General features: G+C 52.9%; 52 protein-coding genes, 1 tRNA gene and 2 pseudogenes (1 of these 55 running past the window's edge). 19 read left to right on the forward strand and 36 right to left on the reverse strand.

Annotation, left to right across the window (positions count from 1 at the left end):
• Positions 1 to 258 precede the first annotated feature (258 nt).
• A complete protein-coding gene (locus tag BN1125_RS00295; RefSeq protein ID WP_042009701.1) occupies positions 259 to 630 on the reverse strand; it encodes a transposase in 372 nt (123 codons plus the stop codon).
• A 63-nt stretch (positions 631 to 693) separates the two neighbouring features.
• Here BN1125_RS00295 and BN1125_RS00300 point away from each other — a divergent pair, with 63 nt between their 5' ends.
• From BN1125_RS00300 to BN1125_RS00320, 5 genes are read left to right on the forward strand one after another with little or no spacing between them, the layout of a single operon-like run.
• Positions 694 to 1,572, forward strand: coding sequence for a helix-turn-helix transcriptional regulator (locus BN1125_RS00300; RefSeq protein WP_042009702.1), 879 nt, complete (start codon positions 694 to 696; stop codon positions 1,570 to 1,572).
• Entirely contained in the window at positions 1,569 to 3,038 is a 1,470-nt protein-coding gene (locus BN1125_RS00305) for a DUF3375 domain-containing protein (RefSeq protein WP_042009704.1), read from the forward strand. The genes BN1125_RS00300 and BN1125_RS00305 overlap by 4 nt, the downstream gene beginning before the upstream one ends.
• A gap of 2 nt (positions 3,039 to 3,040) precedes the next feature.
• A complete protein-coding gene (locus tag BN1125_RS00310; RefSeq protein ID WP_042009707.1) occupies positions 3,041 to 3,694 on the forward strand; it encodes a DUF4194 domain-containing protein in 654 nt (217 codons plus the stop codon).
• Complete coding sequence (locus BN1125_RS00315) at positions 3,691 to 7,137, forward strand: ATP-binding protein (protein ID WP_208854202.1); 3,447 nt, start codon at positions 3,691 to 3,693, stop codon at positions 7,135 to 7,137. Before BN1125_RS00310 ends, BN1125_RS00315 begins: the two co-directional genes overlap by 4 nt.
• Positions 7,138 to 7,139: 2 nt before the next feature.
• Positions 7,140 to 8,375, forward strand: a complete 1,236-nt coding sequence (locus BN1125_RS00320) for a Wadjet anti-phage system protein JetD domain-containing protein (protein WP_042009709.1) — start codon at positions 7,140 to 7,142, stop codon at positions 8,373 to 8,375.
• A gap of 262 nt (positions 8,376 to 8,637) precedes the next feature.
• On the opposite strand, the gene BN1125_RS00325 is transcribed toward BN1125_RS00320, so the two are convergent.
• The 21 genes from BN1125_RS00325 to BN1125_RS00410 form a co-directional block, all read right to left on the reverse strand.
• On the reverse strand, positions 8,638 to 10,353 hold the full coding sequence (locus tag BN1125_RS00325) for a PglL family O-oligosaccharyltransferase (protein WP_156992997.1): 1,716 nt from the start codon (positions 10,351 to 10,353) through the stop codon (positions 8,638 to 8,640).
• A gap of 116 nt (positions 10,354 to 10,469) precedes the next feature.
• Positions 10,470 to 11,540, reverse strand: a complete 1,071-nt coding sequence (locus tag BN1125_RS00330) for an LPS O-antigen chain length determinant protein WzzB (protein WP_042009712.1) — start codon at positions 11,538 to 11,540, stop codon at positions 10,470 to 10,472.
• 24 nt (positions 11,541 to 11,564) lie between these two features.
• A complete protein-coding gene (gene rfbC, locus BN1125_RS00335) occupies positions 11,565 to 12,107 on the reverse strand; it encodes a dTDP-4-dehydrorhamnose 3,5-epimerase (protein WP_342027715.1) in 543 nt (180 codons plus the stop codon).
• 5 nt (positions 12,108 to 12,112) lie between these two features.
• Complete coding sequence (gene rfbA / locus BN1125_RS00340) at positions 12,113 to 13,036, reverse strand: glucose-1-phosphate thymidylyltransferase RfbA (RefSeq protein ID WP_042009716.1); 924 nt, start codon at positions 13,034 to 13,036, stop codon at positions 12,113 to 12,115.
• A complete protein-coding gene (gene rfbD / locus BN1125_RS00345) occupies positions 13,033 to 13,929 on the reverse strand; it encodes a dTDP-4-dehydrorhamnose reductase (protein ID WP_156992994.1) in 897 nt (298 codons plus the stop codon). Before rfbD ends, rfbA begins: the two co-directional genes overlap by 4 nt.
• A gap of 10 nt (positions 13,930 to 13,939) precedes the next feature.
• The gene (locus tag BN1125_RS00350) at positions 13,940 to 15,907 is read right to left on the reverse strand and encodes a nucleoside-diphosphate sugar epimerase/dehydratase (protein ID WP_042009718.1); all 1,968 of its coding nucleotides are present in this window, start codon (positions 15,905 to 15,907) and stop codon (positions 13,940 to 13,942) included.
• A 33-nt stretch (positions 15,908 to 15,940) separates the two neighbouring features.
• Positions 15,941 to 16,498 carry a sugar transferase gene (locus tag BN1125_RS00355; protein WP_042009720.1) on the reverse strand — a complete coding sequence of 186 codons (558 nt, stop codon included), beginning with the start codon at positions 16,496 to 16,498 and terminating at the stop codon, positions 15,941 to 15,943.
• A complete protein-coding gene (locus BN1125_RS00360; protein WP_042009722.1) occupies positions 16,492 to 17,472 on the reverse strand; it encodes a UDP-glucose 4-epimerase family protein in 981 nt (326 codons plus the stop codon). Before BN1125_RS00360 ends, BN1125_RS00355 begins: the two co-directional genes overlap by 7 nt.
• Positions 17,469 to 18,680: a glycosyltransferase family 4 protein gene (locus BN1125_RS00365; RefSeq protein ID WP_042009723.1), complete on the reverse strand. Its 1,212-nt coding sequence runs from the start codon at positions 18,678 to 18,680 to the stop codon at positions 17,469 to 17,471. The genes BN1125_RS00360 and BN1125_RS00365 overlap by 4 nt, the downstream gene beginning before the upstream one ends.
• Complete coding sequence (gene wecB, locus BN1125_RS00370) at positions 18,677 to 19,810, reverse strand: non-hydrolyzing UDP-N-acetylglucosamine 2-epimerase (protein WP_042009725.1); 1,134 nt, start codon at positions 19,808 to 19,810, stop codon at positions 18,677 to 18,679. Before wecB ends, BN1125_RS00365 begins: the two co-directional genes overlap by 4 nt.
• Positions 19,798 to 20,679, reverse strand: a complete 882-nt coding sequence (locus tag BN1125_RS00375) for a dTDP-4-dehydrorhamnose reductase family protein (protein ID WP_042009727.1) — start codon at positions 20,677 to 20,679, stop codon at positions 19,798 to 19,800. Before BN1125_RS00375 ends, wecB begins: the two co-directional genes overlap by 13 nt.
• A 2-nt stretch (positions 20,680 to 20,681) precedes the next feature.
• The gene (locus tag BN1125_RS00380) at positions 20,682 to 21,719 is read right to left on the reverse strand and encodes a polysaccharide biosynthesis protein (RefSeq protein ID WP_042009729.1); all 1,038 of its coding nucleotides are present in this window, start codon (positions 21,717 to 21,719) and stop codon (positions 20,682 to 20,684) included.
• On the reverse strand, positions 21,712 to 22,821 hold the full coding sequence (locus tag BN1125_RS18215; RefSeq protein WP_084202210.1) for a glycosyltransferase family 4 protein: 1,110 nt from the start codon (positions 22,819 to 22,821) through the stop codon (positions 21,712 to 21,714). The genes BN1125_RS00380 and BN1125_RS18215 overlap by 8 nt, the downstream gene beginning before the upstream one ends.
• Positions 22,818 to 24,005, reverse strand: a complete 1,188-nt coding sequence (locus BN1125_RS18220) for a glycosyltransferase family protein (RefSeq protein WP_084202211.1) — start codon at positions 24,003 to 24,005, stop codon at positions 22,818 to 22,820. Before BN1125_RS18220 ends, BN1125_RS18215 begins: the two co-directional genes overlap by 4 nt.
• 1 nt (position 24,006) lies before the next feature.
• Positions 24,007 to 25,287 carry an O-antigen polymerase gene (locus tag BN1125_RS18225; RefSeq protein WP_167562295.1) on the reverse strand — a complete coding sequence of 427 codons (1,281 nt, stop codon included), beginning with the start codon at positions 25,285 to 25,287 and terminating at the stop codon, positions 24,007 to 24,009.
• A 13-nt stretch (positions 25,288 to 25,300) separates the two neighbouring features.
• A complete protein-coding gene (locus BN1125_RS00385) occupies positions 25,301 to 26,584 on the reverse strand; it encodes a lipopolysaccharide biosynthesis protein (RefSeq protein ID WP_084202213.1) in 1,284 nt (427 codons plus the stop codon).
• On the reverse strand, positions 26,571 to 27,602 hold the full coding sequence (locus BN1125_RS00390) for an NAD-dependent epimerase/dehydratase family protein (RefSeq protein WP_042009733.1): 1,032 nt from the start codon (positions 27,600 to 27,602) through the stop codon (positions 26,571 to 26,573). The genes BN1125_RS00385 and BN1125_RS00390 overlap by 14 nt, the downstream gene beginning before the upstream one ends.
• A 168-nt stretch (positions 27,603 to 27,770) precedes the next feature.
• The gene (tviB, locus tag BN1125_RS00395) at positions 27,771 to 29,051 is read right to left on the reverse strand and encodes a Vi polysaccharide biosynthesis UDP-N-acetylglucosamine C-6 dehydrogenase TviB (RefSeq protein WP_042009735.1); all 1,281 of its coding nucleotides are present in this window, start codon (positions 29,049 to 29,051) and stop codon (positions 27,771 to 27,773) included.
• A gap of 352 nt (positions 29,052 to 29,403) precedes the next feature.
• Positions 29,404 to 30,033 (reverse strand): REP-associated tyrosine transposase, encoded by a 630-nt coding sequence (locus BN1125_RS00400; RefSeq protein ID WP_208854203.1) that lies wholly within the window; start codon positions 30,031 to 30,033, stop codon positions 29,404 to 29,406.
• A gap of 50 nt (positions 30,034 to 30,083) precedes the next feature.
• Complete coding sequence (gene rfbB, locus BN1125_RS00405; protein WP_042009833.1) at positions 30,084 to 31,178, reverse strand: dTDP-glucose 4,6-dehydratase; 1,095 nt, start codon at positions 31,176 to 31,178, stop codon at positions 30,084 to 30,086.
• Positions 31,179 to 31,309: 131 nt separating this feature from the next.
• On the reverse strand, positions 31,310 to 31,618 hold the full coding sequence (locus BN1125_RS00410) for a GIY-YIG nuclease family protein (RefSeq protein ID WP_042009736.1): 309 nt from the start codon (positions 31,616 to 31,618) through the stop codon (positions 31,310 to 31,312).
• 1,187 nt (positions 31,619 to 32,805) lie between these two features.
• Here BN1125_RS00410 and BN1125_RS00420 point away from each other — a divergent pair.
• The 5 genes from BN1125_RS00420 (at position 32,806) to rimO (ending at position 36,158) form a co-directional block, all read left to right on the forward strand.
• Complete coding sequence (locus BN1125_RS00420; protein ID WP_042009738.1) at positions 32,806 to 33,369, forward strand: class I SAM-dependent methyltransferase; 564 nt, start codon at positions 32,806 to 32,808, stop codon at positions 33,367 to 33,369.
• 122 nt (positions 33,370 to 33,491) lie between these two features.
• Positions 33,492 to 33,806 carry a DUF134 domain-containing protein gene (locus tag BN1125_RS00425; RefSeq protein WP_042009740.1) on the forward strand — a complete coding sequence of 105 codons (315 nt, stop codon included), beginning with the start codon at positions 33,492 to 33,494 and terminating at the stop codon, positions 33,804 to 33,806.
• Positions 33,803 to 34,384, forward strand: a complete 582-nt coding sequence (locus BN1125_RS00430; RefSeq protein ID WP_042009742.1) for a NifB/NifX family molybdenum-iron cluster-binding protein — start codon at positions 33,803 to 33,805, stop codon at positions 34,382 to 34,384. Before BN1125_RS00425 ends, BN1125_RS00430 begins: the two co-directional genes overlap by 4 nt.
• Before the next feature lie 42 nt (positions 34,385 to 34,426).
• A complete protein-coding gene (locus BN1125_RS00435) occupies positions 34,427 to 34,612 on the forward strand; it encodes a hypothetical protein (RefSeq protein WP_042009745.1) in 186 nt (61 codons plus the stop codon).
• A 217-nt stretch (positions 34,613 to 34,829) separates the two neighbouring features.
• Positions 34,830 to 36,158: a 30S ribosomal protein S12 methylthiotransferase RimO gene (rimO, locus tag BN1125_RS00440; RefSeq protein ID WP_042009748.1), complete on the forward strand. Its 1,329-nt coding sequence runs from the start codon at positions 34,830 to 34,832 to the stop codon at positions 36,156 to 36,158.
• Positions 36,159 to 36,458: 300 nt separating this feature from the next.
• On the opposite strand, the gene BN1125_RS00445 is transcribed toward rimO, so the two are convergent.
• Positions 36,459 to 36,548, reverse strand: a tRNA-Ser gene (locus tag BN1125_RS00445).
• A 389-nt stretch (positions 36,549 to 36,937) separates the two neighbouring features.
• On the opposite strand from BN1125_RS00445, the gene BN1125_RS00450 reads away from it, so the two are divergent.
• Together BN1125_RS00450 and BN1125_RS00455 are read left to right on the forward strand one after the other, a co-directional pair.
• Positions 36,938 to 37,894 carry a L,D-transpeptidase family protein gene (locus tag BN1125_RS00450; RefSeq protein WP_042009750.1) on the forward strand — a complete coding sequence of 319 codons (957 nt, stop codon included), beginning with the start codon at positions 36,938 to 36,940 and terminating at the stop codon, positions 37,892 to 37,894.
• 33 nt (positions 37,895 to 37,927) lie between these two features.
• Positions 37,928 to 38,914 carry a DUF481 domain-containing protein gene (locus BN1125_RS00455; RefSeq protein WP_042009752.1) on the forward strand — a complete coding sequence of 329 codons (987 nt, stop codon included), beginning with the start codon at positions 37,928 to 37,930 and terminating at the stop codon, positions 38,912 to 38,914.
• 109 nt (positions 38,915 to 39,023) lie between these two features.
• On the opposite strand, the gene BN1125_RS00460 is transcribed toward BN1125_RS00455, so the two are convergent.
• The 4 genes from BN1125_RS00460 to BN1125_RS00475 form a co-directional block, all read right to left on the reverse strand.
• A complete protein-coding gene (locus BN1125_RS00460; RefSeq protein WP_042009755.1) occupies positions 39,024 to 40,439 on the reverse strand; it encodes an SLC13 family permease in 1,416 nt (471 codons plus the stop codon).
• A gap of 245 nt (positions 40,440 to 40,684) precedes the next feature.
• A complete protein-coding gene (locus tag BN1125_RS00465; protein WP_042009757.1) occupies positions 40,685 to 41,410 on the reverse strand; it encodes a MaoC family dehydratase in 726 nt (241 codons plus the stop codon).
• Positions 41,411 to 41,654: 244 nt separating this feature from the next.
• Positions 41,655 to 42,626, reverse strand: a complete 972-nt coding sequence (gene rlmF / locus BN1125_RS00470; protein WP_042009759.1) for a 23S rRNA (adenine(1618)-N(6))-methyltransferase RlmF — start codon at positions 42,624 to 42,626, stop codon at positions 41,655 to 41,657.
• 148 nt (positions 42,627 to 42,774) lie between these two features.
• Positions 42,775 to 43,263, reverse strand: a complete 489-nt coding sequence (locus BN1125_RS00475) for a C40 family peptidase (protein ID WP_042009761.1) — start codon at positions 43,261 to 43,263, stop codon at positions 42,775 to 42,777.
• A 275-nt stretch (positions 43,264 to 43,538) separates the two neighbouring features.
• Here BN1125_RS00475 and BN1125_RS00480 point away from each other — a divergent pair, with 275 nt between their 5' ends.
• The gene (locus tag BN1125_RS00480) at positions 43,539 to 44,261 is read left to right on the forward strand and encodes a 4'-phosphopantetheinyl transferase family protein (RefSeq protein WP_042009763.1); all 723 of its coding nucleotides are present in this window, start codon (positions 43,539 to 43,541) and stop codon (positions 44,259 to 44,261) included.
• Positions 44,258 to 45,106, forward strand: coding sequence for a tetratricopeptide repeat protein (locus BN1125_RS00485; RefSeq protein ID WP_042009764.1), 849 nt, complete (start codon positions 44,258 to 44,260; stop codon positions 45,104 to 45,106). Before BN1125_RS00480 ends, BN1125_RS00485 begins: the two co-directional genes overlap by 4 nt.
• A gap of 152 nt (positions 45,107 to 45,258) precedes the next feature.
• On the opposite strand, the gene BN1125_RS00490 is transcribed toward BN1125_RS00485, so the two are convergent.
• Entirely contained in the window at positions 45,259 to 45,501 is a 243-nt protein-coding gene (locus BN1125_RS00490) for an Lpp/OprI family alanine-zipper lipoprotein (RefSeq protein WP_005334342.1), read from the reverse strand.
• A gap of 224 nt (positions 45,502 to 45,725) precedes the next feature.
• Positions 45,726 to 45,827: pseudogene (locus BN1125_RS18785) on the reverse strand (3,4-dihydroxy-2-butanone-4-phosphate synthase); the annotation flags it as partial.
• Between the two features lie 331 nt (positions 45,828 to 46,158).
• On the opposite strand from BN1125_RS18785, the gene purU reads away from it, so the two are divergent.
• Positions 46,159 to 46,995: a formyltetrahydrofolate deformylase gene (gene purU / locus BN1125_RS00500; RefSeq protein WP_042009770.1), complete on the forward strand. Its 837-nt coding sequence runs from the start codon at positions 46,159 to 46,161 to the stop codon at positions 46,993 to 46,995.
• 79 nt (positions 46,996 to 47,074) lie between these two features.
• Here purU and BN1125_RS00505 read toward each other — a convergent pair whose 3' ends face one another.
• Together BN1125_RS00505 and cls are read right to left on the reverse strand one after the other, a co-directional pair.
• The gene (locus tag BN1125_RS00505; protein WP_042009773.1) at positions 47,075 to 48,337 is read right to left on the reverse strand and encodes a DUF945 family protein; all 1,263 of its coding nucleotides are present in this window, start codon (positions 48,335 to 48,337) and stop codon (positions 47,075 to 47,077) included.
• Between the two features lie 105 nt (positions 48,338 to 48,442).
• The gene (gene cls, locus BN1125_RS00510; RefSeq protein ID WP_042009775.1) at positions 48,443 to 49,924 is read right to left on the reverse strand and encodes a cardiolipin synthase; all 1,482 of its coding nucleotides are present in this window, start codon (positions 49,922 to 49,924) and stop codon (positions 48,443 to 48,445) included.
• 95 nt (positions 49,925 to 50,019) lie between these two features.
• Between cls and BN1125_RS00515 the strand changes: the two genes are divergently transcribed.
• Positions 50,020 to 50,562 (forward strand): YceB family lipoprotein, encoded by a 543-nt coding sequence (locus BN1125_RS00515; RefSeq protein WP_042009776.1) that lies wholly within the window; start codon positions 50,020 to 50,022, stop codon positions 50,560 to 50,562.
• Between the two features lie 5 nt (positions 50,563 to 50,567).
• On the opposite strand, the gene BN1125_RS00520 is transcribed toward BN1125_RS00515, so the two are convergent.
• Complete coding sequence (locus tag BN1125_RS00520) at positions 50,568 to 51,008, reverse strand: GNAT family N-acetyltransferase (protein ID WP_042009777.1); 441 nt, start codon at positions 51,006 to 51,008, stop codon at positions 50,568 to 50,570.
• 404 nt (positions 51,009 to 51,412) lie between these two features.
• Here BN1125_RS00520 and BN1125_RS19810 point away from each other — a divergent pair, with 404 nt between their 5' ends.
• The gene (locus tag BN1125_RS19810) at positions 51,413 to 52,144 is read left to right on the forward strand and encodes a lytic transglycosylase domain-containing protein (protein ID WP_042009778.1); all 732 of its coding nucleotides are present in this window, start codon (positions 51,413 to 51,415) and stop codon (positions 52,142 to 52,144) included.
• Positions 52,145 to 52,213 (forward strand): annotated as a pseudogene (locus tag BN1125_RS19815) (IS200/IS605 family transposase); the annotation flags it as partial.
• 72 nt (positions 52,214 to 52,285) lie between these two features.
• Here the strand turns inward: BN1125_RS19815 and BN1125_RS00530 are convergent.
• Positions 52,286 to 52,495, reverse strand: coding sequence for a DUF1653 domain-containing protein (locus tag BN1125_RS00530; protein ID WP_042009780.1), 210 nt, complete (start codon positions 52,493 to 52,495; stop codon positions 52,286 to 52,288).
• A gap of 388 nt (positions 52,496 to 52,883) precedes the next feature.
• Between BN1125_RS00530 and BN1125_RS00535 the strand changes: the two genes are divergently transcribed.
• Positions 52,884 to 54,098, forward strand: coding sequence for a pyridoxal phosphate-dependent aminotransferase (locus tag BN1125_RS00535; protein ID WP_042009781.1), 1,215 nt, complete (start codon positions 52,884 to 52,886; stop codon positions 54,096 to 54,098).
• A gap of 63 nt (positions 54,099 to 54,161) precedes the next feature.
• Here BN1125_RS00535 and BN1125_RS00540 read toward each other — a convergent pair whose 3' ends face one another.
• From BN1125_RS00540 to BN1125_RS00550, 3 genes are all read right to left on the reverse strand, one after another.
• The gene (locus BN1125_RS00540; protein ID WP_042009784.1) at positions 54,162 to 55,637 is read right to left on the reverse strand and encodes a YfcC family protein; all 1,476 of its coding nucleotides are present in this window, start codon (positions 55,635 to 55,637) and stop codon (positions 54,162 to 54,164) included.
• Positions 55,638 to 55,800: 163 nt separating this feature from the next.
• A complete protein-coding gene (gene fabV / locus BN1125_RS00545) occupies positions 55,801 to 56,994 on the reverse strand; it encodes an enoyl-ACP reductase FabV (RefSeq protein WP_042009787.1) in 1,194 nt (397 codons plus the stop codon).
• A gap of 151 nt (positions 56,995 to 57,145) precedes the next feature.
• Positions 57,146 to 57,671: the 3' portion of a histidine phosphatase family protein gene (locus tag BN1125_RS00550; protein ID WP_042009790.1), read on the reverse strand. It continues 62 nt past the right edge of the window; only the last 526 of its 588 coding nucleotides appear in the window; the start codon falls outside the window, past its right edge — the gene reads right to left on this strand; the stop codon is at positions 57,146 to 57,148.

The raw sequence follows: 57,671 nt of genomic DNA on the forward strand, positions 1-57,671 counted from the left end.
CTATCCTGACACGGGGGGATATTTTAAAAAACGCCTTTCCTGTTTGGTAGGCTTTGTACTTGGTGAAACTTTCCAGCATGTGCCAACCAGAATGCAAAATGGCTTTGTTTAGGGCGCTGTCCCCTAAACGTGTTGGTGAGTATTTTGGCTTCGAACGGCCATCATCAAAGGGTTCATCAGGAGTCTTTTTGACGCAATTTAATCAAATCTGGTTGGGAGTCGGTGCCATTTATATCGCTATCTATGACTAATCCACCTTCATAAACACCTGAAATAAAACCCAAAACTAGCAATAATACGTTTTGGGAACAGCGCCTTGTTTAGCCCAGCCTTCTGTTTAGCTTTATTCGGCAAGAAATGCCCTGCTTCATCTTGCTTGGCCTCTGGCCGCCGCGTCATTTGCGCCGTGCGTAGTGCCTCAAACACGAAAATCTTGGCTGGGCTATTAACCAGCGCCCTGCTTGTTTGATGATTAAAATCGCGGCGGATATTGCCTTTTTTTCCATGATAACCAGAGATCCGGCGCTTGGTTTTGGTACGACGGTTAGAACCCTTTTGCTGCCTTGCCAGCTTGCGTTGTAGTCGCTGGAGATGGCGGTCGGCCTTACGCAGACTGGCGAACAAAATCAAAATGATTGAATCTATTTGATTTGATCTATATTCTCATCCACATCCAGTGCGATGAGAAACCTCATGTCCAGACTCGATGATCTATCCCGCTACCCCCATGCCCAGCGTGAACGTCTCACGTTTATCGACTTCTGTCTCTACTACTTTGGCGAGGTGAGCAAAACCGATCTGCTACGCCAGTTTGCGGTCGGATCTGCCTCCTGTACCCGGGATTTGGCGCTATACCGTGAACTGGCTCCGGAAAACCTAGAGTTCAAACACCAAACCAAGCGCTATCACATAACGCAACAATTTGTACCGCTGTTTAACCATGAGCCAGAAACCCTGCTCAGCCGCCTGAGCCAGGGTATGGGTGAAGGCGTAAAACAGATCTCGCCACCCGGCGAACACTGTGTTGATGCCATCCGCCTCATCCATCCAGACAGCAACACCATAGCCACCCTGATGCGCGCCATCACGCAGCGGCGGGCCATCAGCGTGCGCTATCACTCCTTAAGTTCTGGTGAGACAGAGCGTGAGCTGGCCCCCCATGTCTTGGTTAACAACGGCCACCGTTGGCATGTCCGCGCCTATGACCGGCGGCATGGTGAGTTTCGCGACTTCGTCACCACCCGCCTGCTGCAAGTGCACGAATTGGCGCAAGCCCCAAACACAGAACAGCGCGAGGCAGATCTCGCCTGGCAGCGACAGATGACGCTGACACTCGTCCCCCACCCCGCGCTTGTCCACCCAGAAGCCATCGCCTTGGACTATGGCATGACCGATGGACAATTGACGCTGACAGTGCGCGAGGCGCTGGTGGGTTACTTGTTGCAACAGTGGCGAGTCGACTGCTCACCTGATGCCCGGCTCGATCCCCGTTCCCATCCGCTCAGACTGGCCAACCATGACGTAGTCGCCACACTGACCAACTGCCGCCTGCTGCCAGGAGTTGCCCCATGAATCAGGATCTGAGCTTTGAGTTTCTGGAGCAGTTCAAGGAGCAAAGCTTGGCGCTGCGTCTGTTGCGCTCCCCTCACTTTGCCCTGCTCGCCAGCTTTCTGCATCGGGCCTTCCTGGCTAAAAACCGCCGTGCCATCCCCTATCAGGAACTGATCGACGCGCTGGAACATCATCTGCAGGACATTGCCGACAGCCATGGTCCCGAGCTGTTTCCCAAGAGTGCCCGCGCCTATGTCGACGACTGGATCAACAGCCGCGGCGGCTATCTGCGCAAATACCTGCCACTGCAAAGCGATGAACCCGAGTGCGACCTGTTGCCCGAGATAGAAAAAGCCCTGCGCTGGATCGAGGAGATGCAGGGGCGCCGGTTTGTCGGCACCGAATCACGGCTCAAACTGTTGCTCGATCTGATCGGAGAGCTGGTCCACGGCACCACGGAAGACAGTGCATCCAAGCTCGCCACCCTGAAAGCTCGCAAGGCCGAGATCGAGCAGGCCATCTGTGCCGTCGAGCAGGGACAGGATACGGGGATGTCAGCGACCCAGATCCGCGAACGGCTATTTTTTCTGGGCGATCTCTCGCGCCAACTGCTGGGGGATTTTCGCCAAGTGGAAGCCAACTTCCGCAGTCTGGACAAGGAAACACGCAAGACCATCACCCAGAGTGGCCTGCATAAGGGACTGGTACTGGATCAGGTGTTTGGCGATCAGGATGTCATCGACAGCTCGGACGAAGGACAGTCCTTCAGCGCCTTCTTCGAGCTACTGATGACGCCACAGATGCGCAGTGCGATGCGCCAGAACCTGCAGTCACTGCTGGAACATGGAGAGGCGAGAAATCTGGTGCAACAGGACACCCTGCTCAGCCATCTCTACAGTTACCTGCTGGATGCGGGAACCAAGGTGAACATCACCCGCCAGCAGATCACCGACCAGTTGCGCCGTTACATCCAAGAGCAATCACAGGACAATAAACGCATTTTGGAACTGATCCGCGACTTCGAGGCACAGGCGCATCGCCTGGAAGGGCTTGATAGCCGCAGCTATCCGAATTTTGCCTCTGTGTCAGAGCAACAGGCCACGCTCTCTGTACTGCTGAGTCGCGGTCTCTACCATCCGCCGCAGAGCGAACAGTTCAATAACTCGGTAGCCGAAGCCGCGCCACAGGCAGAAGTGGATCTGCGTACCCTGTTCGAGGTGAGCCATATCGACGAACAGCAGTTGCAACGCCACATCCAACGTTGTCTGAGTGACTATCAAGGTCAGGTGAGCCTGGCCCAGGTCATCGAACACTACCCGATACGCCATGGCTTGGATGAGGTGCTCACCTATATCAAGCTGGCCTGCGAGCAAACGCTGCCTGCTCACATCGACACCACCCGGGAACAACAGATCCGCTGGCAGGCCGAGCCTGAACTCTGGCGGATATTGCGCATTCCAGCCATCACCTTTGTCAGGGAGCTGTAACCATGTCGACCATCCATGAAACAAGCGCACTGGGGGCGGATGCCCAACGGGACAAGTCTGCCGTGCTCATCCGGCTGCTCAAGGGCCCTCTCTATCTGCATCGGCAACGGGATCTCTGGCAGGTATTACTGCGCGAACAACACAGCATCCGCGACTACTTCCAGCAAATTGGCCTCTCCTTGCTGATCGACGAGGCCGAAGGGTACGCCTTCTTGAAGCAGCCCGAGAGCGCGGAAGAAGAGTCCGGTCAGGAGTTGCCACGCCTGATCAGCCGCCGCAACCTGAGCTTTGGCCAGACACTGCTATTGGTCTGCCTGCGCAAGCGGCTGGCCGAGCACGACAGCGCAGAGAGTGCGCCCCGCCTCATCGTCACCCGGCAGGAGATCCACCAGTGGTTGTTACCCTACTACCCCGAGGTGGGTAACGAGGTAAAGCAACGCCGCGAGCTGGATGCGCTGATCAAAAAATGCGATGAGATGGGCTTCCTCTCCATGCTACCCAAGCATCCGGATGACTTCGAGGTGCCGCGCATTCTCAAGGCCTTTGTCACCGCCGAACAGATAGTGGAATTCAACCAGCTACTGGCGCAAAAACTGGCTGTCGCCGGGAACACGGCAGAGAACGCTGAAGAGAACAACGAGGAGAACGCGGAGTGAATAGTGAGCTGAACGCGCAAATCTCTGCCAAGCACAGCCTGCCAAACCAGGCCCTGCAGGGCTTTCGCCTGATGCGTTTCGAGGTGTTCAACTGGGGCACCTTCGATCAGCAAATCTGGCATCTGGCCGTAGAGGGCGACAACAGCCTGCTGACCGGCAACATCGGCAGTGGCAAATCGACACTGGTGGATGGTCTCACCACCCTGCTGGTTCCCACCCGCAAGCTGGCCTTCAACAAGGCGGCAGGCGCCGAGGAGAAGGAACGCTCGCTGGAGTCCTACTTCCATGGCTTCTATACCTCCCAGCAGGATGACTATGGCAAGGCACGCCCGGTCGGCCTGCGCGGCAAGGATCACTACAGCGTTCTGCTGGCCCAGTTCCACTCCGCCGCCCTGCAACAGAGCGTGACCCTGGCCCAGGTGTGCTGGCTGCCACCCGCCGAGAAACGCGTCAAGCGACTGTTTCTGGTGGCCGAGCAGCCGCTTACCATCGCCAACCACTTCAGCGGCTTTGGTGACAAGATAGCCGGACTGAAAAAGCAACTAAAACAGCAGGGTGGCTGCGAGCTGTTCGACAGCTTTGGCCCCTATCAGCAAGCCTTTTGCAAGGCGCTGGGACTGGGTAACGATGGCAAGGCGCTGGATCTCTTCAATCAGACCATCTCGATGAAGTCCGTGGGCTCAGTCACTGACTTCGTGCGTCAGAACATGCTGACCCAGCCCGATGTCGAGGGGCTGATCCAAGAATTGGAGCGCAACTATGACGATCTCAAGCGGCTGCATGATGCGGTGGTCGCTGCCCGCCAGAAGGTCGAGTTGCTGGAGCCCGTCAGCCGACTGGGGGAGGACGTGCTGCAGGCCGAACAGGAGAAACAGCATATCCAGCAGTGTCGGGAGCAGACCGATGGCTTCATGGCACAACATGCCATCTCCCTCTATCAGAAGCGACTGCAGCGCAGCCGCCAGAACCTGGATAAGCTACAACTGCAGCGCGAGAGCCTGGATCGTAGGCTCGGTGAGCAGGAGCAACAGGTTGCCACCTTGCATCAACAGATCCTGGAAAATGGCGGTAGCCGCCTGCAACAGCTGCAGGGGGAGATGCACCGCCTGAGTCTGGCGCGCGACACGGCTCGCCATCACTACAAAGACTATCGCGATCTGACCCAAGCCCTGGCCCTGCCGGATACGCTGGAACTCGACTGCTTTGTCAGCAACCAGGCCGCCGCCAAGGAAAGGGCAGAAACACTGATGGGCGAGTTGGCCCAACTGGAGCAGCAGCGAGATACGCTCAAGCAGCAGGAGTGGCAGCAGAGCGCCCACCTGCAGCAACTGGGCGACGAACTCGCCGCCCTGAAGAAACGCCAGAGCAACATTCCCGCTCAGCAGTTGGCCATACGCGAGCGACTCTGTGCCGAACTGGGGTTAGATGAGAGCCAGCTCCCCTTTGTCGGTGAGCTACTGCAGGTCAAGGGTAAGGAGCTCGCCTGGCAAGGGGCCATGGAGCGGGTGCTGCACAATTTTGCCCTGAGCCTGCTGGTGCCGGAGCGACTCTACCCCACGATCAGCGAATGGGTGGAAAAAACCCATCTGGGCAGTCGCCTGGTCTATTACCGGGTACGCCAGCCTGCCGATTATCTGCCAAGCCCGGCGACGCCTGGCTCGCTGCTGGGCAAGCTGGAGATCAAACCGGCCTGTGAGCAATACGACTGGTTGCACAAAGAGCTGCAACGCTTTGACTATCTCTGCTGCGAGGATCTGGCCACCTTTCGCCGCAGCGACAAGGCGTTATCCCTCAACGGCCAGATCAAATCCGGCCCCTCACGTCATGAGAAAGACGACAGGCACGCCCTGCAGGATAAGAGCCGCTATGTGCTGGGCTGGAGCAACAAAGAGAAGATCCTGCTGCTGGCCCAACAGTACAGCCAGTTGCAGCAGCAGATCCAACAACGCCAGCAGCAGTTGCAACAACAGGAGCAGCGCCGCAGCATGCTCGACAAACTGCGCCATCAGGCGTTAAGACTGGCCGATTTCAATCTGGGGTTTGAACAGATTAACTGGCCACGTTTTAGTGAGCAGATAGAACAGTTACAGCAAGAAGTACAGATACTGGAGCAGAGTTCGGACCTGCTTCAGACGCTGCAGCAACAATTAACCTTGGCCAAGCAAACGTTCAAGGCGCTCGGGAGCGAGCGCGATAGCCTGCTGACCAGCGTGGGGCAACAACAGAGCGAGATCGAGACCGATACCCTTGCCCTGACGGAAAAAGAGGCCTTGCTGGCTGGCGTCCCGCCGACCTTGCGCGAGCGCTGTTTTGCGACCCTGACCCAGTTCTATCAGGAGTATGGTGTCAGCGCCGGGTTGCGTATCGACATGCTGACCAACCAGACCAGCTTGCTGCGCGGTAAACTCAACGATCGGGTGCAACATCTGGAGGAGAAACGGCGCAAGAAGGAGGGGCAAATGATCGATGCCATGAGCACCTTCCACTACCGCTTTCCCAACGATGCCAGTGAACTGGACAAGAGCCTGGCGGCATTGAAGGAATATCAACAGATCCTCCAACAACTGCAGCAGGAGGATCTGCCACGCCACGAAGCGCGTTTCAAGGAGATGCTTAACCGCGACACCATCCGCGCCATGGCGCTGTTTCGCAGCCAGCTCGACAAACATGAAGAGGAGATCGCTGCCCGCATCCGGCTCATCAACCAGTCGCTGCATGCACTGGACTACCAGATCGGCACCTTTATCGAGATTGACAGCGTCCCCTCCCCTGATGTGGAGATCCGCGAGTTCAAGCAGCGTCTCAAACAGTGTGTCGAGCACACGCTGGATGACAACCTCTACTCGGAGCAGAAGTTCGAACAGGTAAAGTCACTGATCGAGCAGATGCGACAAGATGCAAAATGGACCCAGAAGGTGGTCGATGTGCGCTTCTGGCATCTGTTCAACGTCATCGAACGCTACCGGGAGGATGGCAGCGAGAAGGAGTGTTACTCCGACTCCGGTGGCAAATCGGGCGGGCAGAAGGAGAAACTGGCCTACTCCATTCTGGCCGCCGCCATCTTGCTGCAATACCGGCTGGTCGGCAGCGAGACTAGCCAGACCCGTGCCGAGCGCCGCTTCAATCTGGTGGTGATCGATGAAGCTTTCGCTCGTGGCTCCAAAGACAGCACCCGCTTCGGGCTGGAGCTGTTCAAGAAGCTGGGGCTGCAACTGCTGCTGGTCACCCCCCTGCAAAAACTCGATGTCATCGAGCACTATGTCCGCCATGTGCACTTTGTCGATCTGAAGCAGAATCGATCCATGCTGCTGAACATGACCATCGAGGAGTATCGGCAACGGCTGGCTCAACATCAGGCCCTCGGCAGCTACAGCACGCTGGTTTCTGAGGTCCCGATTGCTGAGGTGCAGGCTTCAGACGTGAATGGTTCCGTGGGGAGATGACCATGATCGAACTCAAGACACTCAAGCAGAAACTGCTGAAGAAATGGCAAGGTTATGGACTGCATCGGGCCTGGCTTGAGGGGGAATCACTGTTCCCCCTCATCATCAAACTATCCCGCCCCACCGACAAGGCCCTGCTGCACGACTTTGCCGCCCTGCGCCAGCAGATCGCCCGCCTGCAGGAGGGACTGACCGATCTGCCCGGCATCACGTTGCAGCAGCAGGAGGTCAACTACCCGACCATGGGGCGCCAATGGCTGCCTGCTGCCGTCGAGTTTGCCGATATGGCCGCCTTGGCCCGCTTTGTCGGGCAGGCACAGGCTTGGCGGATCTTTTGCGATGAGCACGCACGGCTGCTCGCCGCCTTCCCGGCGCTGCAGGCCTGGTTGCTGAACAATCCGGCCCAACTGAAAAAGCAGGCGGGTCATTGGCCTGAGCTCATCGCCGTCTGCCGCCACTTCTGTGCTCACCCACGCCCCGATTGCTATCTGCGCCAACTGGACATCCCCGGCGTCGATACCAAATTTATCGAGCAACACAAAAGCATACTGAAGAGTCTGCTGGATCAGCTGCTACCAGAGCAGGCCATTGACCAGACGGTGACCAGCCTGCGCGATCACGGCTTCGAGCGGCGCTTTGGCCTGCGCTACGAGGAGCCGCAGGTCCGCTTTCGTCTGCTTGACCCGCAACTGGCGGCCGAGTTTACCGGGGCCAGCGACATCACCTTGACGGTGCGCGACTTCGCCAAGCTGGATCTGCTGGTGGACAGGGTCTTTATCACCGAGAACAAGATCAACGGTCTGGCATTTCCTGGGGTACGCAATGGGCTGGTGATTTTCGGCCTGGGTTATGGCGTGCAACTGCTCAAAGAGGTGCCCTGGCTGGGCGCTTGCCAGATCCACTACTGGGGCGATATCGACAGCCATGGCTTTGCCATGTTATCGCAACTACGCAGCTATTTTCCGCGCACCCGCTCTTTACTGATGGATGAGGCCACCCTGCTCGCCTGCCGCCCCTGGTGGGGAAGCGAGCCCGCAGCCACAGCCCACCGAGCCGAACAGCTCCCCAACTTAAATGAGACAGAGCAACAGCTATACCAACGACTCAAAACACACTGGCAGCCCAACTTAAGGCTGGAGCAAGAACGAATTCCCTTCTCTTTGGTGACTGACACCCCGTCCATTCGGTGCGAGGCTTCCCACTTCTCAGGCCGCAGCGGAGATGACTTCATTGCATAGGCGGCAAACGCTTGAAGATGATTTTTTCAGCCATGTTTGTCACTGCCAACCCGAAATTATAAAAATCGCCATGTGCTACCGACGAACGCGTCGCGATCTTCGTCGCAGAAAACGCCCCAATCAGCTGCGGAATATCGGGTGAAATGTCGGATGTACGCACCAGAAAACAGACTGTTCGGATACTGGTCATCCAGAAGGCAAACAATAAAAAAAGCCAGCCGTTTTTATGCGGCTGGCCTTCCCTCTACGTAGTCAAATAGCACTATTGATGTTTGATTATGTTCTTGCCGGATTGATCAACCCCGGTAATCACGGCCTGTGCAGCCGATCCAGTTAAAAGGGGCTCGGTTGGATAAAGCTTGAGTGCGGCTGCCCGCATCGCATTGGCCTCCTCCCTACGCCCCAACGCATTAAGCGCGATCACCATATTGGCGTATATGTTGGCACGTGGCGTATGGCGCACGAATGCCTGCCCCCACTCCAGATAAGCGTCCAGTTCAGCCTTGTTGCCGGTCTGCAAACCCACCGTCAGACGAACCGAGTTCACATCAAACTCGACTCGGGTCAACCAGGCCATGGGATTGACGATATCAAGTAGCAAAGTCGGCTCTTTATATCCCCCCCGTTCATATTTGGTGACGACCCATGCGGTGTGAATGGCCGTAAGCATAAAGGGCACAACCAACAGCGGGATAGCAATCGCCATAAATCGCAGTAACAACCAGGGGCGATATGCCATATCCCACCAAGATGAGCAACCATGACTCGCCTGGCTGGTCTCTTCAATGTCGGTATCGATGATATAAATCAGCGTCAGCAACAACCACCACAACACGATGGCATGGTAGAGAGGGTATTCCGTCTGGGTATGAAGCAATATCGGCGTCACCAGGGCAAGCAGCCCCATGGCATTAACCCAACGCACACGCGCCAGACGCCATAATAATGCGCCGCCCATGATCAGCATACCGATCATGGGTGCGATACCGCCCTCAACCGCCCAATAGAGAAACTCGTTATGGGGGTGGTCAAGATTGTACTCAATCTGCACCATGGACGGGTTCAACGCTTTATCAGCCATGTAGTGATGGAGAAACACAGATTCAAAACTGCCGTATCCCCAACCACTCCATGGCGCTTCGGCAATCAGCTTGGCAGCATAAGGCCAATAAATAGAGCGCATACCACCAGACTGATAAATCTCTAACCCACGCTTTACCCCTGCCATCCAATATTGGGATAACAGGCCAATAGCCACGGCCAGGATAACCAGAGCCAATACACGCCATAACAATCGTTGGCGATGGAGTTGCGGCATCAATAAGCACAGGGCTAACAGACCGCCTAATTGCCCCACTCGCGATTGCAAAACCACCAATAACAGCACGGCGGCCAACATGACGCCATAACGCAGCGCCATCAGCAAGCGACTGCCCTCGCTACGTAATTCCAGCCAGATGGCAAGGGCAAGACCAGTTGCCATAAACGTCGCCATCACATTGGGCTGCTGGAATATGCCATATGGGCGATTGGCTTTGGTGTCATAACCAATCCAGTTTCCTGGCGTCAACAGATAGAACTGCACCAGACCCAGAGCTGCTTCAATCGCGATCGCCATCAGGATGAGATAGAGCAAGCGATCACGCTGCCGCCGATGAAAGCGCCATTGATAGAGCCCGAACAAAAACAGCAGACCAGCAAACAGCCCCAGTAATCGGGGAATGGCGTAATCCTTGAGCGCAAAACCCGGATAGAGCATAGGGAGCAGTAGCAAAAGCCCCCCTATCCATAGACCCGCTTGTAATGGCGAAAAAACCAAACGCTGGCGTAACGTCACCTGCCACAATCCCAACCCCATAGCCAGGCTGGCAAACACCCATCCCCATGCGTTAAAAGGCAAATACAGCCCTGCACCGCCCGGGTTGTGCATAAAAAAATGCATCCCCAGCAGCCAATAGAGCACGCATAACACCATCATGATCCGCGTTAACGTCACAGCCCAGCTCCTTAGGCCCGCCCTTCAGAAAGGGCATGTAAGATACAGACAAAAAGAGAGGGGGCCCAATGCCCCCTCTCTTCCATCAACGATGCGTATTATGCCGCTTGGGGTCGGCGAAAGGCATGGCGAACCAGCACAATCCCCACCCCCAACATCCCACCCAGCAGGGTCGCCAACACCACAATCAAGGGGCGCTTGGGTTTATCGCGGGTCAGCGGCTCATCGGGCGTTTCGAGATAGCTAAACGGGCGAAACGCCAAACCGTCGAGGGAGACGCTTTTCAAGCGCGACATTTGAACCTCTAACTCGATGAGCTTGGGTTGATACTCAGCCAACGACATGGATTTGAGCACCTTGAGCTTTTCTTCCAGCCCTTTGGTCCCCAAGGTGATGGCGAAGCGGTCACCGTTGTTGTAGTTTTCGAGCGGGCTGGCCACCCCAGCGGCCTTGGCGACCTCATTGGAGAGGGCCGTATTGGCGATATCGCGTTTCATCGCACGCTCAGCATCTTCGTGAAGCAACTTGTAACGCTGCTGCAAATCGGCCAGCTGCAGCGCCTGTTCTTCTTTGAGATTGGTCAGCAGCTCTTGCCGTTGAATGGCGATCACATAATCGATATAGCCCTGCAGCAACGCCAGCGAATGCTCGGCCGTATCGGCAGAGAAGGTCAGCTCTGTGCCCGGTTTCTCCCCCTTCTTGTCCACCGGCTCGGCCGAGATCGACTTTGCCCACTCGCGGATCCAGCGCCGCTGGGCTTTTGCATCCAACTGCTGCTCTTGTACCATTTGCTGAAATACAGTGCTTTGACGCAAATAATCCCGGCGATTTTCGTAGGCATTAAAATAGAGTAAAAACTGGCTATGAAGCGACTTACCTGCCGGGAATCCTTTAAGCCCGAGCATGCCCGCTTGGGACGAGACCCGCCGCATCGCTAAAAGATCTTCACTCTTCGGCCCAATAATCACCGCCTTCGCTGACCACACCTGTGCAGCGGTGAGCGCATAGGCCACCCCCGCCACGGCAAAGATCAGGGTGATCACCATAATCAATACTTTTTGCCGCCACAGCACCAATATCAGCTCACGCAGATCGATCTCATCCTGGGGGGCCTGCCAGCCCGGTGGTACTGCTGCCATCGACGGTGGCATATTACGGTTATCGGTCATAAATACTCAGCTTCTCGTCCAAGGTTAAGAGGGAAAGGTAAAAAACGGAGCCTGACGATCTTTGTCAGACAATAACAGCGGCTCATTCTCTAACAACGGCCAGGCAATTGCCAAACCCGGGTCAGCCCAATGAATCGCCCGCTCATACTCGGGGTGATAATACGCGGTGCACTGATAAAGCACGGTGGCGCTGGCACTGGTCACATAAAACCCGTGAGCAAACCCCGGCGGCACCCATAACGAGGTCGGTTGGTCCGCGCAGAGCCACTGACCCACCCAACGGCCCAAGGTCGGGCTGGCAGGTCGCAGATCGACCGCCACATCATAAATGCGCCCTGCCAATACATGGATCAGTTTGCCTTGCGGTTGGGTCACCTGATAATGCAGCCCCCGCAACACGCCACGGCGCGAACGGCTGACATTTTGTTGCACAAACGTCTGCTCGCCACAGTGCCGCGCAAACTCCGCGTGGCGCCACAGCTCAAAAAAATCCCCCCGTTCATCCTGATGACAGGCCGGTGTCAGCAATACCACGTCGGGAAGGGCCAATGGCTGATAATCCATCATTCACCTCAACGATTGGGATAGGTGGCACCAAAGCGTGGGCTCAGCAACCGCAGTAAGTAATCACCATAACCACTTTTCGCCAACGGCGTGGCTAACTCACGCAATTGCTGATCATCGATCCACCCTTGCCGCCACGCAATCTCTTCAGGGCAAGCCACCTTCAACCCCTGTCGCTTTTCCAGCGTTTGAATAAACTGCCCCGCCTCTTGCAGGCTGTCAGGGGTGCCGGTATCCAGCCAGGCACAGCCGCGCCCCATAAAAGAGACCTGCAACTGCCCCTGCGCCAGATAGCAACGATTAAGATCGGTGATTTCGAGCTCGCCCCGTGGCGAGGGGGTCAACTGCTTGGCATACGCCACCGCATGCTGATCAAAAAAATAGAGCCCGGTCACCGCATAATGGCTGGCAGGATGGATCGGTTTTTCGGTGATCGCCAACGCCCGCCCCTGCTCGTCGAGGGTCAGCACCCCATAACGGCAGGGATCATCCACCCGATAGGCAAACACCCTGGCCCCACACGGCTGCGCCATCGCCTGTTGAAGCTGCGCGGGCATCTCGGCACCATAAAACAGGTTATCCCCCAGGATCAAGCAGACCGGGGCCCCGGCCAAAAAGGGCTCGGCCAGCAACAGCGATTGCGCGATCCCGGCCGGGGTCGGCTGTTCGACATACACAAAACGCAGCCCCCACTGGCTGCCATCACCCAATAACTGAGCAAAACGGGGCAGATCGGCCGGAGTGCTGATGATCAAAATCTCGCGCACCCCGGCCAGCATCAACACCGACAGGGGGTAGTAGATCATCGGCTTGTCATACACCGGAAGTAACTGCTTACTGATTGCCTGCGTGGCAGGATAGAGCCGGGTAGCGGAGCCACCGGCCAAGATCACCCCTTTGCGCAACGGGCGAGCGGACAGGTCTTCACTCATACAGACTCCTGTGACAATGCGTGCAAGGTAGCCATCACCCCCTGCTGCCAAGGGGGCAACGTCAGGCCAAAGGTGCGTTCAAACCGCCCCACATCGAGCCGCGAGTTAGCCGGACGGGCCGCCAGCGCAGGGTAATCACAGGCCGCCACCGGCACCAGAGTGGGGGATTGCGCCAACAACCCCAATTGCCTGGCCTGGTGCAAGATAAAATCGGCGTAACCATGCCAGCTGACCGCGCCGCGCGCCGTCACATGGTAACACCCTGCCAACGCCGGGTTGGCCAACACCTGGGGGATCACCTGCCACGTCACCGCAGCCAACCACGACGCCGACGTCGGGGCCCCTATCTGATCGCACACCACCCGCAATGCGCGGTGGCGCTGCGCCAGCCCCAAGATGGTTTTCAAAAAGTTATGTCGCCACGGGCTGTGCAACCAACTGGTGCGAATGATCAGATAACGGCACCCACTGGCCATGATCGCCTGCTCGCCCGCCCACTTGCTGTGACCGTAAACATTTAAGGGCGCGGGGCGATCGGATTCCCGCCACGGGCGATCACCGCTGCCATCAAAGAGATAATCGGTCGAGAAATGCACCAGCAAGGCATTATGCTGCTTGGCCAGCCCCGCCAACCGAGCGACGCCATCCCGATTCACCGCCCATGCCAACGCGGGCTCGCGCTCTGCCCGCTCGACATCGGTAAATGCGGCGGCGTTGATGATCACCTGTGGCGAAACCAGACTGAGCAGCCTACTCAACCGTTCTGCGCGCTCCTGTGGATAATCTTCGCGCTGTGCTGGCTGCAAACCACTTTCAAGATGAGCATCACTCTGAGCGAGCAAAGCTCGCCCCAATTGCCCAGACGACCCTAACAATATGACGGAGTTAATCAATGAGACCTACTCAATGAATAAGTGAGGTAGTTTCTGAATTGAGAAACTCAATATCGGTCGTATTTGCAGCGAACGGGTGCATCTCTCCCTTGGCACTGCCTCTCGCTTTCCAAACCAAATCACAAATACCATCGGTTGGATTAAATCCTGCTGGCATGCTTAACAGCAAATTGCGAATCGATTTATGATCAAAGCGATGACAGGCCTGATCTAATTCGATTAGCATGCTGCGCAACTGTGACCAGGGTAACATATCTTCGCTGGCTTTCATGATCCGTGGATGTGCCGTGCCCAACACCTGCTCACCAATTAACAGCTCTTCGAAAAGTTTTTCTCCGGGTCGTAACCCCGTCATTTTAATTGCAATATCACCATCAGGGTGCTGTTCATCACGTAACGTCAAGCCACTTAGACGAATCATGCGTTTAGCCAAATCGATGATCTTGACGGGGTCGCCCATATCCAGCACAAACACATCACCACCTTGCCCCATTGCCCCAGCCTGGATCACCAACTGTGATGCCTCGGGAATGGTCATGAAATAACGAATAATATCGGGGTGAGTAACGGTGAGCGGCCCACCTTCGCGGATCTGCTTACGAAACAGGGGCACCACAGAGCCTGATGAACCCAGTACATTACCAAAGCGCACCATGCAAAAGCGAGTCGTGTCTTGAGCTGCCGCCAGCGCCTGCAACACCAACTCGGCCAAACGTTTGGTCGTGCCCATGGTGTTGGTGGGGCGTACCGCCTTGTCGGTCGATATCAATACAAAGGTCTCTACCTGAGCCTGAATCGCGGCCTGAGCACAATAAAGCGTACCAAATACATTATTGCGCACCCCCTCAACAACGTTATATTCAACTAATGGCACATGTTTATAAGCAGCCGCATGATAGACGGTCTGAATGTTAAAACTGCTCATCACCGCGAATACACGATGCTGTCGCTGAACCGACCCTAACAAGGGAACAATTTCCACGCCTAGCTCTTCGGTGCGGCACAGTTCAGTCAACTCTTTCTCAATGGCATACAAGCCATATTCTGATAACTCAAATAACACTAACTGAGCAGGCTTGCCGCGCACGATTTGACGACACAACTCAGAACCAATCGAACCACCGGCTCCGGTGACCATCACCCGCTTGCCATGGATATTGGCATTGATCAATTCAGGAATAGGATCAACCGGGTCGCGCCCCAACAAATCTTCTATTGAGACCTCTTTCAGCTCATCAATATGGGCATGACCTGCCACCAGATCGACCGTACCCGGAATAGAGAGCACCTCACAGGGTAAATGCTCCAAACGCTGGATCACCTGCTGACGCAGCGCTCGCGATGCACTCGGCATGGCTAGCAGGATTTTTTTAATCTCAAAACGCTCAATCAACTCACTGATCACATCAGGGCTATAGACGTTGACCCCCTGAATGACCATTTTACGTAGCGTAGGTTCATCGTCGACAAAGGCGACCGGCATAAACTCCTGTCCCTGATTTAACGCCAACTGCAGTTGTCGCCCGGATGAACCCGCACCGTAAATTAATACCGGAATGCGATGATGCTTGCCCCGGTTGATCAGCATCCTGAACAATAGCCGCACCCCGCCAATCATCAGCACAGCAAAGGCAAAATAGATCACCGATACCGTTCTCGGTAAGGCCACATCCATAAAGAAAGCCAACATAACCAATGACATGGTCGAGAACATGACGCCCAAGGCGACCGTCCACAGCACCTTGAAACCGACATATCGCAGCACCGCCCGATAAAGCCCCAGCCGCACAAAAATCACGATGGAGATCGGGAGCAATAACAGTAGCATCTCCCAGTGTTGCGCACTCTGAAGCGGGATTTTATCATCCAGCCGGACCCAGAAACCGCCCCAAAAGGCCAGTGAGAGCAAACAGGAGTCAACCAGTACACTAATGATGCGCTTATAAATACGAGGCATACCCAGAAAAGAAGTGAACATTATCTCACCATGCTACAAAAATACGGAGGAGGATTATTTAGGCTTCACGGCATCACCGCTACCGCTGCCGGTGGCGGTCATTAAGATGTAGCGAAAATAGTCTTTGAGCGTGAGGGTATCGATCATCTGCCGATCGGTTTTGGCCAGCAACGCCGGGGTAGACATATCGATGTGTTGCACCTGCGCCAAACCGGTGATGCCGGGTAACACATCATACACGCCCAAGGCATCGCGCTCGGCAATCAATTCTGCTTGGTTAAATAAGTTGGGGCGTGGGCCCACCAAACTCATCTCCCCCTTCAGCACATTGATCAACTGTGGCAGCTCGTCGATCTTGGTTTTACGCAAGAATGCGCCCAGCTTGGTAATGGCTGCCACACTAGCCAAATGGCTTGCCACCGATTGGGTTTCAACCGACATGGTGCGAAATTTAATCAGCTTGAACGGCTTTTTATCTTTGCCCACTCGGGTTTGCACAAAAATAGGTGAGCCGGTATCAAACAGGCCGATAAGGGTCACCACCACCAACAGCGGCCATAACAATAACAGGCCAAACAAGGCGGCAAAAAAATCAATCAACCGAATTAACATGATCCCTCTTCCTTAACAAAACAGCGCTGGATACCTTCTGCGACCGATATAGGTGGTTGCCAACCCAACGTGTGTTTTGTGTGACTGATATCAACCTGAAGATTACCACACAGTCGCTCTATCACGGCCTGTTTTCCAGTCATGCGCCCCAGGAACTGCAGCAAACTCATCGGCACAGGTAATAACCACGGCGATTTACCCGCAGCGCGCGTCATCATCTCAAGCAATTCAGTTGTTGAAATATCGTCATCATCACTGACTAAAAAGGTTTGATTCGCCGCTTGTGGATGACGGATACAGGTGATGATCAAATGGACTAGATTAGCCAGCGCTACCATGCTGCGTTGGTTATTGATAGCCCCCAATGGCAACGGAAGATTTTTTTTTGCAATAGTCAGTAATGAAGAAAAATTACCTTTAACACCATGCCCATAAACTAGAGGTGGACGAATAATCACCAGGTTCATTCCCGAGCTGGCCACCAATTGTCGTAGCCCATCCTCTGCCGCTTGCTTTGAACGCCCGTAGGCATCCTCAGGTGCAGCAGCACAATCATGCGTAAAAGGCTGGCTATAGATGGTCGATTCACCATTCACTTTAATGGAACTAATAAAGATAAAACGCTTCACTCCCGCTGTAATCGCCTGCCGCGCCAATTGCAATGTGCTATCTACATTAATATCCCGATAAATATCTCCCCCATTATTTCCTGAATTATTCATCACATGCGCTTGCGCTGCACAATGAATGACCACATCAACATCGATCAGGGCGGTGGCATAATCCGCCACAGCGCTAACCCCCCCTATCACATGGCTAATCATTTGAGCACTGGCATCGGCAGCACGGTTAGCGTTCACTCCAACCGGTGCACGACGACCATAAGTGCGTATTGTTACATCAGGTTGCAGCATTAACTGCTTCAATACTGCATTACCCACAAAGCCGGTGGCACCGGTTAACAATATTGTCATTTATTTGACTCTAAAAATGTATTAGTTATCTGTTGAGCTGCGGCCTTAACTGAAAAGTTAGCTGTAAGAACATCATAACCACGCATACCCATTTCAACACGCAACACTTTATCTTTTAAAAGATTAATTGCCGCCGTTAACAACGCCTCATCCTCACCATTAATATACGCCCAGCCAGCACCTTGGCCATTAATGAAATCAATAACGTCATTACCTGGATTCACACTACCAAGAATAGGCAAAGACTGAAGCATATAACCAAGCAACTTCCCGGGAAAGTTATGTGCTTTATGCGTTTTAGCTAATGAAAACAAACCAACATCAACCTGCGTCAAAACTTCCTTATATGCATCTTGGTTGATAGAAGGTAACAGCGTTAGGTTGTGAAGGTTTTCAACAGCTATAGCCTGCTTGACTAACTCGAATTCATCGCCTTGGCCAATAAACAAAAAATGGGCATTTGAGTATGGTGCCATACTCTTGACTAAACGTAATAAATTACGCATATCTTGAGCGTGACCAATATTGCCGCCATAAAAAAATATGACTTTATCATTTAAGTCATATACTTTCCTAATGTCTATAAGCTGTGACGAGAAACTGACAGGATTAATATCAGCCCAGTTCCTTAGCACTTGTAGATTATTGTACTCGGAATGCAGAGTTCTAAAATAATCAACATTAGCAGGAGACATTAAACCAATGCAGTCGGATGCATTGTAATTGAGTTTTTCAAAAAAATGGAAATATGACGCGATTGGTGATTTAGCAGAAATCAACCCTTCATCTATTACCCATTGAGGGAACATGTCCCTCAACACTAAATAATTAAATGTTTTCGCTTTACGTTTGAACCAATGCATTAGTGGGCCAAAAAAAATAGTTGGCGAATAATTAACACATAGTTCGAATGATGATATATCCTTTGCATTTTTAATTGCTATAAAAGCATTAAGAGATAGCAATGTTTCACTTATCACTCTTTTAACCTTGCCCTGCCCCCGCATAGGCGGGTTACGAAAACGCCATATTTCTACACCATCTAAATAATCGACCTGAAGGCGTTTGGTTTGTTTGCCATGGCTGGGCGTAATTATCACCGGCTCATGGCCAAGTCTTTTAAACTCTAATGCTAGTTCATGGAACATTTTGGCATGCACTAAAGTGCTATCAGGTAAATAATCATCAGGGAACAGGGCAATTTTCACAGCAACTTTCTCCACACTACTCGATTAACATAATCGGTGTAGCTTAAAATGGTGCGCAGCACTTTGTCTGATACATTTGGAGCAATGTAATCTTGTACCTTATTGATCAAACGCGTTGCACCACGCGGTTGCTGCTCCAAAATCTCAATCGCTTGCAGGATCCGTTCAACACTCATACCGGTGAACATTACTGCCCCCTCTTCAAAACCCTCTGGGCGCTCTTGTGCTTCTCGGATATTGATAGCCGGGAAGTTCAAGATGGAAGACTCTTCCGTGATGGTACCACTATCGCTTAACACTACCTTGGCATCCATTTGCAAGCGAACATAATCGCTAAAACCAAGAGGCTTTAACAAATTAACCAAGGGATGGAAGCTTAGATTCAACGCTTCAATTTTTTTGCGTGTACGCGGATGGGTCGAAACAATAATCGGATATTGATATTTTTCAGCTAATTCATTCAACACTTGCACATAGCTGTGAATGTTTTTCTCAGAATCCACATTCTCTTCACGATGCACACTAACCAAAAAGTATTCGCCCTTAGTCAGTGACAGCCGCGATACCACATCGGCAGTGTGGATTTTATCTTGATAAAAAGCCAGCACCTCGTCCATCGGGCTACCGGTTTTCACGATAAGATCGGGTTTAATCCCCTCGTTTAACAGATATTCTCGCGCAATATTGCTATAGGGCATATTCACATCAGAAATATGGTCAACAATTTTGCGGTTAATCTCTTCTGGCACCCGTAAATCAAAACAACGGTTACCCGCTTCCATATGGAAAATCGGGATTTTTTTACGCTTGGCAGAAATGGCCGCCAAGGCACTGTTCGTATCCCCCAAAATAAGGAGTGCATCCGGTTTTAACTCAGCAAATACCTTATCTGACTTGCTGATAACTTGCGCCATAGTTTCAGCAGCACTGCTACCAGCACACTCTAAAAACACATCTGGAGCCCGAATTCCTAAGTCATCAAAAAAGATTTGATTGAGCTCATAATCGTAATTTTGACCGGTATGTACCAAGGTATGATCACAAAACTCATCCAGCTTGGCGATAGTACGTGACAGCCGAATGATTTCTGGGCGCGTACCAACAATAGTCATTACTTTTAGTTTTTGCATTGCATATACCTTGTCAAATAATCGTTATGCATAAATTCAATCAACTCACGCCAGCTGGGGGGGGTAAACGCTATCGCATGGCGTAACCGGCTAGAATCGAGAGAACGGTCGATCACCAGTTGGGTTGACTCATTAATCTCAATCTCTTTGCCATAAATATCAGCCACCAACGAGATTAAACTGTGCTTATTAATAGGTTCGGCAGACAGATGGTACAACCCGCAGATCTCAGGCTTGTTAAGAATATTTTCGGCCAGTAGTTTGGCGATGTAGCAAGTAGGCATCCCTGAAAACACAGCCTTGGAAAAACCATTCACAGCACCTGATTGGCTTAAAAACCAATCAACCAAGCTAACGGCTGAATCCAGCTCATGGCCAATGATCGAAGTACGCAAAGTTAAGTGGCGGCCATAGTTAACTTCACCCAAGCATTTGGATTTGCCATACAGATCCGTTGCGGTCGGCAAGTCCGTTTCCTGATACATGCCTTGCTTGCCATCAAACACGCAGTCGGTCGAAAAATGGATTAACCGTGCGCCATATTGGTCACACAAAGCAGCCAATTGATGTGGCAGCAGCGTATTGATTTCGATCGCCGCCACATGCTGCTTGGCAATATCATGCTGCTTAATCAAGCCAATACAATTGATCACCACCGCTGGCTTGGTAGTAACAATCGCCTGTTCAAGGCTTGCAATATCAGTAACATCAATACCTTGCAACAGTTGCTTTTGGTACTTCGCAAAAAAAGCCGCTTTGCCGGTTAAGCTACGCACTGTGCCCGTGACATTTAATGTTGAGTTGCCAGCCAAATTGCTAAACAAGCTGTAACCCAACATGCCTGTGGCCCCCAAGATCAGCACATTCACTGTTATACCCCTTCTGGCACAATCAGATTACCGGCTTCAATTTCACGAATAAAATCGAGCTTGCGCAGTAATTGCTTCATCCCGGCAACATCGAGTCGCTCGGTATTGTGGGAGTTGTAATCTTCAATCTGCGACAGATCTTGCTCACCCTCTTCAAAATACTTGGAGTAGTTAAGATCACGGTTATCGGCAGGCACTCTAAAGTATTGCCCCTGCTCTTGTGCCACAAACATCTCTTCGCGGCTACAGAGTGCTTCGAATTGCTTCTCGCCGTGACGAGTGCCTATGATATGCACCGGATGTTGCGGTTGATTAAGAATCTCCAGCAAGGCATTTACCAATACCTCAATGGTGGCCGCAGGCGCTTTTTGTACAAAAATATCACCATTCTTGCCATGCTCGAACGCATGCAATACCAGATCAACCGCATCATCAAGGGTCATCATAAAGCGGGTCATAGCCGGGTCGGTAATAGTGATGGCATCGCCATTGACGACCTGGCGAATAAACAGCGGGATCACCGAACCGCGCGACGCCATCACGTTGCCATAACGGGTACAGCAAATGGTGGTATTGGTGTGCTCCAAATTACGGCTCTTGGCTACAATCACCTTTTCCATCATTGCCTTGGAAATTCCCATGGCATTGATCGGGTACACCGCCTTATCGGTACTCAAGCACACCACACGTTCAACCCCATGAGTGATGGCAGCTTCCAGAACATTTTCAGTTCCCAGCACGTTGGTCTTGACCGCTTCCAACGGATAGAACTCACAGGATGGCACCTGCTTTAAGGCTGCCGCATGGTACACATAGTCGACCCCACGCATGGCATTGGCTACGCTCTGATAGTCTCTTACGTCGCCGATATAAAACTTCAGCTTGTCAGATTTGAAATGCTTTCGCATGTCATCTTGCTTTTTTTCATCGCGGGAGAAGATACGGATCTCTTTAATGTCAGTATTCAGAAAACGTCGCAGCACTGCGTTGCCGAAAGAACCTGTACCACCGGTGATCAATAATATTTTATTATTAAACATTTTTCACTCCAAACTTTTTAAGACATTCCCACGTTTTATGAGCGGTATTTTTCCAAACATAATTTCTGCTAAGAAGCATTGACTTTTCTCTCATTTCACATAATAAGTCAGGATTTGACAATACATAATTCAAGCAAGCATGAATTTCTTTATGGTTTTTTTCATCAAAATACAATCCAGCATCTTGGGCAAACTCTGGCATTGGTTCTGTTTTTGAAGCAATGACAGGCACACCACACCCTATCGCCTCTAACAAAATATTAGGACAGTTTTCACATGAAGAGGGGAATACAAATAATGATGCTGACTGATATAATTCAGGTAAATTTTCATATGGCACTTTACCTTTAAAAATCACCGAACCAGATAAGTTATTATTTTCAACATATTCAATACATTCAGAATAAAATGGTTCCATAGGCTCACCTGCCAGAACAAGTTTATACCGTTTTTTAAAACTCTCGTTTAAATTATTATATGCGACAATCAAATTAAGATGATTTTTATATGGTTCAAATCTCGATACATACAACAAATATTCTTGTACTGGCTGATGCCGTCCAACATAATTAAAACCGCTTGAAATGCCATGATAAATGACACTTGCACTTTTAACTTTCACATCATTTTCAATAGCCTTCTCAGCATAATTAGAAATGAAAATAACATGATTTGCCGAACTCATCGTTCTAGCCATAAGATGCTTGAGAATCCAATTCTTAAACTTAAGATTTTTACTGGGCAAATGCCGAATAGCCACCTTGTCAAATGGGAGCATATTTCTAAACATCGTTACCTTTGGAATCCCAAAAGTGAAAAAAGTAAAATCCATCCCTCCAGGTACAAATATGACCGAGGCTTTCAGTTTAATAAGCAAAAATGGCAAGCAAAAAGCTTCCCATAACATTCTGAAAATAATATTTTTATTAGCCACCTTAGATTCAATGAAAATCACTCTTGGATCATCAGGTAATAATGCAATATCTGGGCACACAATATAAATCTTAACATCTCCACTAGGTAGATTACTGAGGAGATTAAATATATATGTTTTTCCACCACCTAACTTTGCTGATAATGCGTTTATAACTATATTATTCATTTGACAACACCTAAATACTTATCGCCTATAGATTTCAATGTTTTCCCTTCCAATATATTCTCGACTTTACCTAGAGTTAAACATTCATTTCTATTCTTGAGAATGAAAGTTATGATGCTATCAATTGAAGTCTTAGTATCAATGTTTAATACCAGTGGGTAATTATTAAAACTCGATACTCCTGTTGAACTTAGAAAGTTTATAATTGGTTTACCTGTTGCCATACATTCAAATATTTTACTCGGGGTCATGGGGCAATCTTCATTTTCAATATTAATTAAAATATCAAATGCTTTACTCAGGCAGATTGCTTTATCCCTATCAACTACACCATAGTGATTAACAAACCGTGAATTATTGAAAATAAGGCCATTCAGAGGACCATAAAATTCAAATCTAAGACAATCGATATCAATCTGACTTAATTTTTCAATTGCCAAATTTGGCTCTCGGATATTTTTATGGAAAGCACCCACGTAACCGACACGTACTAATAAATTACCAATACTTTTTTTACTTTCATAAAAATCATCTACATTGACCAAATGTGGAACTATATCAAAATTCAAAAAAGATGGATATTTAAACTTATATGATTCAAATGTTTTCGCATTGGTGAAAGATACCAAACTTGCTTCTTTGAAAACAGAATTTTCAATATAGCTATTCAGCCCCCCATATAATGCGTAGTTATTTACTGGCATTTCTTTCGATACAGAGAATGGGTCACCAAAATCAATAACGAGTTTAGTTTTTTCATTCAACTTCTTATATAACAAAGATGCAATAACAGCCACAAACGTTGGTGAGTAACCAACTACCATGTCGAATTTTTGATTTCTTAGTTTGAAAACCTCGAATAGTGAAAGTGGAAGCCAATGCCATAAACCATCAGGCCAAAAAATCTTTCTATATAACTTTTTAATGGAGCATAAAACAGTATTCTTAAAATTATTGTTTTTTATAGTTGAACGAAATACACTATCTACAGCATTTTTTTTTACCGTTTTAGGGAAGTTAACTCTCGTTATTCTGTTTTCAGTATCTGATTCACTCGATAGACCACCGCAAATGACGGAAACCTCATGCCCTTGGCTTAAAAAATAATGCCTTAGTAACGACCAACGATATGAGTGAGCCGTAGTACTTGGTGGGTAATGATAATTGATAATTAAAATTTTCATTCTAGCGGGAAAATCTCATAGATAATAATTTAGATAGGAAAATAACACACATTGCAGGAATAAAATAATATAACACATATGTAAAAATTGTATAAGAGAATTCAGAATAAGATAACCTTGCCGCTGCGAGCAAAAAGTAAACATACAACATAACCTTAACATAACTAGTATTGCTCAACTTCATTGAAAGTATTTTAGAATAAAGAACCAAACCAGAAAATTGGGCCAATGATAGTATAAACAAGCCAACTATCATTCCTATAGGATAACCAAAATTTATTATACCCTCTGTAATTGAACCTGTAGCTAAATTTGATAACCCCCCCCATTGATCACCTGTATATACCTTTGTAAATGCAACGCCACCTGTATCTAACTTTTGAGGAAGAATAGTTCTAGGTAAAAAATTCGTTACTAATGATGCGTAAGTAGAGCCATAAAAAAGAGGTTTATCATCTGAAGAGAATAAAATGTCTAGTGGTATTAATCCATACTTGAAATGGGTGTTTTCAACTTTAATACCATCTGAAGAAGATAACTTCAACTCATCATCGGCAGTACTAACTGTATTTCTTATTCCACCTAAAACTGCGATCATAATGCCGATAAAAACTAAATAAGGTAATAATTTAACAACTGAAAACTCTTTCTTCAGATAATGATATATTATTATTTCGACTAAAATAGTCATCAACAAAAATGATCTAGAGCCGGAAAGTAGAGCTATAAAAACAAAAAACAAAAAGTGAAGTGAAAATAAAAGCCACGAATTTTTATCTACTTTTGCATTTACAAGTAATACAGCAAAATATATAACATTCATTGTAGCTATGAGGTTATTAAGTATAATAACATATCCTCTCCCTCGAAAATATTCAACCCTAAACGCTATATTCCCAATGTAATTAATCAAACCACCAAGCTCAATTATAACAATCAATTGATTCAATATAGATATTGTTGAAAAAAACCATATTGATACTATAATGCGATTACTTATTTTCAGTTTAATATTTTTATTGACTTTAATATTAACATTATCACCCTCAAAAAATGCTAGTATAAATATAACAAGACACTGTGTAATATATGAAACTACTATCAGTAGTTCATATTTACTTTCGAATATATCTAAATAAAAGAAAATATTAAATGCAGAATATATCTTAATCGGTGAAAATACATCTCTATTTTTCAAAAATGAAATTATGATCGTTGATATGATTACTAAAAAAATAATCAATCGAAGAATTACATCCAACAATCCGAATGAACTTTCCAATGTAATTATCTCCTCAGAAAACAAAATATAAAATTAAAAGAGAAGGAAAGAGAAACAATATCGAAAAACGAGTGTATTTAATATGATAAAATTTCTCAGAAAAGTACCAAGAGCATAAAATAAGGGCGATGGAACCAACTAACGACGCAATAAGAATCCCATGTAAATCACTTGCTAAAACCATAAATATAATAGTTACTAACACAGAAATAAAATAGGAATATGATATATATCTTGTTTTGCCTGATAATTTAATTCCAGTTTCTAAAATTTCCTTACAAATCAATAACCCTGATGGTAGTATGGCTAGGAAAATAATATTTTTAACTTCAATGTATTCAACACCGAAAAAATTATCGATTATCCATCCGCCTAGTGCATGGATAGTTAATGATGATAGGCCGATTAAAATCAATACTGCCTTAAGGATTTTATTAATCTTATCTTCTAGATTTTTGTTATCTTCATTTTTATATAAAAATGGATTCCATGCCATACTAAATGCGATGTAAAGCAATTGAAAAAACGCGGCGAATTTTGTTGCCACACCCAAGATTGCAACTGTCTGAGCACCAAAATAAAACAGAACAATAAATCTATTGCCAAATTGAATAAAAAAACTACCAAACCTTGCGGGTATTTGAGGCCATGAGAAATTCACAGATTGTCTGATAATTGAAAAGTCAGGCGTTATACCCTTGTTTTTATAAAATATTAATAATAACGATGATGTGATGACAACTAACCAACCTGAACTCATACCTAAAACATAACCAAGACTCCCTAGCTGTGTTACAACCACTAAAGCATATGTAACGACTGCTGTAACAACAACTTGACTTAATGTAATGAAGGAGAATGCTTTTTCTTGCTCTGCATACCTAAAATAAATAAGAAGAATTGTTGATACATTAAAAAGGACGCTACAAAAAGAAATGATGATAATATTATTAACTTCAGCATCACTACCAAATAACAACTGAGATATTACTTTTGAAGTTATTGCCACTATAAAAAAAACCATCAATGACAATATAAAAACAACGATAGCTAAAGCCAGTGTATAATTTGCTTTACTTTCAACTTTATACATATATCGCTGCACAGCTGTTTCAAGCTGAATTGAACCAAAAATAATAACGAAATTGTAAAGCGCCACCAATATTTCTATACGACCATACTCCTCAATAGAAAGTGTAGATAAATATAATGGCAGTAGTAATAAAGGTAGCATCCGAGATAAACCTGTGACACTGCCATATATTAAAATGTTTTTTATTAAATTATTTTTTATCATTTATGAATCTTATATACCAAGGCATTGCTTCGTTAATTCCATCTAGAATATAATGCGATGGTACATAGCCTAATAGAAGATTAGCCTTACTAACATCAGCCTGAGAATGCCTTACATCTCCCGCACGAAAATCTCTATAAATGGGTTCTTGAGAAAGATATATTTTATTATTAGATAATGCTAATTTAATTGCAGAAAATAGTTCATTTAACGTAGTTCTCCCCCCTACAGCCACGTTATAGACTTCGTTTTTTGATTCCTCTAGCGCTGTTGCTGCCAAAAGGTTCATTTGCACCACGTTATCGATATAACAAAAATCACGACTAGTTTCGCCATCACCATTAATGTAAATCACTTCACCATTGATCATCGCGGCAGTCCATTTTGGAATCACCGCCGCGTAAGCACCGCAGGGATCTTGGCGGCGACCAAACACGTTGAAATAACGTAGGCCAATGGTTTTAAAACCATAGGTGCGTGCGTAAACGCTCGCATAAAGCTCATTAACATATTTGGTTACGGCATAAGGGGAAAGTGGGTTACCAATGTTTTTTTCTACCTTGGGGAGTGCAGGGTGATCGCCATAGGTTGAGCTAGAAGCAGCATAAGTAAAGCTTTGCACTTGAGCCTCTTTAGCGGCTTGTAGCATATTGAGAAAGCCGGTGATATTAGCAGCATTAGTGGTGATGGGGTCGGCAATTGAGCGTGGCACTGACCCCAATGCTGCTTGGTGCAAGACATAATCGACACCTTTTACTGCTCGTTCACAACTGGCATAGTCGCGCATATCACCGTTAATAAAGAAAAAACGCACCCACTGTTCAGCAGAAACTATGGATTGTACTTCATCAAGATTATGCTGATGACCAGTTTCAAAATTATCTAAGCCAATGACTTTTTGATTAAGTTTCAGCAGTTTTTCAAGTAAGTTTGAGCCGATAAAACCGGCCACACCGGTAATAAGCCAAGTTTTTGGTGATGTCAGTAATTCTTGCTGGATTTGTTGGTATTTGGTCATGGTTTTTCCGTGATGAGAGTTACTAAGTTCTAGGTTCTAGGTTCTAGGTTCTAGGTTCTAGGTTCTAGGTTCTAGGTTCTAGGTTCTAGGTTCTAGGTTCTAGGTTCTAGGTTCTAGGTTCTAGGAGGATAGATTTATCCGTTACCTCCTAGAGCCACTAGATTTTCCTTAGAGACGCATGTCAACATTATGTTTATCAAGCAGGTACTTGAGATCGTACAAAACATGACTAGCCTTACCTAGTGCGCGAATCGCTTGTGCGCCCATCTCACGAAACTCGTTATGCGCAACCGCCATAATGATCGCATCATAATGGTTGGCTTTTGGCTGTTCACATAAGCTTAAGCCATATTCATGCTGCGCTTCGGCATTTGAACACCAAGGATCAACGATATCTACATTGATGTTGTACTCTTTCAGTTCAGAGATAATATCGACCACTTTGGTGTTACGTAGATCGGGGCAGTTCTCTTTAAAGGTTAAGCCCATCACCAGCACATTCGCCCCTTCAACATGAATACGATTTTTGAGCATTTTTTTCACAAGTTGCGACACCACGTACTGACCCATGCCATCGTTGAGGCGGCGGCCAGCCAAAATCATTTCTGGGTGGTAGCCAACACTTTGTGCTTTGTGAGTTAGATAATATGGGTCGACGCCGATGCAGTGGCCCCCTACTAGGCCCGGGCGAAATGGCAAGAAGTTCCACTTAGTACCCGCGGCTTCAAGCACTTCTAGCGTATCAATACCAAGCTTATTAAAGATGATAGAGAGCTCGTTGATCAGGGCAATGTTTACATCACGCTGGGTATTTTCAATCACTTTTGCCGCTTCTGCCACTTTGATGCAAGAGGCTTTGTGCGTCCCCGCCACGATGATTGATTTGTAAAGCTGATCGACATATATCGCCACTTCAGGAGTTGATCCACTAGTGACTTTTAAAATATTAGTCACACGGTGCTCTTTGTCACCAGGGTTAATTCGCTCTGGCGAGTAGCCGGCGAAAAAGTCTTGGTTAAACTTCAAACCAGAGACGCGCTCAACAACTGGAATACAATCTTCTTCTGTCGCCCCTGGGTAAACGGTCGATTCATAGACAATCACATCCCCCTGTTTAATTACTTTGCCGAGCGTTTCGGAGGCTTTGATAAGGGGGGTTAGATCCGGCTGTTTATGTTCATCAATTGGCGTGGGCACAGTAACAATAAAAACATTACATTCTTTTAATACTTCTAACGATGTGGTGTAAACCAGCTGCGTGGTTTCGGCCAGCTCGCTATCGGAACACTCTAGGGTGCTATCATGCCCTGCAACCAATTCATCAATACGGGCTTGGTTTATATCAAAGCCAATGGTATGGCGCTGTTTACCAAACTCAACGGCCAATGGTAGCCCTACATACCCTAAACCAATAATTCCCACTTTGGCATTTGTGAGATCAAACATCATAAGAAACTTCCTTTGAAGAATAAAATTATTACTTTTTTACTTTTTGGAAAAACGTTGGAAAAACGGGGTCAGGGCTTTCATTTTGACTGTCGCCACCGCAATCCGGTTCAGCTCATTCATCTTGACGTTTACCATTAGCATCCCTGTCTATGTCTTGTTGTTCTTTGCAATGATCCGGCTCACCAGTGAGTAATGAATGCCAAAAAATTCACCAATCTGTTTTTGGCTTTTTTTCTAAAGAAGACCACCAGAACGGTATGCGTTAAGGATTGCCTCATCGCGGGTGGCGGCTTGCTGTTAATTGCGGCCTGCGCTGTTTTAGCGGCACTTCTGATAAATCGCCATCACTCATCTATTGCAGCGCTTGTTGCTGTTTCACAAAGTCTTCATCACCCAGATAAATTTGGTGTTTCAGATCATCCCAAATCCGTTTTTGCACACCTTGGTAAACAAACTTGATGTATGCGTTGATGGCGGTTGCCCGCCGTTCACCAAAGCTATTCAACAGCGTATCGGTTGCCAGCCAGCTGGGGGGAGCACATTTGCCAATGGTGTATGGCCAACTGCTCCATGGCCAGTCATCCAGTGTGTCTACCATGCTGGCTCGCAGCGGGTTCAACACGATATAGCGACATAGTTCCCGTAAATAGGCGTCATTATCCACCAGTATTGCTTTATAACGCCCTTGAAAAAGATGGCCGACCCGGTGGTGTTTTTTATTCATGGCTTGGGTAAACACACCGTTTAGCTGTCGCATGCCTTTGCTCAAGTTTGCATCTGGCGTTTCAAGCAGTAGGTGGTAGTGATTATTCATCAAGCAATAGGCATGTATAACCCAGTTATGCTGATAACAGACGGCATCGAGTGTATCCAGAAATAGCTCAAAATCCGCTTCATCAAGATAGATGGCTTTTCTTTCATTGCCTCTGGCGGTGATGTGGTACAAGGCACCGGCAAATTCCAATCTCAATGGTCTGCTCATCATCCATCCCCTGCGTGTGGCACAGCGACGTAATCAGAATAGCCACAACATTAGCAGGTGCAAAATGAAAGACCTGACCCTGTTTTACTCAGATACCACTGCACAGTTTTGCGAATGCCTGACTCGAAAGTCTCCTCTGGCTGCCAATCCAGCTCACGGCTCATCTTGGTCGCATCGATCGCATAGCGGCGATCGTGGCCGGGGCGATCCACCACATAGGTGATTTGATCGCGGTAGCTTCTCCCCTCACCCCGGCCCTCTCCCCCAAAGGGCGAGGGTGATAGAGGTACCATCTCGTCGAGCAGATCGCAGATGGTATGCACCACGTCGAGGTTCTGCTTCTCGTTATGACCGCCGATGTTGTAGGTCTCCCCGACCAAGCCGGTGGTCACCACCTTGTAGAGCGCGCGGGCGTGGTCTTCCACATAGAGCCAGTCACGGATCTGGTCGCCCTTGCCATAGACCGGCAGCGGCTTGCCCGCGATGGCGTGGGCGATGGTTTGTGAAATCAGTTTTTCCGCATGTTGCCAAGGGCCGTAATTGTTCGAGCAGTTAGTCACCAGAATGGGCAGCCCGTATGTCCGATGCCAGGCGCGCACCAGATGGTCGCTGGCGGCCTTGGAGGCAGAATAAGGGCTGCTGGGGGCGTAAGGGGTGGTCTCTGTAAACAACGGCAATGGTTTATTCCACAAGGGATGACCGGCACTCACCTCATCCGGATGGGGCAGATCCCCATACACCTCATCGGTGGAGATATGGTGGAAGCGGAAGGCCACCTTGCGGGGATCGGGGAGACCATTCCAGTAGGCGCGAGCCGCTTCTAGCAACATATAGGTGCCGACGATATTGGTCTCGATAAAGTCAGCCGGGCCGGTAATGGAGCGGTCAACATGGCTCTCGGCGGCCAGGTGCATCACAGCATCCGGCTGGTGCAGGGCAAATACCCGATCCAGCTCGGCACGGTTGCAGATATCCACTTGCTCAAACGCATAGCGATCACTTGACGATACATCGGCCAGGGATTCCAGATTGCCGGCATAGGTGAGTTTATCAAGGTTGATAACGGCATCCTGAGTATCACGAATGATATGACGCACCACGGCCGAGCCGATAAAACCAGCGCCACCGGTCACGAGAATTTTCATCATGTTGAAGGCTTTTTGGTTAAGTAGTGAATGTGTGATGTTGAGTGCGCCAAGGCGCTGTCCTGGATTCCCGCCTGCGCGGGAATGACGGATCGGTTGGCGCGTGGGCATCACGAATCGGTTCTTTCTTGTCATCCCCGCGAAGGCGGGGATCCATCAGTGATGTCATACCACAGGTCTTGCCACGTGGGGTTTTGCGTTTCGATCAGGTTAATTTTCCATTCCCGTCGCCATTTTTTGAGCTGTTTTTCTCGAGTGATAGCGGCGTACATCGTTTTATGCGCTTCAAAATAGACCAGCATGGTCACGTTGTATTGATGGGTGAAACCGCCTGTTATGCCATTTTTATGCTGCCAGACTCGTTGCAACAGTTGGCTGGTCACACCGATATACAAGGTGCCGTGGTATTGGCTCGCCATGATGTAAACAAACGGCTGCATCTATCATCCTTGATACTGCTGGGTGCCTTGGTTGCGTTGTCCCTGGATTCCCGCCTTCGGGCGCTCACCTTAACCACCGGGGTTATTGCCTGGATTCCCGCCTGCGCGGGAATGACGGATCGGTTGGCGCGTGGGCATCACGAATCCGTTCTTTCTTGTCATCCCCGCGAAGGCGGGGATCCATCTTTGACATCCTCCCGCCCTGAAGGACGGGGCTTCCCGCAAAAATTGGTGATGTCATACCACAGGTCTTGCCACGTGGGGTTTTGCGCGCATTCTCGCCGGCTCCGCATTAATCTCCTGCCAAACGTCACCGTCACTGATTAAATTGCGTTTCTGAACCGTTGCCCTTGATGCGAAAACCATCAGCTGAATTAAAACGGCGAGCCATCGGGCGGGTTAGCTGCGGCGAGCGCGGTCAAATTTCGGCCAAAAATCTGACAAACATCATGGCTACCGCCCCTGAGTTACAGCCCCCAGTTTGCTGCTTTTAACCATATTTCGCTTGCTGTTGGTCATCGTGTCCTCCAGCTTTTTTGTGTCTCGATGGAACATCACCTTGTTAACCCCCTTGAGCCTGAACAGCAAAAAGAGGGCCTGATATTATAAAGGGACATTCCGCCTACCAGCCCGATAAGGCGCAGATTCTATCTCGATTTTGGTAACCATGCACAGTAAAAAGTGTCTTCTACGATGGTGTTGAATAAGGATTCAATAGAACACTTACAGTGCTTAATTCACCCATCCGAATCACATTTCGAACCGCTCACAGCTCACAGCTCACAGCTACGTTACCGTTTTTTTTGGTGAAAAAAAAAGAGGTGACCGAACGCACTGCCCGTTTTGTAGCCAGATTTAACTGACTCTTTTGTCAAAATGTGACCTGTCGCTCAGAACAGGTGCACACGTTTTGGCTCAGCCACCTTTTGACTCAACCGCGCAGCCCTGTGTGCCTGTGCTCTTATGGCTCGTGAAGTCACGCATCACCAGCACGAAGAAGATGGCCAGCATGGTGGCATGATCATCCCCCGCATCACCCCAAAAGTACCGAGCAGCCCCACGGGCCCGCCTGCGGCCGCTAACCGGTATCCCAAACTCATCCCCGCACACATCGGGGCCTGACCGCCCGCTTTGGCAGTCAGGCCCCGATTTGTTACCCTGTGCGCCCCCTGCTTGAGGTAACCCCTGTGCCACACTCTGACGCCATCCCCGCTCCCCAATCCTTTAACGATCAGCACATCCACATTCGGGCCGCCTTTGTGGCGCGGCTCAAATCCGGTGCTCACCTGCTCAATGGTCAGTGCGGTACGGGGGAGGATCTGTGCTGGCTGCGTGCAGAAGGGTATGTGGTCACCGCCTGTGAAGCGGTTCTGGCCGCCGCCAAAGTCGCCTCGCAGCAATCAGGGCAAGCGGTGCGGGTCTGCCCGCTGGCGCAGATGCACTCGGTGCTCCCTTACGATGGCATCTGGCTGAGTCGCCCGCTTGATAGCGACGCCGCTACCCTTGCTCCCCTGTTACAGCAGTTGGCGACCCTGCTCAAAGCGGGCGCTCCGATCTGCTTTCCCCTGCAGCCAAGCGGCAAGATAAGCCACGATCAGCTGACGCTGCATCTACAGCAACTCGTCACCACAGCCGGGATAGCGCTGCAACTGGCGCCGATGCCAGCCGACTCAGCCAACATGCCACCCTATGCCAATCAATCCGCCAACCAATACGTCATGTTGCTGCGTGGCGTTCATCAGGCCAGCTAACGGGCTAATTCATCACACCTTTCTGCCGTAAACGGCACTGGCGCGGCCCTCTGCATCCGATTAAATTATTGGCATATGCTACATACAAGTGTATAAGTAGCTTATGCCAATTAGGAGCCACCATGCCAAGACCCAAGATTGCCCGCCAGATCTGTGGCCGCCCCGCCAACAGCTGCTTCAAACCCAACGGCCGCCCCATGCATCAGCTGGAGCAGGTCACGCTGGCCCCTGACGAGTTCGAGGCATTACGCCTCGTCGACCTTCAAGGAATGCAGCAGCAGGAGGCCGCCCTGGTGATGGGGGTTTCCCGTCAGACCCTGGCCAATATCCTGAAAAAAGGGCGCTACAAGGTGGTGGAGTGTCTGAGTCTGGGCAAGGCATTGATGATGCAACCCGCCGAGCCCGACCAGCAAACCAGTGGAGAAGAGCCGATATGAATGCTGTCACAACCATGACCCCCCATCCCTGCAACAGCGCCCTGATGCTGAGTCAGGGCATGCTGGCCGGGCACTTTACCCGTGCCGAGCAGTTGCAGATCCTGAGCCCCGAAGGACGCGTCATCGCCACCCTGACCAACCCGGCTGCCGCCGAAGGTTGCCACGGCAAACAGGGGCTGCTCGATGCCCTCGCCCATCATCAGGTGGGTCAGGTGGTGGTGCGCAATATCGGCGAGCGGATGCTGGGGCGCCTGCTGGCGGCCAATATCCGGGTGCTGCAGTGCCGCTCTGCGCGGCTGCCGCTGCCCGCATTGCTGGCCCCCGCCAATCTGCAACCTCTCACCGAGGCCAGTCAGGGCCGCCCGTCTCGCCATCATCAAAGCAAGGCAGCGATCCGTACCATCCAACCCCTCGGCGCAACCCAACGTCATGCCCATTGTCATGGTGGTTGCAACAGTGGTTCCAATCACTGTTGCGCCAGTGCTGGCAATCAGGCAGATAACTCACGACAAGGCCATACTGGTTGTCAGGGCAGTGAGGGTGCTGACCAACAGGCTGGTTGCTGTCATCATCACTGATGCCATCACAGCGCATGTCATCACCACCAAGGAGAAGAGATCATGTCCATCTGGTTGTTAAGCCTGCTCGCCTCGTTCGTGCTGATCCTGGCCATGGGCACCATCATCTGGTGGCGCCAATACCGGCTTGCCCAGAAGCGGGAGGATAAAGCGGTGCGCCCTTGTGGCTGCTCCAGCGCCTGCGCCGATCACCTCCATCAGATCCGCGAACCGGGCTCGGAAAAATAGCCCCTCCCCATCATCCGGACAAGATCATGATTTTGTCCGCTTTTTTCTGCTACCACTCCCGGCGTTCCGGGCCCAACTGGTCGTCACCATGGTCCGCCCTCACCAGCGCACATCATAAAGATTGTTCCGCTCAGTGATGCCCGCTGTATAGTTTTTGGTTAACCATTCCGGTAAAATCCGCGCCCTTAAAGAAGAGCCACCTAAGAGTGATTGAGCGATGTCCAACACAAAACAGGCCCCCAAAGTAGGATTCGTCTCCTTGGGTTGCCCCAAAAACCTGGTCGATTCAGAACGCATCCTGACCCAGCTGCGTACCGAAGGGTACGACGTGGTGCCCAGCTATGACGATGCCGAGCTGGTCGTCGTCAACACCTGCGGCTTTATCGACAGCGCGGTGCAAGAGTCGCTGGAAGCGATCGGCGAAGCGCTGGCCGAGAACGGCAAGGTGATCGTCACCGGTTGCCTTGGCGCCAAAGAGAACCAGATCCGCGAGATCCACCCCAAGGTGCTCGAGATCACCGGCCCCCACGCCTACGAAGAGGTGCTGAGTCACGTCCACAAGTATGTGGAAAAGCCGCAGCACAACCCGTTTACCAGCCTGGTGCCGGCCCACGGCGTCAAGCTGACCCCGCGTCACTACGCCTATCTGAAGATTTCCGAAGGCTGCAACCACCGCTGCACCTTCTGCATCATTCCCTCCATGCGCGGGGATCTGGTGAGCCGCCCCATCGGCGAAGTGCTGGCGGAAGCCAAGCGCCTGAAAGAGGCGGGCGTGAAGGAAATTCTGGTGATCTCCCAGGACACCTCCGCCTACGGCGTCGATGTAAAGCACCGCACCGGTTTCTACGATGGCATGCCGGTCAAGACCAGCATGGTCGCCCTGTGCGAAGAGCTGGCCAAGCTCGACATCTGGGTGCGCCTGCACTACGTCTACCCCTACCCCCACGTGGATGACGTCATCCCGCTGATGCGCGATGGCAAGGTACTGCCCTACCTCGATATTCCGTTGCAGCACGCCAGCCCGCGCATCCTCAAACTGATGAAACGCCCGGGTACTGTCGAGCGCACCCTGGAGCGGATCCAGAAGTGGCGCGAAATCTGCCCGCAGATCACCCTGCGCTCCACCTTTATCGTCGGCTTCCCGGGCGAGACCGAGGAAGATTTCCAGATGCTGCTGGAGTTCATCGACAAGGCGGAGCTGGATCGGGTCGGCTGCTTCAAATACAGCCCGGTCGAAGGGGCGCTGGCCAACGAGCTGCCGGACCCGGTACCGGAAGAGGTTCAGGAAGCGCGCTTCCAGCGCTTTATGGAGCTACAACAGCAGGTCTCCATCCGCAAGCTCTCCCGCAAAGTGGGTCAGGAGATGACCGTTATCATCGACGAAGTGGACGAAGAGGGTGCCACTGGCCGCTCCTTTGCCGATGCGCCGGAGATCGACGGTCTGGTCTACCTCAACGGCGAAACCAGCCTCAAGCCGGGCGACATGGTCAAGGTGCGGATCGATGAATCCGACGAATATGACCTCTGGGCCAGCCTGATCGGCTAATTCAGGTTTTCCTCGCAGAATAAAAAAGGGTCTTCGCATTATCGCGGGAAAGAGAGGATTGACAGTCAGGGACTCAGGTAAATTGGCAGTCGCCAAACACACCAACCCCTGAGCCCTGCTGTCACTATGCATCCTATTGATCTCGCCGCTTTTTGGCCAGGCTACGCTGTTGTAGCCATGAAGCGTCGTGCCGATACCAGATGGCATACTGAATGGCATACTGAATGGCATACTGAATGGCATACCAAAAATGGAATAAAATAAAAAGCCCAACCTAATCAACAGGTTGGGCTTTTTATTTGGCGGAGAGACAGGGATTCGAACCCTGGGTGGCATTGCTGCCACAATTGATTTCGAGTCAATCCCGTTCGGCCACTCCGGCATCTCTCCGTGGGAACAGATTTTTACCCGAGCCGGACCGAGGATGCAATAAAAATTTCTTAGATATCAAATGGCTGAATCAGATATCTGGGAGCAGGTTCACAATGCGGCGCGTGCTGTTCGCGTTGCTAGGCCACCCTCATCCACCCGACATTAACCCTCTCGCACACCCGGCCATTATCCATATCGTGACATTCCCCCATTGCCATGAGGCGTCTCTTTTTCCTGCTTTGCGCTCAAATTTATGGGTGATGCCGATTTTGGCAGGTTTCCTATGTATCCCCACATCATTGCGGGTGCGCGGCAAGCTGGTAATCATGGGCTGATTGAGGAACAATCGCGCCATCCTGGCGGCTGTATTGATGATGTTCCGCCCCGATTGAACTGATGGACCCCCTATGCGATTGCCAAAACTTATGCCCCTCCCCTTGACGCCTGCCCTCTCCCTGCTGCTGGCAGCGACTATGCTCTGCGCCGCGCCCACGCATGCCAAGAGCTACCCCCTCCCGCCGACAGAGAGCCGCCTCATCGGTGAGCTGGAAGATTACCTCATCCAGCAGAATGAACATCTGGAGCTGGTTGGCAAAAATACCCAAATTGGATTTTTGGCGCTGCTTGAAGCAAATCCCGGTGTCGACCCCTATTTACCCAAGCCGGGCACCCGCCTGACGTTGCCCACTCAGATGCTGCTGCCCGATGTGCCTCGCGAGGGGATCGTCATCAACCTGCCCGAGCTGCGCCTCTACTACTTCCCCAAAGGGAAGAGCGAGGTCATCGTGCTGCCCATCGGGATTGGTGATATCGGCCGCGAGACCCCCGAGATGACCACCACCATCATCGAGAAGAAACCGAACCCGACCTGGGTACCCGGCCCCATGGTGCGCGAATCCTGGCTGGAGCAAAAAGGGATCACCCTGCCCGCCGTGGTGCCCCCCGGCCCGGAGAACCCCCTCGGCAAATTCGCCATGCGCCTTGGCTATGGCAAGCGCGATTACCTGATCCACGGCACCAACAAGGATTTTGGCGTTGGCCTGCGGGTGAGCGCAGGCTGCATCCGGCTGCGGCCTGACGATATCGAGGCCCTGTTCAAGATTGTGCCGATCGGCACGCCGGTGCGGGTCATCAATCAACCGGTCAAGGTCGCCATCGAACCCGATGGCCGTCGCTGGCTGGAGGTGCACTCTCCCCTGTCCCGTACCGAGGAAGAGTTCGAAAATGGCGCCCCGCTGATGCTATCGCCAGCAATAGAGCGCTTTATCAGTGCACCTGACGTGATGCAGGATGAGGTGACGGCAGCGCTGGAGAGCAAAAATGGCCTGCCCCTCCCTATCAGCAGTCAACTTGTTAGTGGTTAAGTCACCAGAGTTAAACCCGGGTCACCTTAATTCATGAAATACCTCCTCCTCGCACTCCTGTTGACCTGCCACTCCTTGTGGGCAAAAGATATCCTCTGGATGAACAATGGCGATCGTCTGACCGGCACCATCGAAGAGATTGACGATGAGTCGGTACGTATCGCCCTGCCCTATAGTGGTGCCGTCACCGTCAAGCGGGAGGCCATCAAACGCTGGCGTATCGATAAACAGGACAAACCCAAAGCGACGGCAAAAGGGGGACTCAAGCTGTTTGAGGATGACAAGGATGAACGCAACGCCTGGCTCTGGAGCGGCAGCGGCGATCTCAACGTCAAACTCAAACGGAATGACAAACAGACCAACAACGTCAACTTCAAGGGCAATACCGAGGTGGCCAATCTGGACTGGCGTTACAGCCTCTCCAGTGAATACTCATACGAAACTTCAGATGGTGACACCGATAACCACGACTACAAGCTAAATCCGACCATTGACTATTTTTTCAATCAGCAGTGGTTTGTGCGCAGCTCGCTCAATGGCGAATATGACATGCTGGAGAGCAACTACCTCAGCCTCGACTTTGGTACCGGCCCGGGTTACCGCTTCTGGAACGAGAAGCGCCGTCGGCTGGAGTTCGTGGCGCAAGGAGGTCTGCGCAAAACGTACTTCAGGGAAGAGAGCGGAATTGGGTTGTTCTTCAAAGGCAACCGGATCATCGACTATCCCTTTGCCAGCATGAACTGGGATTATCGCCAACCCATCCCGATATGGCGGGAAAAACTGGAGCTGTTCAGTCAGGGGCGCTATCTGGTCTATCTGGATCAACCCTCCCCCTATATCACTCTGAATCGAGATGTGACCGGCAGCGTGGGCCTGCGCTATTACTTCAACGATCACCTACGCCTCTCTTGGTCGAGCGAGATGGAGTGGGAAGATGGCGAAGTGCATTTCGCCGGCCACAAGCAAAAATATAAAGAGACCGAATTCAGACACCTGCTCAATCTGGGCGCCAGTTTCTGAATCAACCGAAAACAGCAAGAGGAGCCAACGTGGCTCCTCTTGCTGTTTCAGCCATCCTGCCATGGCCCCTCAAGATGACGGGACAACAGATGGGATACCGGCAATGCGGTCAGATCAGCCCCCAGGCGGCAATCTGGTAGATCCACACCATCGCCAGCAGGGTACCGACCAACCCCATGATGACGCCGATGCGCACCATCTGGCGGCTCTCCACCAGACCGGTGGCGTGGGCCAGCGCATTGGGCGGGGTACTGATGGGCAGCGACATCCCGAGCGAGACCGACATGGTGACCGCCAGGATCAGGGTGTGACTGCCTCCCCACTCGGCCAGCTCCGGCATGCTGACCGCCAGCGCCGCCACCAGTGGCAGCAGCAGATTCGCCGTCGCGGTATTGGACATAAAGTTAGCCATCAGCACCGCCAGCAGACAGGCCCCGACCAGCACCGCCAGCGTGGAGTACTCGTGGAACGGAATATGGGTGATGAGCCGCTCGGCCAGCCCGGAGTCCTCCAGCGCCAGCCCCAGCGCAATACCGCCCGACACCAGCCAGAGCACATCGAGGGAAATCTTGTGCAGATCGTCCTTGGTGATGATGCCGGTGGTCAGGAACACCGCCACCGGGATCATGGCGACCACGTAGGAGCTCATGCCGTGCAGATCCCCCAGTAGCCAGAGCACTATGGTGGTGATAAAGGTGAGATAGACCACCCAGGCACGGGGGGTCTGCATAAAGCGCCCCTCAATCTTGAGATCCATCCGCTTGAGAGTACTCGGGAAAAAGCGCCCCAGCAGAAACCAGCCCAGCAGCAATAGCATCATCACAAAGGGCACCGCAAATCCCATCCACTGACCGAACGAAATGGCATGTTCACCGGTCAGGTATTTGAGCGCCACCGCGTTGGGCGGGGTGCCAATGGGAGTGCCGATCCCGCCGAGGTTGGCCGCCAGCGGAATGGCCAGCACAAAGCCGATTTTGGCCGGGTCCTTGTCAGGAAAGGCTGCCAGCACCGGGCTGAGGATGGCCAGCATCATGGCCGTGGTGGCGGTATTGCTCATGAACATGGAGAAGGTGGCGGTGATCAACATCAACCCCAGCATGACGATCCGGGGGTCCTGACCGAACGGGCGCAGCAGCACCCGCGCCAAATTGACGTCCAGATGGTATTTGGTCGCCGCAATAGCGAGGAAAAAACCGCCGAGAAACAGCATGATGACCGGTGAAGCAAAGGTCGCCATCACTTCGGTCGACGTGAGCAGCGAACCAAACCCGGGCTCGCTCTTGCCTGCCGTCATGAACCAGAGCCCCTTGTCGGAGAGCAGCAGCAGCTCCAGCACGATGATCAGCACCGAGGTGGCAAAGATGGGGATGGGCTCCAGGATCCAGCAGAGAGCGGCCAGCACGAAAATGGCCACGACCCGCTGTTCGATGACGGTGATCCCCTCCAGCGGGATCCAGTGGGTCGGGATCAGCAGGATGGCGAGGCTCAGCAGGAGTGGCAGAATAATCTTATGGTTGATGGGCACTATTGTCTCCAGGATCGGGAGTAAGAAGCCAATAGTGGCATAGCATACTATCACCCCACTCGGCTAACTCGCCAAAATGAGAGCTGGCTAACTGCATGGCCCACCGTTTTGTGAGTCATATCAAGCTGGGGCCAGCGCGCCATGGCTAATGCCTCACCGCGGGTAACAAACAGACAAAAAAACGGGCCCGCTGTTCGTTGCACACAACAGCGGGCCCGTTTCACTATTCATGCCGATAAGGGGGCTCAGAAGTAGATGCGGGTCACCGATTCGATCACGCAACCCGGGCGGCGGATCCCTTCGATCTCCACCTTGATCTCTTTGAGCAACTCCAGCCCACCCTTGATGGGGGTAACCCGGGCCAGCTTGGTGCGAGCGCGGATGTTGCTATCCACCTTGATCGGGTACGGGAAGCGCACCTGATCCAGCCCGAAGTTCACCACCATGCGGGCGGTCGGGAATTCGGGGGTGGCCTCATCGACCGAGCCGGTCAACTGCGGCAGCAGCGCCAGGGTCAGGAAACCATGGGCTATGGTGGTCTTGAAGGGCGACTCGGCGGCCGCGCGCTCAGGATTGGTGTGGATCCACTGGAGATCGCCGGTCACGGCAGCAAACTGATCAATCATCTGCTGGCTGATGTGCAGCCACTCGCCGACATGGGTCTCTTCACCGATGCGGGCCTGCAGGGTGGCATAGAGCGCGGCCGCCTCAGCCCCCAGCTCAACAGCGGGTTCCTGAGCCACGGCAGGCTGACCGTTGGCTACGTGTGCCACGGTGGCTGCATCCTGTTGCTGCTCGCTCTGGGACTCGGCTTGCAAGTCCAGCACACGCCCCAGCAAAGGATGAAGATGTGCCTTTTGCTGAAACTCACGCCAGTAGTCGCGGATCGCCGGAGAGAGCCAATCCTTGAGCTCAAAGGGGTGCTGCGCCAGAATTTCGCGCTTGCGCTTCAGAAAATCGACAACTTTCATCTACCGATCCCTATTTGATTCAATGCCTGTAAAGAGGTCTAACCAGTCCTATTTTATTAAAGTTTCAGCTGTAAGTGCAAAAAAATCTCGGCGTACACTTGTACCAAGGCGGAAGTAACTACTTACACTATGTAAACTAGCACGATCTGCCAATGAGGAAATCGATTGCCAGAGATGCGGCCAGCAGGGGAAATTGATCAGGGTCATCATGAAAAAAGGCCCTTATCGGGCCCTGTGGGGAGGTTTAGCATGCGCTCGGCCAGCCGTTACGCAATCCCTCTTCATCCAGAAAGGACCAGGCGAGGATCCGGCTCACCTTGTTGCCCTGCGCCATATCGATCACCCGAACCTGACGTACCCCCACCCGGCTTAGCGCCTTTTTTGCCCCCGGCAGGTTCTCTTTTTTCGACACCAGCGAGCTGAACCAGAGGCACTGGCTGGCGAATTCCTTGCTCTGGGCAATCATGTTGGCCAGAAACGCCGCCTCACCCCCTTCGCACCACAGCTCGGCCTGCTGGCCACCAAAATTGAGTACCGGCTTACCCTTGACCTCTTTACCTAAATTGCGCAGCTTGCGCTCCGTCCCCTTGCTCGCCTCTTCCAGCGACCCATGGAACGGCGGATTGCACAGCGTCAGCGCAAAGCGCTCCTTAGGCCCAATGATGCCGCGAAACACATGATGGGGATTGCCCTGCAGGCGGCACTCGATCTGATTGCCGAGCCCGTTGCTCTTGGCCAGCAGGGTGGCCGCCTTGACCGAGACCGGATCAATATCTGATCCCACAAAACGCCAGCCATATTCGCGGGCCCCCAGCAGCGGATAGATGCAGTTTGCCCCCATCCCGATATCCAGCACCCTCACCCCCTTGCCGGTAGGGACCTGGCCTGCGCTCTCGGCCAGCAGGTCGGCCGCCCGGTGCAGGTAGTCCACCCGCCCAGGGATGGGAGGACAGAGGTAACCTGCGGGCAAGTCCCAGTGGGTAATCCCGTAGTGATGAGCCAGCAAGGCGCGATTGAGCGTCTTCACCGCCTCTGGATCGGCAAAATCGATGGTGCAGGAGCCATAGTCATTGATAAAGACGTGGTCGGCCAACTCGGGAGTTCGCAGGCAGAGCGCCTCAAAATCGTAACCCGCCTGATGGCGATTACGGGAGTGAAGTCCGGACTTGCGGTCGCCCGACGTGGGGCCACCGGCTGATGAGATACGGGGTTTCATGCTGAGCCTGCCGAAGAAAACGGGCCCACACTATAGTGATTTGACTCGGGAAAGTCTAAACGACGGCAATAAAAAACCGGGCTATCGGGCCCGGTTCAAGTGAGGTTGGAAAAACAGTCCGTACTGCGAGCCGTTTGTCCAGCCTGACTCAGATATCGATCCGGCGTGCCTGCCAGAACTTGTTGCGCCAGTACACATTGTTGAGTTTTGAGCGCGTCACCCCGGCCCGGGTGGAGGCGTGGATGAATTCACCATTGCCCACATAGATGCCGACATGATTGAGGCGACGATTGATTTTGAAGAAGACCAGATCCCCTTCAACCAGATCCTGCTTGGAAATACGGGTGCCTTCATGGACCTGGGAACGGGTATCACGGGGAAGTTCGATACCGACGGCGTTGCGGAACACTTCTCGGGCAAAGGCTGAACAATCGATACCACGTTCAGTGGTGCCACCAAAGCGATAAGGGGTACCGCGCCACTCTTTATATACAGTCAGGATTTCGTTTATGTCTGGGGTCTGTGAAGCTTCCGGTTCAATCACAGGTTCCATCATGGACACTTCGATCTTGCTCGCGACCTCGGGCTGGGGAGCCGAAGCACAACCCACCATTCCGAGCGCGACCAGTACTAGCATCAGGTAGCGCAATCCTTTATCCCCGCAAAAATAGAAATCTTGTTAAAATACGGCCCCGAAAGGCAATTGATAAGGCAACAGCACCCGACTATATCCAAGAATTCTATCGAGGCAAGTGAAAATCCCTGTAAAGCTCACATTTTTGCAAGGAAATTCACGGTTTTTCATCATTAATGTGATCACGGCCAAACAACATACAATCATGAAACTGGCTGCTCAGCGCCAAGAAAAGTGCCATTTATCCCTGCTTCACCACTCTTTTAAAGTGAAATAATATGATCGCCACTGATCTTTTTCTGTTAAACACTGCCGACGTTGCCTCGCAATCACTTATCGGGCTTCCTGACCTCCTTTCGGTAGATGAGCGCCAAAAATGGCAGCAAATGAGCCATGATGTTCGCCGTCAATCCTATCTGCTGAGCCGCGCCTTACTGCGCCAGCTACTGGCACAAAAGTTGGGCACATCGCCGGTCAAGCTGGCATTTTGCCAGGGAGAGCATGGCAAACCGCAACTGCAAGATGAACGATGGCACTTCAATCTGAGCCACAGTGGATCCTGGTTGGTGTTGGCGCTCTGCCCGCAGGGGCCAGTTGGGGTCGATATCGAGCTGGGCAAACGACGCCATAATATCCTCCCTCTGGCTCGCCGCTTTTATGCACAGAGTGAATATGAGTGGCTCTGCGCGCTGCCCGCTCAAGAGCAGGAGATCGCCTTCTACCGATTCTGGTCGCGCAAAGAGGCGGTGCTGAAAGCTCACGGTGGGGGCATCGCTGCGGGGCTGGAGAAGGTAAGGTTTATCCCGGATGAAGGATGGCGACTCGACAACCGGCTCGATGACACCCCTTATCAGGTACAGGATTGGCCCTTGGCCGGGGGCTGGCTCAGCCTTGCCGCCGCAACAACGCCAGTGAACCTTTACCGACTGGATGAGCGCTTGAATTGCCACGCCATCAACCCCATGTTACTCCACACCCTTGCTGAAGAGTCCAACCCATGATCGTCGACATTACTCCCCAGAACTTTCACGCTGAACTTATCGATGCGTCCATGAAGAAGCCGGTCGTCATCTATTTCCATGCTCCGCAAATGCCGGAGTGTCAGGGGATGACACCGTTGATCGAGTCTCTGGTTGGGCCTGCCAACGAGCAGGTCACCTTGGCCAAGGTGGATATGAACGATCCCCAACTGCAACCGTTGGCCAGCCAGCTCGGCCTGCGCGCCCTGCCTGCTCTGGTGCTGTTCCATCAGGGACGCCCTGATGAACAGGGGATCCTCGAAGGGCCGCAGGATGAAGCCACCCTGCGCCACTACTTCGCCGCCTTCGCCCCCAAGGAGGAGGAAGAGCTGTTGGCCAAAGGACAGCAAGCGCTGGCTGACGAGCAGCCCAGCGTTGGTTACGCCCATCTGACCAAGGCACATCAGCTGGCCCCTGAACGTCACGATATCAGCCTCTGGCTCATTCAGGCGGCGCTCGACCTCAATCTGCTGGAAGAAGCGCAGGAGCGGCTCGGCACCATCCCCATGGTGGCGCAAGATGGTCACTTCCATACCCTGAGCTCACGACTCGCCCTGGCGCTGCAAGCAGCGGACAGCCCCGAGCTGCGCGCACTGGAAGCTCGTCATGCAGAACAGCCTGATGATTTTGTCCTGACTCAGGAGCTGGCGGTGCAATACAACCAGGCAGGCCGTCAGGAAGAGGCGCTGGGGCTGCTGCTGGAGATCCTCAAGCGGGACTTGGCCTTCGGCGATGCCAGAAAGACCTATCTCGATATTCTGGCGACCATGGGCAGCACACCGGCGGCACAGAGCTACCGTCGCAAACTCTACAGCCTGCTCTACTGATCGGGATCGAACTGGCTGGTAATGATGGGGGAGTGCCGGGAAACCGGCATGACCTCATGGGTAAAGGTCAAAAGAGTGAAGTGCGAGCGGGAAGATGGTGATTTTCAGGCAAAAAAAAATGGCGCATAACTGCGCCATTTTTTTCGCATGGATTACTTCTTGTAGGAAGTAGCCATGTTGTCGATGCGCTGGTTAGCACGCATAGCTTCTTGCTTGGCTTCGGCAACATCAGCAGCGATTTTGGACTGATCAGCACGAACTGCGCTAACATCTTGAGCCAGCTGGTCAACTTTGTTAGACAGATTCTGAACGGAAGTTTCCAGTTCGCTGGTGTTTGCACAACCGCCCAGCAGAGCGGACAGACCAACAACACCTACCAACAACAATTTTTTCATTTTTAAAGCTCCCTTGAACTCGCCAGACGTTTAGCAAGCGGCGTGATTATGGCACAAAAAAATCCTACTTTGCATAGCCCCCACCACAGATAAATGCATTAAAACCCTCATTTTTTTCGAACGAACACTTTTTGTACGGTTTCGTCTAAGAAATGAGTGCCACATGATGGGGACACAGACAAAGGTTAACCAAATTTTTGCCTTAATACAATTTCGTATGAAGCTCAGGCAGTACGTTCTGACAACAACTGACGATATTGCACCAGATCCTCGATGGTCAGCACCGGCATCCGGTGCTTGCGACCGAATGCCACCAGGTCCGGCAGACAGGTCGGGCGCTCGCGGGCTCCCCGAGTCAATCGGGATACCGCGGTGGGAAATTGCACCCCGCCCTGAGAATAAGCGCAGACAGCCGAAAGAAAAACGGTTGCAGATACCAGCCAAAAACCCCCGCAGGCGGAAACGCGTTTCAACATGGCGCCCAGGATCGTGCTCTTCAGCCCGCTAGCGCGTGAGGCCATGACTGGCGAATTGCTTTATGACGCGGATCGGTTTATGGCATAGTGCCCGAAACAAAAAACAGTGCCCGAAAAAGAGCCTGAACAACGCAGCCTGCGCAGACAGCGGCACCAACACCACAAACGGAAAATGACAGAGATGGAAAAGAAAATACTGCTGACGGATTGCCCGGATGCCAAAGGGCTCATCGCCAAGATCACCAACATCTGCTACAAGCACCAGCTCAACATCATCAAGAACGATGAGTTCGTGGATCACGAGAACGGCCGTTTCTTCATGCGTACCGAGCTGGAGGGGCGCTTCAACGACGAGACCCTGCTGGCTGACCTCGATGATGCCCTGCCCACCGGCGCCCAGCGACGTCTGGTCAAGGCGGGCAAGAAGCAGATCGTCATTCTGGTGACCAAAGAGACCCACTGCCTCGGCGATATTCTGATGAAGAACTACGCGGGCGCGCTGGATATGGATATCGTCGCGGTGATCGGCAACTACGACACCCTGGCCGAGCTCACCTGCAAGTTCGACATACCATTCCATACCGTCAGTCACGAGGATCTGAGCCGCACCGAACATGAGGAGCAGGTACGCGCCATCATCGATAGCTACACCCCAGACTATGTGATCCTGGCCAAGTACATGCGGGTGCTGACCCCGAGCTTCGTCGAGGCCTACCCGCGCAAGATCCTCAACATCCATCACTCCTTCCTGCCCGCTTTTATCGGCGCGCGCCCCTACCGGCAGGCGTTCGATCGCGGGGTCAAGCTGATCGGCGCCACCGCCCACTTCGTGACCGACGATCTGGATGAGGGTCCTATCGTCGAGCAGGACGTAATCCACGTTGATCACACTTTCAGTGCCGATGCGATGGCCAAAGCGGGCCGTGACGTGGAGAAATCGGTACTGAGTCGTGCGTTGGAGCTGGTATTGAACGAACGGGTATTCGTCTACGGCAACAAGACGGTGGTCTTCAAGTAAATCGCCCACACGGCACGTATGCAAACGCCAGAAACAACAACGGCTCCCGCGGGAGCCGTTGTTGTTTTTGCGCCACATATCAGAGCGGCCTATCGTTCACCGTCACCTCACCCTTATCCAGCGACAGTTTGGAAGTTAGCACTTGCTTCTCGGCTTTCAGATAGCCCATAAGGGTCAGCTGATCGAGCATGGGGGCCAGTTGCGGCACGGCCTTGCCCAGTTTGTTGCTCAGCGTTGCCTGCAGCTGACCGCTCAGTGCCTGCATCCCCTCCTCACTATTGAACAACTGTTCCAAGGAGGTCGATGCCAGCGTGAGATCACCTTTCACCGCCACCGCCTCGCCATTGAGCCTGGCACTGAGGTCGGCCAGCTCCAGAGTCGCTCCCCGTTTGAGTATCTTGTCCAGCGCCTGCTGGATGGCCACGTCGTCAATCCCCTTGCCACCCGCAGCCTGCACCCCCTGATACCCTTCGAGATCCAGCCCGTTGAGATTGAGTGCCAACTTGCTGTCGGTCACTGCCAGCGTGTCGATCTCGTTCTCCAGATCAAGCTTGGCGATCTTCATCTGATAACTGCTGGAGAGGGTCTGGGCATCCTCGCCGATCAGCCGAGTCTCGGTCGTCATCCCTTGCAGGGCGACCCGGATACTGTCAGGCAGTTGCAGAGTGAGTGCGGAGAGACTCATCTCACTCTGTGGCGAGAGAAAGACACCGCTGATCTCGGCGATGTCGGCACTCCCTTTCAGGTCGGCCAGCACCAAATCCATCTTGCTCTGCTCTTCGTGAACCGTCATCCCCTGCCAGGTCATGGTGAGGTGACCATTTCCCTCCAGATTGCCATGGAACTCACCGCTCAGAGGCAGGAAACTGAACTCGTCCAGCCCCTGCTTTACCTTGAACTCATTGACCCAAAAGCGGCTGCTATTGGCCTGGGTCCAAAGGCTGGTAGCCGACTCCAGGCCGAGTTGCCACTGTTCCATGCCCAGTGCGGTAAAGACTGGTGCCAGGGTGCCGTTATGGGTATCGAGCTGGAGGTGGCTCTTGATGTAGAGCGGCAGGATCCGGTTATTGACCACCAGTTGCAGCTCGATGGGCTGACTCTCCCCCAATTCGCTGTCGATGGCAGCCAGCTCCTCGGGCGTGATCACCACCTTCAGGATGCCATCACGGGTAAAGAGGTTGCTGCTGCCTGGCTGCCACTGTATGTCGAGCCCGCTCTCTTTCTCCACCCTGGCGATCTGCTCCGCCAAGATGTTGTCGAAGCTGTTGCCTGTGTACCAGCACGCCGCCAGACCGCCGCCAACCAGTGCCGCACCCACGGCGAGGGCCACTAACTTTTTCATAACCATGTGTCTCCAAAGCGTTGTCGCTGCACTCTACGGGGCGGACTCGGGGCTAGGCAAGTCCAATCAGAGGGCGAGCCCACTTTCTTGCGGCTCGCCACCCCATCACAGCAAGGGGCTGAAGAGATAGAAGATGTTCTCCATCGCCTTCTTGTACCAGGGTCGCGCCCGCCACTTGACCAGGGTCATCGGGGTGGCTTCCGCCATGTAACCCTGCACCAGCCGGGTCATCTGGGCCACGAACGAGGGGTTGTCCACCAGCAAGGTCACCTCGAAGTTGAGCCAGAGGCTGCGCCGGTCGAGATTGACCGTTCCCACCAGAGCAAAGTCGTCATCCACCAGCACGCTCTTGGTATGGAGCAGTCCGGCATCGTAGCGATAGATCTCCACTCCCGCCTCCAGCAGCTCCTCCATAAAAGCGTTACAGGCGTAATTGGCCATGATGGAGTCATTGCGTGCCGGCAACACCAGCTGCACCTGCACCCCGCGCGCCGCAGCCGAACTGAGTGCGGCTGCCAGCGGGTCATCCGGGACAAAGTAGGGGGTCGTCAGCACCAGATGGCTGCGCGCCTGATAGATGGCCAGCAGCAGGCTCTGCTGAATGCAATCACCGCCAACGAACGGGCCTGAGGGGATCAGCTGGGCGCGGTAGTTGGTCTGGGGCCAGGCCTCCGGATCATGCTGCAGGCTGTCGAGCAATCGCTCGCCAGTCTCTACCTCCCAGTCCCAGACGAAGATCGACCACATCAACGGCACCATGGGCCCCTGCACCCGGATCATGATATCGACCCACTGGCCGACCCCGGCATCCCGCTTGAAAAAGCGCGGATCCACCATGTTCATGGAGCCGGTGTAGCCCACCTTGTCATCGATCACCACCAGCTTGCGGTGCATCCGCAAATCCTGCCGCTGGAAGGGGATACGCCAGGCGCCGACCGGCAGCACCTCCACCAGCTTGACCCCCGCCTTGCGCAGCTTTTTCGGCCATCCTGAGCGGAAGAAGTGCTTGCTGCCCACCGAGTCGAGCAACAAGCGACAATCCACGCCGCGCCGCGCTACTTCCATCAATGCCTCGCACACCTCATCGGCATCGCCGCCAGGGTGCCAGATATAGAACTCCAGATAGCAGGAGAGGGTAGAGCGGCGGATATCCTGAACTATCTCACGAAGGATCTTTTCGGGTCTACTTAGCAGCGTCATCCGGTTGCCGGAAAGCATGGGCATGGCCAGTCGCCCCAAGATCAGATCGTGCAATGGCTGAGCCTTCTCTCCCACCTCGCAGCAGTGCTGGGGGAAGAGGCGGGCAAGCTGGCGGATCCAGATGGCATAAGGACTATACATGGCCTGCGCCCGCTCGGCACGCCGGCGCCCCAGCTTGATTTCACCAAACAACAGGTAAAAACCGACGCCGGCAAATGGGATCGCATAGATCAGCGCCAGCCAGGCCAGCGACACTCCGATGGGGCGGCGCTTCATCACCACCCGAAATGAAACCCCCGCGACAATAACGGTATGAAAAAGCAACAGCAGCCAGCCCAGAAAACGGGAGAACAGCAGGTGGAAATCATGTTCCAGACCGTTTAGCAACGGTAACTCCTTCTCATCAACAAACAGTGGTTGGCAGATCCTGCCAGTCAGGAATGGTATGCTGTAAGGCAAATCCATTCTATCAGGTTGCTCCCATGATTCTGCAATCCATGCTGCTCAGCCTGGCCATGCTAGGCCAAGGCTCATATGACATCAATGAGCAGCAGATCAATCAGTACCTGCAATCCCAGGTACAAGTCGACAAGCAGCTGGAGCTGCCCGGCATCATCAAGGCCCATGTGAAACTAGAGCAGAGCGATGTCCAGATTGGCCGTCTGCAGCCCGACACCGCCCGGGTCTATGGTAAGGGCACGCTCAAGATCGCCCTGCCCGACAATACCCAATATGATGCTCGCCTGCAGATGACCTATGAGGCCAGGCCCCGCTATGACAAGAGCCAGAGCGCACTGTTTCTCGACAACATGAAACTGGTGGAGTACAAGCTGGAACCGGAGGCGGCAGAGAGAAAATTCGGCATGATGCTCGGCATGCTGCTGCAGAGCATGGAAAAGCGGCTTGAGAGCAAACCGGTTTACCGACTGGACGACAAGGATCCGCAACAAGCCTGGCTGAAAGAGAACCTGCTGGGTTTGGAGCTGTCACCGGGCAAGATCCATCTGCTGACCAAACCCCGCTAAAGCGCTCAATTCAGCAGGGGCTGGGTGGGATCCCGAACCAACAGCTCCACCTGATAACCCTGCTGCTGTTGCTGCTCGTAAAGGAAGAAGAGTGGCCCGCGCAATTGGTTGAGGGAGATATCGGCAAAGCCGGCCTTGAGATAGAAGGGCTTCTCGAAGGGCAACACCTGACAGACTACCGGCTTGTCGGCCAGACCGCGACAGGCGCGCTGCAACAGCCGTGACCCCAATCCCAGCGACTGGTAATGTGGCAACAGACGAAAGCCGCACAGATGATAAAACTCCTCCTCGTCCCGCAACCGTACCGCCCCCACCAACCAGTGAGCATCACGCACAACAAATATCCGCTCGGCCAGATCCGGCACATAGTGGGAAAACGTCGTCTCGTAATAGTCCTTGATAAGGGAGAGGTCGGCGTCATAGTACTCCTCGAAGATGAGTTCCATCGCCAGCTTTCCTGACACAAAAAATCCTTTTTAATCAATTGCTAAAATGAATTTTGGCTAGCTAGTCAGACCAGCTTACGCAAGCAAGATAGCATGCATTTAATTAACAAAAAAGCAGACTCGCAGGGACGCTTCAATAAAACGGTCATGGTCATTGGCCACCGAAAAATCCCGCCTTTAGCAGATGCCCCGTAAACCCTCGCCCAATCGGGCGGGGATATAAGGGGAGCAGTCAGCGCCTATCCTGGCCATCCCCCGCATCCCCCTGCCCACTCGACCAAACCCCCGTCCACTTCACACCGCCCTGTTTGTGCGCTTGTTCTGCCCTCGCCATGGTGCTTTACTCAACATGATAATCCAAGGAATGCAGTGGCATAGAAGGAGTGTGACGGTTGAAAGCATGGATGCTGGCAGGCCAGATATGGTTGATCCCCTTGAGCGGATGGAGCCAGACCCCCCCTCCCGCAGAGGTGGTCTTCCTGACCACGGCCCCCTCCCCAGAGCATCCGCGCAATGATGCCACACCCGTCCCACAACCCGACACCACTCAAACGGCGGCCACCAGCGGCAAGAAGCAGATCCAGGTCTATAAATCGGTGCAGCAAAATGGGGTGGTACGTTACGCCGATATGGCGCCTGAACAGGGCCATTACGAGCTGCTGCTGTTCAACGACTGCTTCGCCTGCGATCCCAAATCCGGCGTCAACTGGCAGACCACAGGGCTGTTTCTCTATGACTATGCCAGCACCATCAAGGCAGCCGCCAAAACCTATCAGGTTGAGCCTGCGCTGATCAGGGCGCTCATTCACGCCGAATCGGCTTTCAATCCGCTGGCTGTTTCCCGCAAGGGCGCGATGGGACTGACCCAGCTGATGCCCGCCACGGCACGAGAGCTGGGGGTCGGCAATGCCCTGCTGGCGGAGCAGAATATTTTCGGTGGGGTGAAATACCTGGCGGGTCTGCTCAAGCAATATAACGGCAACATAGCGCTGGCGACTGCGGCCTACAATGCTGGCGCGGGCGCGGTGCAAAAACATGGCGGGATCCCTCCCTATGCCGAAACGCGCGCCTATGTGGCGCGCGTCCAACTGCTGCATCAGCGCTACAAGGAGATGCTGCAGGCCAAGGGGCTCTGATTTGCGGGCTCTTGCGGCGGTGCGCCGCTGGAGGTGATTAAGCAATACATTCAAAACCAGCGGGGCTGACGCCTCGGCGAAATGCCCCTCCCACCTACATCGGTGGGAGTCCCCCTTTCGCATTAAGAAGGTGGCTGTGGCTCACTTGACCGGTGTAAAGCGGCTGACCACCTGCCCCTGATGCTCAATCCACTCCATGAACATGGCGACGGGGCGGGCATAGACCTGACTATCCTGCTCGGATTGATAGATCACCAGCGGCTCGCCGGTTTCGGTGTGTCTGGCCAGGGTAAGCACCTGATAGTAACCCCCCTTGAAGTGACGATAGCGGCCGGGTGTGGGTGCATGCATGGGATACCTCTGCAGATAGAACAGGACGAAATGAGGGGAGGATCGCGCTGACCAGCGTCAGTTGTCACCGCTTTTTCTCGTCAGGATGGATGATAAAGGGGATTTTTGACGCAAGCCAATCGTGCCAGAGAGCGTGAAGATTTCAACACAGTAGAGTAGCTTTGTTAATCACTCCCCCATCTTTCACTGGTGAACCTTGCCAGACACAAACGATTATGCTGAATTTAACTTTTTAATAACTCTGTTTTGGGGCTAAAAATCAGGAATTTCTACTAAAAAGAAGATTGTTCTAGCATTCAATTCTGTGAAGAATAGGGGAAAGAATATTTGATACTAAAAACCGCCTTTTTCGCCAACGCGTCCCCGTGGGGAAGGAATCACTGTCACCATGTTCACAATCGACAAGTCGCACAAGCTCGACGATGTCTGCTATGACATCCGCGGCCCGGTGCATAAAGAGGCTCGCCGTCTCGAAGACGAAGGCCACCGCATTCTCAAGCTCAACATCGGCAATCCGGCCCCGTTCGGCTTCGATGCGCCGGAAGAGATCATCAAGGATGTGATCCTCAACATGCCGCTGAGCCAGGGCTACTGCGACTCCAAGGGGCTGTTCTCTGCCCGTAAAGCGGTGATGCAGTACTACCAGCAAAAAGGGATGCGCAAGGTCGATATCGACGACATCTACATCGGCAATGGCGCCAGTGAGCTGATCGTGATGGCGATGCAGGCGCTGCTCAACAACGGCGACGAGATGCTGGTGCCCTCCCCCGACTACCCGCTCTGGACCGCAGCCGTCACCCTCTCCGGTGGCCATGCGGTGCACTATCGCTGCGACGAAGGGGCCGACTGGTATCCGGATCTCGACGACATCCGCGCCCGCATCACCCCGCGTACCCGCGGCCTGGTGCTGATCAACCCCAACAACCCGACCGGTGCCGTCTACGGCAGCGAGTTCTTGCTGGAGGTGATCGAGATTGCCCGCCAGCACAACCTCATCATCTTCGCCGACGAGATCTACGACAAGATCCTCTACGACGACATCTCCCACACCAGCGTCTGCACCCTGTGTGACGATGTGATGGTGGTGACCTTCAACGGCCTCTCCAAGGCTTACCGCGCCTGCGGCTTCCGTCAGGGCTGGATGGTCATCACCGGGCCCAAGGGCCGTGCCAAGGGCTATATCGAAGGGCTGGAGATGCTGGCCTCCATGCGGCTGTGCGCCAACGTGCCGATGCAACACGCCATCCAGACCGCGCTTGGTGGTTATCAGAGCATCAACGAGCTGATCCTGCCGGGCGGCCGCCTGCGTCGTCAACGGGACAAGGCATGGGAGCTCTTGAACGAGATCCCCGGGGTCTCCTGCGTCAAGCCCAAGGGGGCGCTCTACATGTTCCCGCGCCTGGATCCCAAGGTGTATGACATCCGCGACGATCAGAAGATGGTATTCGACCTGCTGCAGCAGGAGAAGCTGCTGCTGGTGCAGGGCACCGGCTTCAACTGGCCGGCGCCGGATCACTTCCGGCTGGTGTTCCTGCCCCGGGAAGAGGAGCTGGAAGAGGCCATCGGCCGCCTCGCCCGCTTCCTCAAGGGCTACAAGCAGTAAGCAAGGCTCATGAAAAAGGCTCCCGCGAGAGCCTTTTTGTTATCTGTGGTTGTATCCGTGCCATCAGCCGTGCAGCAGGGCACCGGCCACCAGCACCGCCATGGTGATCAGGGCTACACCGATGATAAAAGGCAGCACCCAGCGCACGAAGCGATCGTAGGGGATCTTGGCGAGCGCCAGCCCAGCCACCAGATGGGCGGCGGTGGGGGCGAACAGGTTGATCCAGCCGGAGGCGGACTGATAGGCGGTGATCACCAGATCCCGGGAGATGCCGGAGAAGTCCGCCAGCGGCCCCATCAGCGGCATGGAGACGGTCGCCAGCCCCGAGGTGGAGGGGATGAAGAAGCTCAGGATGATGTGCACCAGATAGGCCATCAGGATGAACACCGACGAGGAGAGCCCGCTCACCAACCCCTCGGCCCAGTGCAAGATGGTGTCGATGATGACGCCCTGCTCCATCACCACATAGATGCCACGCGCCACCGCCACTACCAGCGCCACCCCGATCAGATCCCGAGCGCCGCTCAGGAAAGTCGCCACGTAATTGGATTCGGGCATCCGGTTGATCAGCGCGATCAGGATGGAGGCGCTGAAGAACAGGGTGGAGAGCTCGTCGAACCACCAGCCCAGGGTGGGCAGCAGGTCGATGCCCAGATCCGACCAGGGCACCACCGCATAGATCATCAGCAGGAAGGTGCCGAAGAAGACCAGCATGGTGAGCTTCTGCTTGCCGCTGAAGGCGAGGTTGCCGCTCTTCATCTGGGAGAACTCGTCGTCATAGGTGATGTCGGCCAGCACGGAGCGGGACTTGTCCTGCTGCACCTGCTTGGCGTAGCGCATCACGAACCAGGAGGCGAAGATCACCAGCAGCAGCCACTGGATGACCCGCAGGCCAATCCCCTCACCGATGGGGATACCGGCAAAACCGGAGGCGATGCCGGTGGCAAACGGGTTGACGGTGGAGGCAAGCACCCCGACCCCGGAGCCAAGCAGGATGATCCCCGCCGCCACCATGCGATCGAAGCCCGCCGCCATCATCACCGGCACGATCAGCGCCCAGAAGGCCACCGTCTCCTCCGCCATGCCGAAGGTGGAGCCGCCGAGGGCAAACAGGGCGATCAGCACCGGAATGAGCAGCCGCTCACGGCCAGCGAAGGCACGCACAATGGCCCCTACCCCGGCATCGAGCGCCCCGCTTTGCATGGTCACCGCCAGAAAGCCGCCGATGATGAGCACGAACAGTGCCACGTCGGCCGCCTTGTGAAAGCCCTGAATGGGGGCCTTGAGCACCTCGAACACCCCTTGCGGGTGGGCGGGTAGCTCGGTGTAGCTGCCGGGCACCGGCAACAGCCGCTCGTCGCCGCTGTAATCTGCCACGGCCGCTGCAGCAACCGGCTGCTGGGTCTTGGCGGTGACGTAGTCATATTTGCCCGCTGGCAGCACCCAGGTAAGGGCGGCCATCAGGGCGATGATGATAAAAAGCAGGGTATAGACAGTGGGGAGTTGGCGCTTCTTGGGCGCCTCGTTTGGAGTGGTCATAGCTTCCGTTCCTCGGCAATGCCGTCTGTGATCCGATCAGCGCAAGACTAGCGGGTTTGATATGGGAAAAAGGTGATCGCTGATAATAAAATTCCGCTAATTAGCGGAATTTTTGCCAAAAAAAACAGGGCCCCGCGGGGCCCTGTCTTCACTTGAGTCAGACTCAGAGTTCGACCACGTCGAATTTCACGTCCGGATTCACATCCGCATCGTAATCGACCTCGTCCAGACCGAAACCGAACAGGCGCAGGAACTCCTGCTTGTAGCCGGTGTAATCGGTCAGCTCGGAGAGATTCTCGCTGGTGATGGACGGCCACAGGTCGCGGCAGGTCTGCTGCACGTCTTCGCGCAGTTCCCAGTCATCCATACGGATGCGCGCCTGATCGTCCAGCGCCATGTCGGACGCGTAGAGACGGGTGCGCATCATGCGATCCACCTGCTCCATGCAGCCCTCGTGAATGCCCTTCTCCTTCATGATCTTGAAGGCCATGGAGATATAGAGCGGCATCACCGGAATGGCGGAGGAGGCCTGAGTGACCACGGATTTCAGCACAGCCACGTGAGCGGTGCCGCCCTTGGCTGCCAGATCGCCACGGATGGCGGCAGCGGCGCGGTCCAGATCTTCCTTGGCGCGGCCCAGAGTGCCATGCCAGTAGATTGGCCAGGTCAGATCGGTACCGATGTAGGAGTAGGCCACGGACTTGGCGCCGTCAGCCAGCACACCGGCATCACGCAGGGCAGCCATCCACAGCTCCCAATCCTGACCGCCCATCACTGTGATGGTGTTCTGGATCTCTTCCTCGTTCGCCGGCTCGACGGTAGCGGTGATGATCTGATCCTTGTTGGTATCGATGGCGGTGGTGGTGTAGACCTCGCCGATGGGTTTGAGGGCAGAGCGCACCACTTCGCCGGTGTCCGGCATCTTGCGCACCGGAGAGGCCAGGGAGTAGACCACCAGATCAATCTGACCCAGATCCTGCTTGATAAGCTCGATCACCTTGGCGCGGCACTCGCTGGAGAAGGCATCGCCGTTGACGCTCTTGGCGTAAAGGCCTGCCTCTTTGGCTGCCTTGTCGAAGGCGGCGGAGTTGTACCAGCCAGCGGTGCCGGTCTTGGACTCGGTGCCCGCTTTTTCAAAGAAGACGCCGAGGGTGGCGGCGCCGCTACCGAAGGCAGCCGCAATCCGGGAGGCCAGGCCATAACCGGTGGAAGCGCCGATCACCAGCACCTTCTTGGGACCATTCTCGATGGTGCCCTTGGCTTTGGTATAAGCGATTTGGCGACGAACATTGGCTTCACACCCGACCGGATGAGTGGTGGTGCAGATAAAGCCGCGAACCTTGGGTTTGATGATCATATTGGGGTCTCGGATCCGTTTAATGGATGAAATCGGGGCATAAGATACCTCATCTTGCGGCGATAAGGTGCTCTGATGTGTTGAACTGCGGCAAAAATGAACGTCCGGGGCTGGTCCCCCTCCCCCATGACAGGGTGGCCACCAAGATAAACTAGCAGGCAATCCGGGTAATATGACCATCCTGCAGCCGGTAGAAGGCATCTTGCGGCAGCTCCTGCCTCCAGATCGCGTCATAGTCGAGATCGGCATAGACGCCACGCAACATGGCACCCAGCAGGCCGTGGGAGATGACGATGGCCCGCTCGGAGATAACAGGATCCCGCAACCACTGTTGGACACGGCGCTCAATGCTCTCGAACGACTCCGCCCCCGGCGCTTGCAGATACCAATCTCCCTTGCCGGTGTCGAGTTCGGGGTGAGCGAGCCGCAGCGCCGGGATCTGACAGCTCTCCCACTCCCCCATCCCCAGCTCCATCAAGCGATCGTCCCAGACGATGCGATCCGCCGCCAACCCCAGTTGCTCGCATACCAGCAGCGCAGTCTGGCGGGCACGACCGAGCGGGCTGGCATAGATGGTCCAGCGGGCGGGATCCGCCAGTTCGGCGGCAAGGCGCCGCCCCATGGCGATGGCTTGCGCCTCGCCCTTGTCAGTCAGCTCGGAGTTGCAACGCCCCTGC

Source organism: Aeromonas fluvialis (genome assembly GCF_000819885.1).
GTDB lineage: Bacteria > Pseudomonadota > Gammaproteobacteria > Enterobacterales > Aeromonadaceae > Aeromonas > Aeromonas fluvialis.

Bases quoted from the DNA above. Each gene is read 5' to 3' on its own strand.
- BN1125_RS00300 (WP_042009702.1), top strand. From the start codon at position 694: ATGTCCAGACTCGATGATCTATCCCGCTACCCCCATGCCCAGCGTGAA.
- BN1125_RS00305 (WP_042009704.1), top strand. From the start codon at position 1,569: ATGAATCAGGATCTGAGCTTTGAGTTTCTGGAGCAGTTCAAGGAGCAA.
- BN1125_RS00310 (WP_042009707.1), top strand. From the start codon at position 3,041: ATGTCGACCATCCATGAAACAAGCGCACTGGGGGCGGATGCCCAACGG.
- BN1125_RS00320 (WP_042009709.1), top strand. From the start codon at position 7,140: ATGATCGAACTCAAGACACTCAAGCAGAAACTGCTGAAGAAATGGCAA.
- BN1125_RS00325 (WP_156992997.1), bottom strand. From the start codon at position 10,353: ATGATGGTGTTATGCGTGCTCTATTGGCTGCTGGGGATGCATTTTTTT.
- BN1125_RS00330 (WP_042009712.1), bottom strand. From the start codon at position 11,540: ATGACCGATAACCGTAATATGCCACCGTCGATGGCAGCAGTACCACCG.
- rfbC (WP_342027715.1), bottom strand. From the start codon at position 12,107: ATGATGGATTATCAGCCATTGGCCCTTCCCGACGTGGTATTGCTGACA.
- rfbA (WP_042009716.1), bottom strand. From the start codon at position 13,036: ATGAGTGAAGACCTGTCCGCTCGCCCGTTGCGCAAAGGGGTGATCTTG.
- BN1125_RS00350 (WP_042009718.1), bottom strand. From the start codon at position 15,907: ATGTTCACTTCTTTTCTGGGTATGCCTCGTATTTATAAGCGCATCATT.
- BN1125_RS00355 (WP_042009720.1), bottom strand. From the start codon at position 16,498: ATGTTAATTCGGTTGATTGATTTTTTTGCCGCCTTGTTTGGCCTGTTA.
- BN1125_RS00360 (WP_042009722.1), bottom strand. From the start codon at position 17,472: ATGACAATATTGTTAACCGGTGCCACCGGCTTTGTGGGTAATGCAGTA.
- wecB (WP_042009725.1), bottom strand. From the start codon at position 19,810: ATGCAAAAACTAAAAGTAATGACTATTGTTGGTACGCGCCCAGAAATC.
- BN1125_RS00380 (WP_042009729.1), bottom strand. From the start codon at position 21,719: ATGTTTAATAATAAAATATTATTGATCACCGGTGGTACAGGTTCTTTC.
- BN1125_RS18215 (WP_084202210.1), bottom strand. From the start codon at position 22,821: ATGAATAATATAGTTATAAACGCATTATCAGCAAAGTTAGGTGGTGGA.
- BN1125_RS18220 (WP_084202211.1), bottom strand. From the start codon at position 24,005: ATGAAAATTTTAATTATCAATTATCATTACCCACCAAGTACTACGGCT.
- BN1125_RS00385 (WP_084202213.1), bottom strand. From the start codon at position 26,584: ATGATAAAAAATAATTTAATAAAAAACATTTTAATATATGGCAGTGTC.
- BN1125_RS00390 (WP_042009733.1), bottom strand. From the start codon at position 27,602: ATGACCAAATACCAACAAATCCAGCAAGAATTACTGACATCACCAAAA.
- tviB (WP_042009735.1), bottom strand. From the start codon at position 29,051: ATGATGTTTGATCTCACAAATGCCAAAGTGGGAATTATTGGTTTAGGG.
- BN1125_RS00400 (WP_208854203.1), bottom strand. From the start codon at position 30,033: ATGAGCAGACCATTGAGATTGGAATTTGCCGGTGCCTTGTACCACATC.
- rfbB (WP_042009833.1), bottom strand. From the start codon at position 31,178: ATGAAAATTCTCGTGACCGGTGGCGCTGGTTTTATCGGCTCGGCCGTG.
- BN1125_RS00410 (WP_042009736.1), bottom strand. From the start codon at position 31,618: ATGCAGCCGTTTGTTTACATCATGGCGAGCCAATACCACGGCACCTTG.
- BN1125_RS00425 (WP_042009740.1), top strand. From the start codon at position 33,492: ATGCCAAGACCCAAGATTGCCCGCCAGATCTGTGGCCGCCCCGCCAAC.
- BN1125_RS00430 (WP_042009742.1), top strand. From the start codon at position 33,803: ATGAATGCTGTCACAACCATGACCCCCCATCCCTGCAACAGCGCCCTG.
- BN1125_RS00435 (WP_042009745.1), top strand. From the start codon at position 34,427: ATGTCCATCTGGTTGTTAAGCCTGCTCGCCTCGTTCGTGCTGATCCTG.
- rimO (WP_042009748.1), top strand. From the start codon at position 34,830: ATGTCCAACACAAAACAGGCCCCCAAAGTAGGATTCGTCTCCTTGGGT.
- BN1125_RS00450 (WP_042009750.1), top strand. From the start codon at position 36,938: ATGCGATTGCCAAAACTTATGCCCCTCCCCTTGACGCCTGCCCTCTCC.
- BN1125_RS00455 (WP_042009752.1), top strand. From the start codon at position 37,928: ATGAAATACCTCCTCCTCGCACTCCTGTTGACCTGCCACTCCTTGTGG.
- BN1125_RS00465 (WP_042009757.1), bottom strand. From the start codon at position 41,410: ATGAAAGTTGTCGATTTTCTGAAGCGCAAGCGCGAAATTCTGGCGCAG.
- rlmF (WP_042009759.1), bottom strand. From the start codon at position 42,626: ATGAAACCCCGTATCTCATCAGCCGGTGGCCCCACGTCGGGCGACCGC.
- BN1125_RS00475 (WP_042009761.1), bottom strand. From the start codon at position 43,263: ATGCTAGTACTGGTCGCGCTCGGAATGGTGGGTTGTGCTTCGGCTCCC.
- BN1125_RS00480 (WP_042009763.1), top strand. From the start codon at position 43,539: ATGATCGCCACTGATCTTTTTCTGTTAAACACTGCCGACGTTGCCTCG.
- BN1125_RS00485 (WP_042009764.1), top strand. From the start codon at position 44,258: ATGATCGTCGACATTACTCCCCAGAACTTTCACGCTGAACTTATCGAT.
- BN1125_RS00490 (WP_005334342.1), bottom strand. From the start codon at position 45,501: ATGAAAAAATTGTTGTTGGTAGGTGTTGTTGGTCTGTCCGCTCTGCTG.
- purU (WP_042009770.1), top strand. From the start codon at position 46,159: ATGGAAAAGAAAATACTGCTGACGGATTGCCCGGATGCCAAAGGGCTC.
- BN1125_RS00505 (WP_042009773.1), bottom strand. From the start codon at position 48,337: ATGAAAAAGTTAGTGGCCCTCGCCGTGGGTGCGGCACTGGTTGGCGGC.
- BN1125_RS00515 (WP_042009776.1), top strand. From the start codon at position 50,020: ATGATTCTGCAATCCATGCTGCTCAGCCTGGCCATGCTAGGCCAAGGC.
- BN1125_RS00520 (WP_042009777.1), bottom strand. From the start codon at position 51,008: ATGGAACTCATCTTCGAGGAGTACTATGACGCCGACCTCTCCCTTATC.
- BN1125_RS19810 (WP_042009778.1), top strand. From the start codon at position 51,413: ATGCTGGCAGGCCAGATATGGTTGATCCCCTTGAGCGGATGGAGCCAG.
- BN1125_RS00530 (WP_042009780.1), bottom strand. From the start codon at position 52,495: ATGCATGCACCCACACCCGGCCGCTATCGTCACTTCAAGGGGGGTTAC.
- BN1125_RS00535 (WP_042009781.1), top strand. From the start codon at position 52,884: ATGTTCACAATCGACAAGTCGCACAAGCTCGACGATGTCTGCTATGAC.
- BN1125_RS00540 (WP_042009784.1), bottom strand. From the start codon at position 55,637: ATGACCACTCCAAACGAGGCGCCCAAGAAGCGCCAACTCCCCACTGTC.
- fabV (WP_042009787.1), bottom strand. From the start codon at position 56,994: ATGATCATCAAACCCAAGGTTCGCGGCTTTATCTGCACCACCACTCAT.